The following is a 56607-nucleotide window of genomic DNA, read 5'->3' as shown; positions in this document are numbered from 1 at the left end:
CGCGCCGTCGGCGCGGCACCGGGTGCGGCGGGGGTTCACCGGCCCGGCCGTGCGGATGCTCGCCGCGCTCGGCGTCCTCGCCGCCTGCGGGGCGCTCGTCGAGGACGCCGGCGCGTCCTGGGGCGCCGTCTACCTCAGCGACGACCTGCACGCCGGCGCCGCCACCGCCGGTCTCGCCGTGGTGGCCCTCCAGGCCGCCATGACCGTCGGCCGCCTGACCGGCGACCGCGTCGTGGACCGGTTCGGGCGGCGCGCCGTCGCCCGCGCCGGCGGAGCCCTGGCGGCCGTCGGCATGGGCGCCGCCCTCGCCGTCCCGTCGGTCCCGGCGGCGCTCGCCGGGTTCGCGCTCGCCGGGCTCGGCGTGGCCACGCTCGTCCCCGCCGCCATGCACGCGGCCGACGAGCTGCCCGGCCTGCCCGCGGGCACCGGGCTGACCGTCGTGAGCTGGCTGCTGCGCGGGGGGTTCCTGCTCTCCCCGCCGCTCGTCGGGCTCGTCGCCGACCTCGCGGGTCTGCGCGTCGGGCTCCTCTCCGTCGTCCTGGCCGGCGTCACCACGACCGTCCTGGCCCGCGCTCTCACGAACCGCGGGCCCGCCTAGCGGGACGTCTTGCGCGCCCGTTCCGCGGCGGCGAGACCGGCCCGGCGGCCGAAGAACGAGCCCTCGCCGAGCTGGGTGCCCGAGCAGTAGCCGGCGCCGTCCTGGGCGATGTTGGACGCGCAGGCCCCGGCCGCGTAGAGCCCGCCGATGACCGAACCGTCCGCGCGCCGCACCTCGCCGTCGACGGTCGTGGCCATGCCGCCGAGCGTGAACCCCGCGTAGAGGGCGGTGCCGAGGGTGAGGTCGTAGACGCCCCACGGGCCCTTGACCTGCGGAGCCAGCCAGTCGGGATGCTTGTGGAAGTCGGGGTCCTCGCCCCGTGCGGCGTGCTCGTTGTAGCGCGCCATCGTCGCCGCGAGCGAGCCCGGGGGCAGGTCCAGGCCCGCCTCCATCTCCTCGACGGTCTCGTAGCCGTCCTTCAGCGGCACCAGCGGCATCCGCTGCTCCTCCATGTGCTCGCTGTCGGCGATGAGGTACGCCGCCGCGCCCGGCTGCTTCAGCACGAAGTAGGACGTCCGCGCGTGGTAGCTGTCCTCGGCCACGAACCGCTCCCCGCGGTTGTTGACGATCAGCCCCTTCACCAGGGACGACGGCGGGTAGAACGGCGCGGTGATGAAGGGCTCGTCCATGTGCTCGAGCGCGGCGCCCGCCGATTGGCCCAGCCGGATCCCGAGCCCGTCGTCGTAGCTGCCGCCCAGGGTGAACAGCTTCCCGCCGAGGGCCGGAGTGTAGGCCGCCACCATGTCCGGGTTCATCACGAACCCGCCGGCCGCGATCACCACCCCTGCGGCGGCGACCACGCCGGTCCGGTCGAAGTTCCGCCACGCGACCCCGGTGACCGCGCCGTCCTCGGCGACCACCAGATTGGTCGCGCCGGTCTCGTACCGGACCTCGACGCCGGCCTCCTCGACGCGGTCCCGCAGCAGGTCCATCACCAGCTTGGTGCCCTCGGTGTCGCCCGGCACCGGCACCTTGTGGCCCCGCGGCACCGGGCCGACCTCGTCGCGGAACGGCCACACCTTCTCGTTGCCGGTGAACATCAGCCCCTCGGTGCCGGGCTGGATCACCGCCTTCCCGGGGAAGTAGGACCGCTCGAACTCGAACCCCAGCGACTCCAGCCAGTCGAAGTGCGCGACCGACCCCTCGCAGTACGCCCGGATCTTCACCTCGTCGGGATCCTTGGTGCTCGCCGTCAGGTAGCGCACCATCGCCTCGACCGTGTCCTCGTGGCCGGTGGCCTTCTGGACGGCGGTGCCCCCGCCGAGGTAGAAGTGGCCGCCCGACATGCTGGACGTCCCGCCGTGGACGGCGGCGCGCTCCAGCAGCAGCACCCGGGCTCCCGAGCGCGCGGCCTCCAGCGCGGCGCAGCCGCCGGCGATGCCGAAGCCCACCACCACGACGTCGAACCGCTCGGCGTCGTCGGGGAGGTCCGCGGCCGGAAGCGCCCGGGGTACGTCCAGTCCGGGGGAGGAGTGTGCGTTCATCGATCCTTGCCTCGCGTAGGTGGTGGCGGTCAGCTCTTGTGCGGGATCTGGTTGACGGTCCCCCCGTCGACGACGAACTCGGTTCCGGTGGCGTAGGACGACTCGTCGCTCGCGAGGAAGACGACGAAGGACGCGACGTCCTCGGGCCGACCGGGGCGGCCGAGGGGGATCGGGATCTGGTCGTCCGGGAACCCCTCGGTGATCGGCGTTCGGATCAGGCCCGGGTGCAGGGAGTTGACACGGATGCCGTGCGGGGCCAGCTCGACGGCGACCGACTTGGTCAGGCCGCGCAGCCCCCACTTCGAGGCGACGTAGCCGTGCGCCCAGGAGGTGCCGCGCAGCCCCTCGATGGAGGAGTTGTTGATGATCGAGCCGCCGCCGGCCGCGATCATCGGGTCGGTGGCCGCGCGGATGCCGAGGAACGGGCCGGTGAGGTTGACGTCGATGATCTGCCGCCACTTCTCCAGCTTGAACCGGTTGACGGCCGCGCCGTTGACGATGCCCGCGTTGTTGAACAGCACGTTGAGCCCGCCGAACTCGGCGACGGTCGTCTCGACGGCGGACGTCCAGTCCGCGGGGCTCGTCACGTCGAGGTGCACGTAGCGGGCGGCGTCGCCCAGGTCCTTCGCGACGGCCTCGCCGGCCTCGTCGAGGACGTCGCCGATCACGACCTTCGCGCCCTCGGCGGCCAGCGCCGCCGCGGCGGCCGCGCCGATGCCGCGCGCGCCCCCGGTGACCAGGGCGATCTTCCCGTCCAGGCGTCCCATCGCCGATGTCCTTTCCGTCGTGCGGGTGTCAGTGGGCCAGTGCCGTCGCGAAGACGCCACGGGCGGTGCTGAAGGGCAGGTCGAGCGGGGTCCGGATGCCCGGCGGCGCCGCGACGACGTCGGGGATCGCGTTGACGACGCGTCCGGCGCCCACCGCGATCGCGGCGTGGTTGTGGTCGCCGTGCGCGCTGGACGGGCAGACGTCGACGCGGTAGGACGGTTCGCCGACGATCTCGACCCGGTAGGAGCCGCCGTCCTGCGCCGGCTGCGGCCAGTCGGGGCGCAGGTCGCCGCGGAGCCGGGTCGTGTGGTCGATGACGAGCACCTCCCGGCCGCCGACGACGCCGCTGATCTGGAACCGCACCGCCGCCATCCCGCCCGCCGGGATGTGCCCGGCGGCCACGTCGAACGCCTCCGGCGCCGGTTCCCGCTCGTATCGCTCGGTGATCTCGTCCAGCTCGAAACCGAACCCGCGGGCGAGCATCCGCAGGCTGACGCCCCAGGACGCCGCCAGCATCCCCGGCCTGAACAGCATCGGCACGTCGTCCAGCGGACGTCCGAAGCCCATGACGTCGAACATGACGGGGCCCCCGTCATAGGTGGCGTAGTCGGCGATCTCCGAGCAGCGCACCTGCTCGACCCGCCGGCAGGTGGCCGCGATCGTGAAGGGCAGCAGGTCGTTGGCCCAGCCGGGGTCCACCCCGGTGACGAAGAGGCTCGCCCCGCCCGTCCGGCAGGCGTCCTCGACGGGGGCGATCATCCGCTCGGGCAGCACGCCCCACGGGTAGACAAGCGGGACCGGCGAGGAGGCGGCGACGTTGCTGCCGGTCGCGAGGATCTTCGCGACGTCGCCGAGCGCGCCGCCGAGACGGTTGTCGCCGAGCGCGCAGTAGACGGTGCACTCCGGCCGCGCGGCGGCCAGTGCGGCGTCCAGATCGTCGGTGGCCGCGACGCCCGTGACCACGTCGAGGCCGGCGAGCTCGCCGGCGTCCCGGCCGACCTTCGCGGGGTTCGACACCACCAGCCCGGCCAGCTCGAAGCGGGGGTCCTCGATCAGGTGCGCGAGGGCGATGCGGCCGACGTTGCCGGTCGCCACGTGAAGGACGCGGATGGCCATGATGCTCCCGGGTCAGTCCTGGTCCTGGGCGGCCTCGGCCGCCTTGGCCGCCTTCGCGGCCGCCCGGGCCGCCTTGCCGATCGTCTCCTCGACGATCGAGTTGAGCCGTGCGCCGTTCGGCCAGCCCGCGTAGTGGCTGAGGAACACGACGATCTCGCGCAGCGCGGCGTCGTCGAGTTCGCCGGCCGCGTGGGCGGCGGGGACCTGGACGCCCAGCACGTCGGCGGCGCCCTGGCCGGCGAGCATGCCGATGAGGAGCAGGCGCCGGTCCCGGTCGGACAGGGCGGGCCGCTGCCAGATGTCGCCGAACAGGTGGTCGGCGGTGTAGCGGAAGAAGTCGCCGGGCCCGTCGTTCATGTCGAAGCCGTAGACCTGCTCCATCTTGCGGAGGCCCCGGGCCCGCACTTCGGGGAGGTCGTCGAACTTCCCGGTCTGCTCGTCGGTCATGAGTGCTCCTCGGGGAAACCCAGCCCGGGCGCGAGCCGGTCCCGGGCGATCCTGGCCATCGGCACGTCGACGCCGAGTTCCTCGGCCATCGCGATCGCGAAGTCGAGGTCCTTCTCCGCGAGCCGCCTGACGTGGTCGAAGGTGGTGAACCAGAACGAGCCCGGCGCCAGTTCGGCGGTGGTGTCGCGGTGCATGATCGCGCCCGGCCCGCCGGTGAGCGCGTCGGTGTGCCGGACCACGTCGCCCAGCGCGACGATGTCGAGTCCGGCCGCCTCGGCCAGCCGCTGCGCCTCCGTCGCGGCGGTGAACGCGGCGTAGTGCATCAGATTGCGGGCGAGCTTGAACCTGGTGCCCGCGCCGATCCCTCCGGCGTGCACGACCTTCGCCGCCAGGACGTCCAGGACCGGACGGACCGCGGCGAAGGCCTCCGCGGACCCGCCGACCATGACGGCCAGCTCGCCGGTGCCCGCGCCCATCGCGCCGCCGGAGACGGGCGCGTCGACCAGCCGGACGCCCCGCCGTGCGGCGAGCGCCTCGAGTTCGGCGGGCGTCTCGGGCGCCACGGTCGAGTGGACGGCCACGGTGAGCCCCGGGCCCGCCCCGGCGGCGGCCGGGGCGGCGGCCAGCACCTCGTCGAGCACCGAGCGCACCTGCTCGTCGTTGTTGACCATCACGCACAGCACGTCGCTGCCGGCGGCGAGGGCGCCGACGCCGTCGGCGGCCTTCGCGCCCGCCTCGACCAGTTCCCCGACCGGTGCCTCGGCGATGTCGAACACGCTCAGCGCGATCCCCGCCTCGGCCTGCCGGCGAGCCAGGTGCGCGGCCATCGGTTTCCCGATGTCGCCGAGCCCCACGAACCCGACGCGGACGGCGTCACTCATGTCGGTTCCTCATTTCGTCCCCGCCTACAGTCGGAAGGTCTGGCCGCCGTCGACGGCGATGATCTGCCCCGTCACCCACGAGGCGTCGTCGGAGAGCAGGAACTTCACCGCGCCGAGCATGTCCTCGGGACGGCCGAGTCGCTTGAGCGCCATGCCGCCGACGAGCTCCTTGGCCGCGTCGCCCGCCTGCACCCGCGTGGCCTCGGTGTCGGTGGGGCCGGGCGCGATCGCGTTGACCCGGATGTTCATCCCGCCGAGCTCGTGCGCGAGCTGTTGGGTCAGCCCGTTCACCCCGACCTTCGCCAGCCCGTAGAAGCCGGAGTAGAGGTAGGCCGCGGTGCTGGACTGGTTGACGATCGAGCCGCCGCCGCGCTTGCGCATCTCCCGGTACACCGCGCGGGTCATGACGAGCGCGCCGTTGAGGTTCACGTCGAGAAACTTCTTGTAGTAGTCCCAGTCGACGCTGATGAGCAGGTCGAACTTCATGTCGCCGTAGATGGCGGCGTTGTTGACCAGGGCGTCGATGCCGCCGAACTCGGCGACGGCCGCGTCCGCGACTGCTTGTGCGGACTCCGGCGACGACACGTCGGCGCGGGCGAAGATCGCGGCGCCGCCGTCCGCCCGGATCTCCTTGGCGACCCGGGCGCCGGCGTCCTCGTTGATGTCGGCGACCACCACCGACGCGCCCTCGGCGGCCAGACCCCGGGCGTAGACCTCGCCGATGCCCTGCGCCGCACCGGTGACGATGACGACCTTGTCCTGGAATCTGCTCACCGCTGGTCTCCCTGGGGTCGGGCCGGTTCGGCCACGGTCTTGATCTCGAGGTACTCCTCGAACCCGGCCACGCCCATCTCGCGGCCGATCCCGGACTGCTTGTAGCCGCCGAACGGCGCGTCCGCGCCGAACCACATCCCGCCGTTGACCCCGATCGTCCCGGTGCGGACGCGGCCGGCGACCGCCTTGGCCCGCGCCAGGTCACCGGAGTCGACCGAGCCGGAGAGGCCGTACGGGGACTCGTTGGCGATCCGCACGGCGTCGTCGTCGCCGTCGTGCGCGATGACGGTCAGCACCGGGCCGAAGATCTCCTCCTGGGCGACCCGGGCGGTGTTGTCGAGGCCGGCGATCACGGTCGGCTCGATCCAGAACCCGCCGGCCAGCTCGCCCTCCTGCGCGGCGATCCCGCCGCCGGTGGCGAACCGCCCGCCCTCCTCGACCGCTAGGTCGAGGTAGCTTTTCACCCAGTCCCGCTGCACCGCCGAGATCACCGGGCCGCAGATCGTGCCGGGATCGAGCGGGTCCTTCGCGCCGAGCGAGCCCATCGTGGCGGCGGCGATCTCCACCGCCTCGTCGTAGCGGTCCCGCGGCACCAGCAGCCGGGTGGTGATGGCGCAGCCCTGACCGGCGTGCACGGACGCCGCGAAGGCGGTGGTGCCGACGGCGGACGCCAGGTCGGCGTCGTCGAGCACGATCGCCGCGGACTTCCCGCCGAGTTCGAGGAAGACCTTCTTCAGGGTGGGCGCCGCGGCCGCCGCGATCGCCCGTCCCGTGGCGGTGGAGCCGGTGAACGAGACGAGGTCCACCCGCGGGTCGGTGGTCAGCAGTGCCGCCACCGCGTTGTCGCGGGGCGTCACGACGTTGAACACGCCGGGCGGGACGTCGGTGTGCTCGGCGAACAGCCGGCCCAGCTCGCTCGCCAGCCACGGAGTGTCGGGGGCCGGTTTGAGCACCACGGTGTTCCCGGCGGCGAGCGCGGGCCCGATCTTGGCGAGGTTGATCTGGTTGGGGAAGTTCCAGGGGGTGATCGCGGCGACCACGCCCACCGGTTCGCGCCGCATGGTGCGGTGGGAGCGGATGCCCATCGTGGTGCCGACGCCGAGGTCGGTCTCCCACGCGTAGCCCTCGGCGAGGTCGATCGTCCACTTCAGGCTCTCGACCGGGGTGTCGAACTGGGGCCCGGTGACGAGGAACGCCGGGGCCCCGGCCTCGGCGGTCGTAAGCGCGCGCAGCTCGTCGGCGTTGTCGAGCAGCGCCCGGTGGAACTGGCGCAGCACCCGGATCCGCAGCGCGTGGTCGGACGCCCAGGCCGTCTCGTCGAACGCCCGGCGGGCGGCGGCGATCGCCGCGTCGACGTCCGCGGCGGTGCCGTCGGGCGCGCGGCCGATCTCCTGCCCGGTGGCCGGGTTGAGGACGGGGTAGGACGCCCCGTCGCCCGCGCCGCAGAGCTTGCCGTCGATGTACTGCCGGGCGGGCGGGTTGCCCGGGACGCGGCCGGTCACCGCGCTCCCTTCGCGGCGTCGCCCGGCGCCTGTCCGGGTGCCTGTCCGGGGGCCTGCGTGATGTAGTCGCCGCGTTCGACCGGCGGGGGCCAGAGGGTCGAGGTCAGGTCCTTGTAGCGGTAGTGGCCCGGGACGTCGTGGCCGGCGACCTTCATCCGCTTCAGCAGCGACTCGGGCGCCTTGCCGGCCTTGACGATCTCCATGAACGTGTGGGCGGTCGACGGCAGGTCGAACCAGTCCCGCTGCCAGGCGATCTTGATCTTGCCCTCGTCGGGTCCCGAGGTCTGCCGCTCGACGCCGAACCAGGAGCCGCCGATGCCGAGGATCTCGTACTCCCGGCCGGTCTCGTCGTTGACGATGCCGGACTTCTGCTTCCAGAAGCCGACGATCATCGACTTCCGCTCGTCGATGACGGTGACCTGGTAGTCGTAGTGCCAGCCGTCGAAACCGTCCATCTCGATGCCGATCGCCCAGTCCCGGATCTGGTCGCGGCCGACCGCCATGAAGTGCTCGTCGTGGCTGTACATCCAGCCGTAGGACGCGTCCTCGGCGTACCACTCGGCCATGATCCGCCAGTCGCCGGTCCGTTCGGCCTCGCGGTTGATCTCGAGCCAGGAGTCCCAGAACTCCTCGATCTCGGCCCGGGTCAGCCCGCCGTGCCCGCTCGACTGCTTGCTGGATTGCTCGCTCACTGCGTCTCCTCAGTCCTCTTCGATCGAGAGTGCGAAGGCCGGGCAGTACTTCACGGCCGTGGCCACGTCCTTGCGGCGCGACTCGTCCGGGCGCTCGTCGAGGACCACGACCACGTCGTTCTCCTCGTCGAACCCGAACACGTCGGGCGCGTCCCCCTGGCAGAGCCGGTGCGCCTGGCAGACGCCCGTGTCGGCGACGACCCGCATCCGGCTCACCGCCCCGCCCGGCGGCGGTACTTCACGCGGCAGGGCTGCTTGAGCTGGATCACCATCTTGGTGAAGTCGTCCTGGTAGGAGTCCAGGGGCTGGGCCGGTTCGAAGGTGAAGTCGCGCAGGATGACGGAGAAGATGGCCTTCATCTGCATCATCGCGAACGCGTTGCCGACGCAGCGGTGCTTGCCAGCGCCGAACGGGATCCAGGTCCAGCGGTTCTGCAGGTCTTCCTGGCGGGGGTCGATGTAGCGGCCCGGCTCGAACCGCCCGGCCTCGGGGAAGTCCCCCTCGATCCTGTTGGAGACCCGGGGCGACGCGGCGAGCAGCGTCCCGGCGGGGATGGTGGTGCCGAGCAGTTCGAAGTCCTCCCGGACCAGGCGCATCAGGATGATCAGCGGCGGATGCAGGCGCAGGGTCTCCTTCAGCGCCGACTCCAGCACGGGGATCGAGCGCAGCGCCTGGAACGAGACCTCGGACCCGTCGGCGTAGAGCGCGTCCAGTTCGGCGACCACCTCGGACAGGACGTCCGGGTGGCGCAGCAGCTCGATCATGGCCCAGGACGCGGTGCCGCTGGAGGTGTGGTGGCCGGCGAACATCATCGAGATGAAGATGCCGGTGATGTGGTCGGCGCTCATGTCCAGGGAGATCAGGACGTCGAGCAGGTCGCGCCGGTCGCGGGGGACCTTGCCGCGTTCCTTGCGCCGGTCGATGATGCCCTGCACCAGCGCGACCAGCTTCTCCCGGGCCGCGTCCCGCAGCCGGAAGCTGTCGATGTCGGCGTGCGGGTCGACGTAGGCGATGGCGTCGGTGCCGCGCTCCAGCTCGTGGTAATGCCGGGCGAAGGACGCGTCGAGCTCCTCACGGAACGGCTTGCCGATGAGGCACGCCGACGTGGTGTAGATGGTCAGCTCGGCGAAGAAGTCGAGGAGGTCGATCTCGCCTTCGTCGCCCCAGCCGGCGACCATCCGGCGGATCTCCGCCTCGATCGTCTGCGCGTGCCCCCGCATCATGTCCCCGCGCAGCGCCTGGTTCTTCAGCATCTGCTGCCGCTCCTCCGGGGAGGCGTCGAAGACGACGCCCTTGCCGAAGATCGGCGTCATGAACGGGTACGCGGCCGCCTGGTCGAGCAGCTCGTCGGGCGCCCGGAAGAACACCTCGTTGGCCTCGGCGCCGCTGACCAGCACGACGTCCTTGTCGGCGAGCCGGAAGCGCCCGACGTCGCCGCACTCCGCGCGGACGCGGTGGAACAGGCCGATCGGATCGACCCGCATCTCCGGGAGATGCCCGGTGCCGCGGATGATCTCGGGGACATCGGGACTCTGATCGTCCAGGACCGTGCTCACTTCGGGGATCCCGGCGAGCCGGGCGAGCCCGGGGGCAGTCATGACTTCTCCTCCACGGGTGCTTCGGGATTGACGTCGAGCAGGCTCAGGTGCACGCCGCGCGGCGCGCCGACGATCGTGGCGATCGCGTCGGCGTGCGCCTTCGCCTTGAGGAAGTGGGGATGCCGGGCCAGCCCGAACCGGACCCACTGGTCGAGCACGAACGCGGCCTCGCCGTCGTCCCAGTCGGTGCCCATGCCGCTCCAGGTCGGACCCGGCCGGACGATCGAGGCCCGCACGCCGGTGCCCTCGAGCTCCATCTGCAGCGCGTTGACCATCCCCTCCAGACCCCACTTGCCGGCCGAGTAGGCCGCCATGAACGGGCGGGGGCGCACCGCGACGTCGGAGGAGACGAAGACGATGTCGCCCCGCCGGCGCTCGACCATGGCGGGCACGAACGTCCGCACGATGCGGTGGGCGCCGACGAGGTTGAGGTCGATCTCCCGGGCGAAGCGCGCGGAGGTGACCTCGATGGTCGCGCCGGGCGCCACCAGGCCGGCGTTGCTGACCACGACCTCGATGTCGCCGAGGTCGGCGGTCGCCTTCGCGGCGAACTCGGCCACCGCGTCGTCGTCGGTGACGTCGAGCGCGTGCGCGACCGCCTCGCCGCCGTCGGCGCGGATGGCCGCGGCGAGCTCCTCGAGGGCGTCGACGCGGCGCGCGCCGAGCGCCACCGGGTGCCCCGCCGCGGCGAGGACCTTGGCGGTCTCGGCGCCGATGCCGGAGGACGCGCCGGTGATCACCGCCGGGCGGCGGTCGGGGTGCCGGTATTTCTTGGACACGTTGAACCCTTCCGCCTCAGCCTTTTCGCAGGGTGAAGCTCGTCGGCAGGGCGGCGAAGCCCCGGACGCTGGTGGAGTGCACGCGGACGGCGCGGTCGGCGTGCACGTGGAAGTCGTCCACCTGCCGGACCAGCTCGTTGAGGACGACGCGGGCCTCCAGCCGGGCCAGGTTGGCGCCCAGGCAGAAGTGCTTGCCGGAGCCGAAGCTGAGGATCCGGCCGAGCTCGTCCTTCGAGCGGTGGACGTCGTAGACGGTCGGGTCGGTGAAGACCCGCTCGTCCCGGTTGGCCGAACCGAGCAGGACGAGCGCCTTGGCGCCCGCGGGGATCGTCACGCCGTGCATCTCGACGTCGTCGACGACGTAGCGCGCGAGCATCTGGCTGGAGGTGTCGTGGCGCAGCGTCTCCTCGATCCACGCCGTCACCAATGGCTCGGGATCGTCCGGCGCGGCGAGCACCTCCGCCTTCTGCGCCGGGTGCGCGGAGAGATGGTAGAGAGCGTTGCCGAGCAGCTTGGTGGTGGTCTCGTTGCCGGCGACCACCATGAGGAACAGGAACGCGATGATCTCGCCGTCGGCGAGCCGGTCGCCGTCGATCTCGGCGACGGTCAGCGCGGCGGTGAGGTCCTGCGCGGGTTCGCCCGCGTTCCTGCGCGCGGTGACCATCTCGCCGTAGTAGGCGGCCAGTTCGAAGGCCGCCTCCATGCCCGCCGGGGGGACGTCGCGGACGCCGTCCTCGCGGTGCACGACGAGGTCGGCGAGGCGCCGGATCTCGTCCCGGTCGGACTCCGGCACCCCCATCATCTCCGAGATGACGTCCATGGGGAGCTTGCCGGCGAAGTCGGTGATCCAGTCCGCCTCGCCGTGCTCGGCGACGGCGGCGAAGGTGCGCCGCAGGTAGTGGTCGGTGAGCCGCTGGATCCGCGGCTGGAGCTCCCGGACCCGCCGCGGCGTGAACGCGGCCGAGACGAGCCGGCGCAGGCGGGTCTGCCGCTGCCCGTCGAGGGCCAGGAAGCTCATCACCCGGTGCGCCTCGGGGTTCCACGCGCTCGCGTCGAGGGAGACGCCCATCCGGTTGGAGAACGTCACGTCGTCGCGGAGCACGTCGAAGACGTCGGCGTGCCGCGAGATCACCCACAGGTCGTCCCGCTCGGCGTGGAAGACGGGCGCCTCGTCGCGCAGCCTGCGGTAGGTCGGATAAGGGTCCTCGTGGAAGTCGTAGTCGTAGGGATCGAAGGCCAGCGGTGCGGCTGCCGCGTCGCTCGTGGCGGTCATTCGTTGCCTCTCATGATCACTTCGACGGAGGTGACGAGCCGGTCGGTGATCTGGTCGTAGGTCAGCAGGCCCATGCCGGCCTGCAGCAGCGCGCCGGTGAAGGTGAGCACCAGGACCTCCAGCACGGCGGGGTCGGCCGGCTCGCCGGAGGGGCCGGGGCCCGCGAGCGCGGCCTCGAACCGCGCGTAGATCTCGCCGCCGATCCGCAGCCGCAGCCGCGCGACGTCCGGGTCGCCGCCGAGCAGTGCGGGCGTCACCGCGGCCGTCAGTTCCGGTTCGGCGACGATCCGGGCGGTCAGCGCCCGGACGGCCGCCTGCAGGCGCTCGGTCGTCCCGGCCCCGGTCGTCGCGTCGGCGCCGCCTTCGGTGAGATGCCGCCAGAACAGTTCCGCGAACAGGTGGTTCTTGGACGAGAGGTAGGTGTAGGCGGTCGCGGGGGAGACGCCCGCGCGCTGGGCCACGGTCCGCACCGTCAGCGCCTCGTGCCCGACGGCGCGCAACTCCTCGAGTCCGGCGGCCATCAGTTTCCTCACCGTCTCGGCCTGCCGAGCGTTGAGACCCTGCCGCGGCGCGGGGCTGGTCACCTGACTGGACATGTGTCCACCTTAGGTCGGCCGGGGTGCCGCCGCAATAGCCGGGCGGGAACGGACTGGGCCGACCGGCGTCCGCGGTCACGTCCGGACTCCGTACCTTCGGCCCCGCTCCTCGCGGATCCAGCACGGATCGGTGAAGTCGGTGCCCTCGCGCACCAGTTCGCGCTTGAGCACCTTGTTCGTCGCGGTCGTCGGCAGCTCCTCGGCGATGCGCACGTAACGCGGCCACGCCTTCGGCGACAGGTCCGCCTGCGCCGCCAGGAACTCCTCGAACGAGGCCGGGGTCAGGAAGCGGCCGTCGTGCAGGACGAGCGCCACGACCAGGTCGTCGCCGACGTCCGGGGCGGGCACGCCGTACGCCGCCGCCTGGCTGACGGCGGGGTGCCGGATCAGGATGTTCTCGATCACGCCGGCGGCGAGGTTCTCGCCGTCCACGCGGAGCCAGTCGCTCGTCCGTCCGGCGAGATAGACGTAGCCGTCCCGGTCGCGGTAGGCGAGGTCGCCCGACCAGTACATGCCGCCGTCGAGGCGTTCACGGGTGGCGGCGGGGTCGTTGTAGTAGCCGTTGAAGTGCCCGGCGCCCCGCGTGTTGACCAGCTCGCCGACCGCCTCGTCGAGGTTCGTGACGCGCCCGTGCTCGTCGAACACGGCGCGCGGGCACTCCGTGCGCGTCGCGCGGTCGTAGACCGCGACCCCGTCCCACGGCACCCCGATGGACCCGCGCGGAGTGCCGCTCTCGCGGGTGATGATGACGGCGGCCTCGGTGGAGCCGAACCCGTCCCAGACCGTCGCGCCGAAACGGCGCGCGAACTCGTCGATGTCGCGGTCGGACGCCTCGTTGCCGAAGGCGATCCGCAACGGGTTGTCGGCGTCGTCCGGCCGCTCCGGCGTCCGGAGGATGTAGGCGAGCGGCTTCCCGACGTAGTTCATGTAGGTCGCGCCGTACCGGCGGACGTCGGTGAGGAAGCCGCCGGCCGAGAACCGGGGCGCGAGCGCCATCGCCGCGCCGGAGCAGAGCGCCACGGAGTAGCCGCCGAGGATCGCGTTGCTGTGGAACATCGGCATCGACAGGTAGCAGGTGTCCGCCGCCGTGATGGCGAACCGGTCGCACAGGGCGGCGCCGGAGAAGACGACCATGAGGTTGCTGACCTGGACGGCCTTGGGCGTCCCGCTCGTGCCGGACGTGAAGATCAGCATGAACGTGTCCGTCGCCGCGACCTCGCGCGGGCTCTCGAGGCGCGCCGGCCGCTCGGCGACCGCGCGCCGCCACTCGGCGCCGTCCGTGTCGATCACCCGGACGCCCGGGAGCGCGAGCCCGTCCAGGAGCGGCAGGTGCTCGGCGTCCGTCAGCAGCACCTGGCAGTCGGCGCGCAGGATGTCGTCCGCGAGGGCCCGGCCGCGCCGGGTGACGTTGATCCCGACGGTGACGTACCCGGCCAGGGCGGACGCCGCGAGGGCGAACACGTTCTCGGGGGTGTTGGCGAGGAGCACGCCGACGTGCGGGGGCCGAACCGGCGCGAGCATCGGCCCGATGGCGCCGGCGCGCGCACCGGCGCCGGCGACGTACTCGCGCCATGTCCAGGTGAGGTCGCCGAACTTGATCGCCGTCGCGTCGCTCTCGGCGAGCGACCGGAGGTACTGCTGGACGGTTTCCATGGAGCCGTTCTCCGCCCTTCGGCAAGACAGGTGTCCAGTCACCATTCCAAAACATGTAGAACACGTTCTAGCATGGCGCCATGCGCAACGGAATAGTGCTGTTCACCTCGGACCGCGGCATCGCGCCGTCCGCGCTCGCGAAGGCCGCGGAGGAGCGCGGCTTCGACACCTTCTACGTCCCCGAGCACACCCACATCCCGGTGCGCCGCGACGCGCTGCACCCCACCGGCGGCCAGGACCTGCCGGACGACCGGTACACCCGCACCCTCGACCCGTGGGTGTCGCTGGCCACCGCCGCCGCGGTCACCGAAAGGATCGGCCTGGCGACCGCGGTGGCGCTGCCGGTGGAGTCCGACCCGATCACCCTCGCCAAGACGCTCGCGACCCTCGACCACCTGTCCGGCGGCCGGGTCACGATCGGCGCCGGCTTCGGCTGGAACACCGACGAGCTGGCCGACCACCGCGTCCCCGCGGAGAAGCGGCGCACCGTGCTCAGGGAGTACCTCGAGGCGATGCGCGCGCTGTGGACGCAGGACGAGGCGTCCTACGACGGCGAGTTCGTCTCGTTCGGGCCGAGCTGGGCCTACCCCAAGCCGCCGCAGGGCCGGATCCCGGTGATCATCGGCGCGGGCGGCGGCCCCAAGACCATGAAGTGGATCGCCCGCAACGCCGACGGCTGGATGACCACCCCGATCGAGACCGGCATCGCGGCGAAGGCCGAGCTGCTGCGCGCGGAGTGGGCCGAGGCGGGCCGCGAGGGCGAGCCCGACGTGCGGATCCTGGTCGCGAAGAAGCCCACCCCCGAGGACCTCGCCGAGTGGTCCGCCGCGGGCGCGTCCGAGCTGATCTGGGGCGTGCCGGACGCCGACGAGGCCACGGTGATCGAGTACCTGGACAAGACGGCCGCACGCCTGGGCCTGGCCCAGAGCTGACGATCGAGGAGACCGGAAGATGGACCGAGCGACACCCCCGAGCCGTTACGCCGACCTCTCCCGGGAGGAGCTCGCGGTCGTCGTCCCCGAACTGCTCCTGATCGGGCAGCTCATCGACCGTTCCGGGATGGCGTGGTGCATCTCCGCCTTCGGGCGGGAGGCGATGGCGCAGATCGCGATCCAGGAATGGGCCGCGTCCAGCCCGATCTACACCAGGCGGATGCAGCGGGCGCTCGGCTACGCGCCCGAGATCCCCGGGAAGGGCGACGTCCCGACGATTTTCAAGGGCCTGCAGCTCGACATCGGCGCGCCGCCGCAGTTCATGGACTTCCGCTACACCGTCCACGACCGGTGGCACGGCGAGTTCCACCTCGACCACTGCGGCGCCCTCATGGACGTCGAGCCGATGGGGGACGCCTACGTCCGCTCGATGTGCCACGACATCGAGGACCCCACGTTCGACGCGACCGCGGTCGCGACCAACCCGAAGGCGCAGGTGCGGCCGGTGCACCGCCCGCCGCGCAGCCCCGCCGACCGGCACCCGCACTGCGCCTGGACCGTGACCATCGACGAGTCCCACCCGGACGTCCAGGGCATCCCGCTGCTCGCCGTCAACGAGCGCTCCCGCGCCGCGAACCTCGAGCTCGCCTCGATCGACCCGGCCGACGAGGGCCGCGCCGACTACTCGGGCCCGCTGCTGTCCGACCTCGACTTCGCCGCCTTCTCCCGTTCGGCGCTGGCCCGCATCGCCGACGAGGTGTGCCTGCAGATGCACCTGCTCGACCGGGCCTTCGCGCTCGCCGTGGCCGAGCGCGCCGACGGCGCCGACGGCCTCCTCCGGATCCGCCGCAGGCAGCTGGTGGGCATCGCCGGCATCGCCGCGGAACGCCTGGCCCGCGCCCTGGACCTGCCGGACGGCGCGAGGGGCGCGGCCCGGCTCCTGGCGGTGCATCCCCTCTTCAACCCCGCCGCCTACGTCACCGCCGACATCGACGACGACGGCGCGAGCGTCGAGCTCCGCCCGTCCCCGGCCCACGAGGACGGCGCCTGGATCTCCCTGTGCGGCCCCGGCTGGACGACCGCGCTGCAGGCCGTCGTCCGCGCCGTGGACCCGCATCTGGACGTCGAGGTCACCGGCACCGACCGGGAGTGGCGGCTCGACGTCGTGCGCCGGGACCGGCCGGCCCCCGAGCCCGACGAGGTCGCCGTCGTCCGCTTCAGCACCGGCGCCGACTTCGCCTTCGAGCCGCGCCGGTCCCTGCCGATCACCCCCGTCTGAGGCCCGGCCGGCATGCCCGACTGCGGCGGACGCGCGCCGCCGCCACGCGGTCCGCAGCCGCCGGTGGCGGCGCGAGCACGGCACTAGCATCGGTCCGATGGAGGACTCTCCCGACACGGAACCCAAGCGGCTCTCGCCGGGACGGCACGGCCTGAGCCGGGAGCAGGTCACCGCCTCGCAGCGCGGACGCCTGCTCGCCGCGATGGCCGAGGCGGCCGCCGAGAAGGGGTACGCGGCGGTCACCGTCGCCGACGTCCTCAAGCGCGCCAAGGTGTCGCGCCTGACCTTCTACCAGCACTTCTCCGGCAAGGAGGACTGCTTCGCGGCCGCCTACGCGACCGCCACCGACGCGTTGCTGGACGTGCTGACGGGCGCCCTGGCGGAGGAGGGCGGGCGCTGGGAGTCGGTCGAACGGGCCGTCGGCGCCTACCTGGACGCGCTCGCCGCCGAGCCCGTCCTGGCCCGGCTCTTCCTCGTCGAGGCCTACGCCGCCGGGCCGGAGTTCCTGCGGCGCCGGATCGCCCTGCAGGGCTCGGTCGTCGACGTCCTGGCCGACTTCGTGGGCGCCCGCTCGCCCCAGGGGCGGCTGGCCTGCGAGGCCCTGCTCGGAGCCGTCGTCTCGATGGCCACCGCCAGGATCATCCGGGACGACTTCGCCGCCCTGCCCGGACTCCGCGCCCCGCTCGGCGTCCTCGTGCGGGGGTTGGCGCGGTCGTTGGACGAGGACACCGATATATAGCCATCGCTGTTTATAAATGTTACCGTCCCGGCCATGACGAATCTGGAGGGCCGGACGTGCCTGATCACGGGCGCCGCCGGGGGCCTCGGCCGGAGCATGGCGCTGGCCGCCGCGGCCCGCGGCGCCGAGCTGGTGCTGACCGACGTGGACGACGCCGGACTGCGGCGCACGGCGGACGAGGTGCGGGACGCGGGCGGCACCGTCCGGTTCAGCGAGGCCGCCGACGTGGCCGACCGGGACGCCGTGGGACGGCTGGCCGAGCGGGCGCTCGCCGCCACCGGGGGCGTCGACGTGGTGATGAACGTCGCGGGCGTCTCGGTCTGGGGCCCGGTGGAGCGGCTCGACCACCGGCACTGGCGCCGCACCGTCGACATCAACCTGATGGGGCCGATCCACGTGATCGAGGCGTTCGTCCCGCCGATGATCGCGGCGGGGCGCGGCGGGCACCTCGTCAACGTGTCCTCGGCCGCGGGACTGTTCGGCCTGCCCTGGCACGCCGCCTACAGCGCGAGCAAGTTCGGGCTGCGCGGCGTCAGCGAGGTGCTCCGCTTCGACCTGCGCCGCCACCGCATCGCCGTGAGCCTCGTCTGTCCCGGCGCGGTCGCCACCCCGCTCGTCCAGAGCGTCGAGCTGGTCGGCATCGACCGCGAGACGCCGTCGGCGCGCCGGATGGTCCGCCTGTTCACCCGGCACGCGGTGTCGCCCGACCGTGCGGCGCGGGCCGTCCTCCGCGGCGTCGAACGCGACCGGTACATGGTCTACACCTCGGCCGACGTGCGGCTCGGCCATCTGGCCCAGCGCCTCTGCCCGCCCCTGTACGCGGCCGCCATGCACGCGATGAACCGGGCGTTCGTCCTGGCCGTGCGGCGGTCGGCGCGCCGTGGCTGAGCCGCCGCCCGCCGGGCCGCGCATCGCGCCCGGCGGCCTGCGCCAGGTCGGGCCGCTGGCCTGGCTCGTGAGCCGCGGCGCCGCGCTGGCCGCGGGCACGACGCCCCCGAACCTCTTCCTCACGCTGGGCCGCCGCCGGAAACTGTTCCGGGCCTGGCTGCACTTCGCCGCCCGGCTGATGCCGGCCGGCGGCCTGCCGCGGCGGGAGGGCGAGATGGTGATCCTCCGCGTCGCCCACCTCCGCGACTGCGACTACGAGTTCCGGCACCACTCCCGGCTCGCCCGCCGCGCGGGCCTCACGGCCGGCGACCTCGAACGGATCGTCGCCGGCCCCGACGACGGCGGCTGGACCGGCCGTGACCTGGCGATCCTGACCGCCGTGGACCGCCTGCACCGGGACCGCGACATCGACGACGCCGCCTGGGCCCGCCTGCGCGAGCACCTGACCGAGCCGGAGTGCGTCGAACTGTGCATGCTCGCCGGCCACTACGACATGCTCGCCACCGTGATCACCGCCCTCCGCATCCAGCCCGACCGGCCCAGGTGACCGACCCGCCGGCCGTCGCCGCGCTGGACCGGCCGTCGTGGCGGCGGCTCTCGGCGGGCGTGGTCGGCATGAGGGGCCGGTGGGCATTGCCGGTGGCTCCCGAGTCGGTTAGCTTCCGGCTAGAACCGCCTGTGGCGGCCCCGCCAGCTTCGCCGTGAGGACCCATGCTCCCTGACCGTCCTGCCGCGTCCCGCACCGCACGCCCGATCGGCGGGCGTCCGCGATGACGCGCCTTCCCCTTCGTGCCCGGACGTGGAAGCAGGGGCGAGGACACGCCGCGGCTGGCGGCACGGAGGGGCGGGACGGCGGCGCGCCGGGCGGACGTCTCGCGCTCGCGATCCTGGCCACCTGCCAGCTCACGCTCGTGGTGGACGCCTCGATCGTGAACGTCGCGCTGCCGAGCATCCAGAGCGGCCTGGGGTTCGGCGACGCGGGGCTGTCCTGGGTGGTCAACGCCTACACCCTCGCGTTCGGCGGGCTGCTGCTGCTCGGCGGGCGGGCGGGGGACCTGCTCGGGCACCGGCGGGTGTTCATGACGGGCGTCGGCCTGTTCACGGTGGCGTCCCTGGTCGGCGGGCTGGCCGCCACGCCGGGGTGGCTGCTGGCCGCGCGGGCGGCGCAGGGCGTCGGCGCCGCCCTCGCCGGGCCCGGGGCGCTCGCGCTCATCGCCACGACGTTCGAGGACGGGCCGCGCCGGAGCCGGGCGCTGGCCGTGTCCGCGATCGTCGGGAGCGCGGGCATGGTGGTCGGGCTGGTCCTCGGCGGGGTGCTGACGGCCTGGGCGTCGTGGCGCGCCGTGCTGTTCGTCAACGTCCCGGTCGGGGCGGCGATCGTCCTGCTCACACCCCGGGCCGTCCGGGAGTCCCCGCGCCGGGAGGGCCGCTTCGACCTGGCCGGGGCGTTCGCCTGCACCGCCGGTTCGGCGCTCCTGGTGTACGGGTTCATCCGCGCCGCCGAGGGCGGCTGGTCCGCGGGCTGGACGCCGGGCGCCTTCGGCGTCGCCGCGCTGCTGCTCGCGCTGTTCCCGGTGATCGAGGCCCGCGCCCGGCAGCCGATCATGCCGCTGCGGCTGCTCCGCGACCGGGACCGGGTGGGCGCGCTCATCATGCGGCTGCTGCTGACCGCCGCCATGGGCGGCATGCTGTTCTTCCTCACCCTCTACGTCCAGGGGGTGCTCGGGTACGGGCCGCTGGAGACCGGATTCGGGTTCCTGCCGACGACGATCGCGCTCATCGCCGCCAGCCGGGCGGTGCCCCGGCTGCTGCCCCGGTACGGCCCGCGGCCGATCATGGCGGCGGGCGCCGTGCTGTGCCTGGCGGGGATGGTGTGGCTGACGCAGGCCGCGCCGACGAGTTCCTACGTCACGATGATCCTCGGCCCGGTGCTGCTGTTCGGCGCCGGCACCGGGCTGGTGTCGGTGGCGGCGACGTTCGTGGCGCTGGCGTCGGTGCCGCCGGGCGAGACCGGCGCCACGTCGGCGCTGCTGCAGAGCATGCAGCAGATCGGCGGATCGCTCGGCCTCGCCGTGCTGGTCGGCGCGCACGACGCCGCCGCGCGCGGGACGTCCGAACTGGCCGGGATGCGCGGCGCGTTCACCGCGGGGGCGGTCTTCACCGCGGGGATGCTCGTGACGGCGCTGCTCGCCTTCCGCCGCCGCCCGGCCGGTCGCGAACACGCCTGAGGGCGGCGGTCGTCCGGTCAGTGCCCGGCGCCGCCGGTCCGGTTCACAGCGACTCGATGAGGCGCAGGGACGCCTTGATCTCCTCGTCGGTGGGAGCGACGTCGACCGTCTCCCCGGACAGGTGGCTCTCGTAGGCGCCGAGGTCCAGCAGCCCGTGGCCGCTCAGCCCCACCAGGATGACCCGTTCGGTTCGTTCCTCGCGGGCGCGCACGGCCTCGTCGATCGCGGCGGCCACGGCGTGGGCCGATTCGGGGGCGGGAACGAGCCCCTCGGCCTTCGCGAACGCGGCGCCGCTCTCGAAGACGCGGGTCTGCGGGTAGGACGTCGCCTCCACCATGCCGTCGTGGTACATCGCGCTGACGATCGGTGCGGCGCCGTGGTATCGCAGGCCCCCGGCGTGGATGTGGTAGGCCGTGAACGTGTGCCCCAAGGTGTACATCTTCACGGCGGGGGTGATGCCGGAGTAGTCGGTGTAGTCCATCATGTAGCTGCCCCGGGTCATCTTGGGGCAGGCGTCGGGCTCGACGGCCAGGAACCGCGTGCGGGGGTTCTCGGTCCGCGACGCCCGGTAGAACGGGAAGGTCAGCCCGGCGAAGTTGCTGCCCGCCCCCATCGCTCCGATGACGACGTCGGGGAACTCGCCGGCCAGCCCCATCTGGAGCAGCGCCTCCTCGCCGATGACCGTCTGGTGCAGGAGGACGTGGTTCTCCCCGCTGCCGATCGAGAACCGCGCCTCCTTCCGGGCGTTCGCGTACTCGATCGCCTCGGCGTTCGCGATCCCGAGGGTGCCCGGTGAGTCGGGGTCGGCGCGCAGGGCGGCCCTGCCGACCTCCGTCCTCGTGCTGGGACTCGGGACGACCTCGGCGCCGTTCAGCCGCATGAGCGTGCCCCGGTACGGCTTCTGCTCGTAGCTGGACCGCACCATGAAGACGGTGCACGCCATGCCGTACGGGTGGCAGGCCATCGCGAGCGCGGTGCCCCACTGGCCGGCGCCCGTCCCCGTCACCATCTCGCGGACGCCCGATCTGCCGTAGTAATACGCCTGCGCCAGTGCGGTGTTTATCTTGTGGCTGCCGGAAGGGCTGGTGCCCTCGTACTTGAAATAGATGTGCGCCGGAGTGTCGAGGGCCTTTTCCAGTCTGGACGCGCGGAAGAGCGGCGTCGGCCGCCAGCGCTGGTACTCCGTCCGGACGGGCGCGGGGATTTCGATGAAGCGCTCACGGCTGATGCTCTGCCGGTACATCGAGAGCGGAAGCTGTGGTCGCAGCGGCGCTTCATGGCCGTTTCTCGGCGGCGTCGGCCGCGCCCCGGGAACTTCGACCGGCAGATCCGCGAGGATGTTGTACCAATGCGTGGGAACCCGGTCGCGGTCGAGTTCGAAATTCTCGCGCATGTCAGGCTCCGCCGCCCTCCGCGTCGACGATCCCGCTGATCATGTCCACCAGGCTGCCCACGTTCCTCAGTTCCGCGAGCATGACGTCCTCGTCGTCGATCTCGATGTCGAACTCTTTCTCGATCTCCACGAGGGTGTGCAGCAGGCTGAGCGAGTCCATGCCCACGGTCGGCGAGTAGAGCGAGACCTTCTCGTCGAGCTGTTCGGGGGCGATGTTCAGATCGAGAACGCGGATCATGATGCTTTTGATCTGCGCCGCCAGGTCCATTTTGTTGGCACGATCCATGGCATGCACCTCGTCTGCGGCGTCGGCCGGAAGGAAAAGCGAACGGGAGTCGGCGTGGCGGGGATCGGCACTTGCGGAATGCGTGCGCCTGCTGTCGGGGAACGGCGCATCGCGTGCCGGCGGCGTGGTCGCCGGTATCGCGGGCCCGAACCGCCGGGTTCTGTTCGGAGAACCGGCGGCGGCCCATGACCGGGACGTTTACCGCTTCGATTGGTTGACGGTCCGTACCGTACGACAGGCGCCCGAGGGGCGCAAGAGGACGCACGGAGTCGCTCGCCGATCCCATTTGGCAAGAGTTGTCCTTCTCAAGATCGCCGCGCGCATGCACAATGGGCAACGTTCGGTGCGGCCGGCGTGACGTCCCGCTTGGGGGATTGGAGGGCCATGCGGTTCGAAAGGGACGATGGCCGGGAGGAGCTGTACCGCGATTTCCGCAGGTTCGCTGAAGAAGCGCTGAGCAGGGATGTGGCCGAACGCGACAGGGCCGGAATGTTCGGCCGCGAAGATTGGGCGCGATGCGCCGAACACGGCGTGCTCGGCCTGGTCCTGCCCCCCGAATACGGGGGAGCGGGACGCGATCTCGGCGACTACGCGAGCGCGATGGAAGGGCTCGGTCACGGCTGCCTCGACAACGGGCTGCTGATGGCGATGGGCGCCCACGTCCTGGCCGTCGAGCTGCCGGTCTGGAAGTTCGGCGACGAAGACCAGCGCCGCAGGTACCTGCCGGGACTTGCCGCCGGCCGGCTCATCGGCGCCAACGCGATGACCGAGCCGGAGAGCGGATCGGACGCGCTGTCGCTCGCGACCACGGCGGAGCGCGACGGCGACTTCTACCGGCTGACCGGGCGCAAACGCTACGTCACGAACGCTCCCCTGGCCGATGTGTTCGTCGTGTACGCGACCGTCGACACGGAACTCGGATTCACCGGAGTCACCGCCTTCCTGGTGGAGCGGGGCGACGACGGCGTGTCGGTGAAGGAACAGGCGGAGAAGATGGGCCTCCGCACCGCCCGCTGGGGGGAGGTCGAACTGGACGCCTGCCGGATTCCCGCCTCCCGGCGGCTCGGCGCCGAGCGGCAGGGCGCCGCGATATTCGCGCGGTCGATGGCCTGGGAGCGGGCCCTTCTCCTGGCGCCGTGGCTCGGCGTGATGCGGCGCGAGATCGACGCGTGCACGCGCTTCTGCCGGCGGCGCCGTCAATTCGGCAAGCACATCGGGCATTTCCAGTCGATCTCCAACCGGATCGTCGACATGCGGATCCGCTGGGAGGTCTCCCGCATGCTTCTCCACCGTGCCGCCGCGGAACTCGACGGGCCGGACGCGACCATCTTTCCCGAGGTCGGCAAGTTGTACGCGAGCGAGGCCGCAGTGGAGATCTTCACCAGCGCGATGCAGGTGTACGGGGCGCTCGGCTACACCTCCGACGGACGCGCCGAACGGAATCTCCGGGACGCCCTCGGCATGACGATCTCATCGGGCACCTCGGACATGCAGCGAGTGATCATTTCGGGGAAGCTCGGCATCACCTGGCCGGACACCGAGGGAAGCGGGGAGTGAAGGTGTTGAACGGTCTCGGCGACCCCCTGCGCCGGTGGGCCGGAAAGCGGCCGGACGCGCCCGCGGTCGAGTTCCAGGACGAGACGCTGACCTACGGCGAGCTGGACCGGCGCAGTTCCGCCCTGGCCCGCACACTGCGCGACAACGGAGTCGTCGCCGGTGACCGGGTCGGCCTGTGGCTCCACAAGTCGATCGAGTCGGTCATCGCCGTGCACGGCGTGCTGAAGGCCGGGGCGGCGTACGTGCCGGTCGACCCGAGCGCGCCGTTCAAAAGAGCGGCCCATATCCTCGCGCACTGCGAAGTCGCGTGCGTGATCGCCCAGGACGACCGGGTCGAATGGTTGCAGAATAATGCGTCCTGCCCGATCGTCTGCGCGGGGCCCGCGGCGGACGCGTCCGTCATCGGCTGGGAGCAGGCGATCGCCGCCGTTCCGCAGGAGGACGAGCACGAACCGGTCACCGCACCCGACAGCCCGGCATTCATTCTGCACACGTCGGGATCGAAAGGCGTCCCCAAGGGCGTCGTGCTCTCCCACGGCAACGCCGGGGCGTTCGTGGAATGGGCGGTCGGCGAATTCGGCCTGGGACCGGACGACCGGGTCGCCGGCCATGCGCCCTTCCATTTCGACCTGTCCGTCCTCGACCTGTTCGCGACGTGCATGGCGGGCGGCTGCGTGGTCCTGGTGCCGGAGAGCCACGCCGGGCTCGGCGGCGCCCTCAACAGGTTCGTCGCCGAGCGGCGCATCACCGTGTGGTACTCCGTCCCGGGCGCGCTCACCCGGATGCTGGCCGCGAAGAACGGCGGGCTGCTGGCCGAGTCGTCCCTGCGGGTCGTCCTGTTCGCGGGGGAGACGTTCCCGATCGCCCGGCTCCGGGAGCTGCACGCGCTCGTCCCCGGCGCGGACCTCTACAACCTCTACGGCCCGACCGAGACCAACGTCTGCGTCTACCACCGCGTCCGCGAGCCGGATGTCGCGGAACAGCGCCGGCAGCCGGTGCCCATCGGGCGGGCCTGCCCGTACGCGACGACGTTCGTGGTCGGCGCGGACGGGCGCCCGGTCGAGCACGAGCCGGGCGCGTACGGCGAACTCTGCGTCGCCGGAGATTCGGTGATGCTCGGCTACTGGCGGGACGACGGCCTCACGGCGGCGAGAACGGTGCGGCTGCCGCGGGACGGTGCGGAGCCGCTGGACGCGTACCGGACGGGCGACCTGGTGCGGGTCGACGACGAGCTGAACTACGTGTTCTGCGGACGCGAGGACGACATGGTGAAGATCCGCGGGCACCGTGTCGAGATCGGCGAGGTCGAGGCGGTCCTGGCGGCCGCGGGCAACGTCCGGGAGGCCGCGTGCGTCGCGGTCGACGACGGCTCCGGCGAACGGATCCTCGAAGCGTACGTGGTGCCGGCCGAGGAGCCGCTCGACGTCCCCGCGATACGCCGCCACTGCCTGGCCGAGATCCCGCGCTACATGGTCCCGGACCGGTTCCACGTCAGGACCGCGCTCCCCGTCACCGGCACCGGGAAGATCGACCGGAAGCGGCTGGCCGGGTCGCGGGCGGACGCGCGATGAAGGTCCTGACGGAGACCTGGTGGAGCGCGGCGATCGGCCGGGAGAAGTCGGTGAACGTCGTCCTGCCGTCGAGGTATTCGCCGGTGGGACGCGCGTTCCCGGTGCTGTATCTCCTGCACGGATTCGGCGGCAACCGCGACACCTGGCTCCAGTGCGAGGACCTCGCGACGGTCGTGGAGGCGGCCGGGCTGATCGTGGTGCTTCCCGAGTCGGGACGCTCCTGGTTCATCAACGACGCGCGGGGCAGGCGCTACGAGGACCATCTCGTGCGCGAGGTCATCGGCCGTGTCGACGGCGGATACAACACCGTGGCGACCCGGGACGGGCGGGGCGTCGGCGGGTTCTCCATGGGCGGGGCCGCGGCCCTGTACCAGGCGTTGCGGCACGGGGACCTGTTCTCGGTCGTGTGCAGCAACGCCGGGGCGTTCGAGGCCCCCTTGCGGGACGGCGACCCGTACCACCGGCTGCGGGAGGGGCGGCGGCTGGCGATCCCCACCACGAGGGACCACGAGCGCGTCTGGGGCCCGGCCGGCAGCGAGGTCCGGCGCGAGTACGACCCGTACCGCGCGCTCCGGAACCGGAACGAGAAGTACCCGATCGAGGTGCATTTCGATGTCGGCCTGGACGACTACCCCCGGATGATCGGCATGAACCGGAGGATGCGGGACGCGCTGTCGGAGCATTCCGTGCCCCATCGGTACCGGGAGCGGCCCGGCGGCCACGACTGGACGTTCGTGAACGCGGGCCTTCCCGACCTCTTCGCGTTCGCGCGCAGCCGCCTCCTTTCCGCCTGATCCGCCCGCCCGACCTGCGTGCACCACAGAGAAGACAACGGAGGAGCGCTCGTGTGCGGCATCACCGGATGGGTCGACTGGACGCTGGACCTACGGGGGCAGGGCCCCGTCATCACCGCCATGACGCGGACGCAGGCGCCCCGGGGACCGGACGCCGAGGGAACGTGGCTGTCGCACCACGCCGCGCTGGGGCACCGGCGGCTCGCCGTGATCGACATCGAGGGCGGGCGGCAGCCGATGCCGCGGAACGGGCCCGGCGGCCGGCCGGTCGTCATCACGTTCAGCGGCGAGATCTACAACTTCCGCGAGCTCCGCGCGGAGCTGCGCTCGGCGGGCTGGTCGTTCAATACGCGCTCGGACACGGAGGTGCTGCTGACCGCCTACCTGCAGTGGGGCGCGGACCTCGTCACCCGGCTCAACGGGATGTACGCGTTCGCCATCTGGGACGAGCAGGACCAGCGGCTGCTCCTGGTGCGGGACCGGCTCGGCATCAAGCCGCTTTACTACGCCCGCCTGGGCGACGGGATCATCTTCGGTTCGGAACCCAAGGCGCTGCTCGCCCATCCGGAGATGAAGGCCGAGGTAGACCTGGAGGGGCTCGCCGAGCTGCTCGCCGTCCCGCGCGCGAGGACGCCCGGACACGCCGTCTACCGCGGGATGCGGGAGCTGAAGCCGGGGTGCCTCGTCGTCGCCGACGCGTCCGGGTGCCGCGAGAGCCGGTACTGGCAGGTGGAGGCCCGCCCCCACACGAAGGACTTCCGCACGACGACGGCGGACGTCCGCGCCCTGCTCACCGACATCGTCGAGCGCCAGATCGTCGCCGACGTGCCGGTCGGGACGCTGCTGTCCGGAGGGATCGACTCCAGCGCCATCACGGCCATGGCCGCCAAGGAGTTCGCGGGGGAGCTGACCAGCTACTCGGTGAGCGTCCCGGCGCCCGCCCGGCCGGGGAGCGACCTGTGGCGGCCGAGCCCGGACGAGCCGTACGCGCATCTGGTCGCCGAGCGGCTCGGCATCAAGCACTCCGTGGTGCAGGTCGGCACCGACGGCCTCGTCGAGGACCTCGAACGCGGCCTGCGCGCGCGTGACCTGCCCGGCTGGGGCGACCTCGACATCTCGATGTACCACCTGTTCCGCGGGGTCCGGGCGAACTGCACGGTGGCGCTGTCGGGCGAGTCGGCCGACGAGATGTTCGGGGGCTACACCTGGCAGGTGGACGAGCGGTACGTCCGGCATACGTCGTTCCCCTGGATGTACGCGCGCCGCCAGCCGGAGGTCCTCCTGCGCGAGGAGGTGCGGCGCGCGATCCGGCCGGAGGTCTACGAGGCCGACCGCTACCGGGACGCGCTGGCGGAGGTGCCGCGCCTCGCGGGCGAGGACCGCGACGCGCGCAGGCGGCGGGAGGTCTTCCACCTCGGCCTCACCCGCTGGCTGGGCGCGCTGCTCGACCGCAAGGACCGGATGAGCATGGCCGTCGGGCTGGAGGTGCGGGTGCCCTTCGCCGACCACCGGCTCGCCGAGTACCTGTTCAACGTTCCCGCGGACCTGAAGACCGGCCGGGGGACCGAGGGCGGCGGGATGGAGAAGGCGCTGCTGCGCCGGGCGTGCGCGGACCTCCTGCCGGACGAGATCGTCAACAGGCCCAAGAGCGCCTATCCGGCCAGCCGGGACCCCGGATACGTCGAGACGCTGAAGGGGCTCGTCATCGACACGATCGACGACCCGAACGCGCCCCTGTTCGACCTGATGGACCGGGCCAAGGTGCGCGAGGCGGTCACCTCGGGGCTGGACGCGCTGCCCGGCCCGATCACCGCCCGGACGTCCGCCATCGGGCTGTCGTACCTGCTCGAGCTGGACCGGTGGCTCTCCCGGGTCCGGGTCGTGGCGTGACGGCGCCCGGCCGCCGCCCGCGCGACCGGGGTCCCCGGCGCCCGTCACCCCCGGGGATGCTCCGCTCGCGCGTAGCGCAGGCGCAGCTCCTCCTTGCGGATCTTGCCGGTCGCGGTCGTCGGCAGGGTCTCGAGGAGCTCCAGCCGGCGGGGCCAGTACGCCTTGGCCATGCCCTCCTCGTCCAGCATGCGCCGCACCTCGTCGAGCGTGACGGGCGAGGCCGCGGAGACCGGCGCCACCACCGCGCAGATCGTCTCGTCCTCGTGCTCGTCCCGGAGGCCGATGACCGCGACGTCGCGCACCCCGGGATGCCGGCCGATGATCGACTCCAGGTCGGTGACCGGCGCGATGTTCGCGTTGCGCAGGATCATGTCCTTGGCTCGGCCGGTGATCCGGATGCCGCCGCGGCCGTCGGGGCGGGCCAGGTCGCCGGTGTTGAACCAGCCGTCCTCGTCGAGGTCGGCCGCGTACAGCTCGTCCCGCCGGTAGTAGCCGAGGCACTGCGTCGGCCCCTTCACCCACAGCACGCCCTCGCCCCCGCTGCGGTCCGACACGGGGTCGATGCGCAGCCGCATGTCCGCGATGGGGCTGCCGTCGCTGTGCGCGGCCCAGTCCTCCGGGTCGTCCGGACGGGTGATCGTCACGGGCCCGTTCTCGGTCATCCCCCACAGCGAGTACAGCCGGAGCCCGAAGACGCTCCTGGTCTCGTCGATGAAGTACGGCGGGATCGGCGCCGACCCGCTGACCAGCCACGACAGCGCGGGCAGCGCGCGGGGCGCGGACCGCTGCTCCTTGATCAGGCTGAGCAGGTAGAAGGGCGCGCAGTAGAAGAACGTGACTCCGTGCGCGGCCATGAAGTCGAGGGCGGCGCCGGGTTCCTTGGCGTCCTGGAACGCCATGGTGGCGCCCAGCGCCAGCGGCATCAGCATGCCCTGCACGACGCCGGTGTAGTGCGTGTACAGCGCGGTGGTGTACATGACGAGCGTCTCGTCGAGCCCGAACGTCTCGGCCTCGCCGCGGACGGCGGCGTACAGCGTGTTCTGGCTGTGCAGGACCCCCTTGGGGTCGCTCGTCGTGCCCGAGGTGAACAGGACGAGGTACGGGTCGTCGGGGCCGAGTTCCCGCGCGTCGAGCAGGTGGCCGTGCCGCTCCTCCCAGGCGGTCCCGAAGAAGAACGACTCGAACTCGCCGGTGCCCTCCGGGCCGGGGCCGTCGGCGACGAACACGCGCTCCAGGGACGGCAGTTCCGCGGCGAACTCGGCGCCCAGCTCGCCCAGCCGGTCGCCGCCGTCCTCGGCCATGGTGACGAGGACGCGCGCCTCGGTGACGCGCAGCATGACGTCGAGCTCGCGCCGCCGGTAGGTCTTCATCAGCGGGCAGTACACGACCCCGGCCCGGATGCAGCCGAGCGTGAGCGCGGCGAGCTCCCACCTGTCGGTGAGCTGGGCCGCGAACACGTCCCCGGGGCGCAGCCCGAGCTCGACCAACGCGCCCGCGCACCGGTCGGCCGCCGCGGCGAGCCGCTCGTAGTCGAGCCGGTGCGTCCGTCCGTCGGACTGCCGCCGGGTGATCACCGCGGTCTTCCGCGGGGTGTCGCGCACGTGCCGCCGCAGGTCGTCGAGGAACGTCTCGTCCCGCCACCAGCCCCGGTCGCGGTGGCTCGCAGAGGTCGTGGTCATGTCTGCACTCCCGTTCTGCTCCGGCGAGCGGACGCGGCCGGCGGCGAAATCGGCCGTTGCCCGTTCGTCCTTCCGGAAACGTGTCGCGATCAGTTTCGTGCGCTTCGATAACTGCGGGCCGGACCGCACGGAATTCGATCGGCCGGAGGGGCGCGTCTCCCGGAGCGGCCGTTGTGGATCGGGTCACGATAACTCGGAAGCGTCCTGTCGCCCACCGCGACCTCCTGCAGATGCGGGAAACGGTTTCGACTGCGACGGAGATCAACATAACGTGTAACTCTTCCACCGTCACCACCCCCGGAGGTTCGAATGCGTTGCGGTGATCTATTTCTTTCCGGGCTCGCGTACCGGCTTCCGGCGGCCGTGGACGTGGACGGCGCGGTCGGCGAGGGCAGGTACGACCCGGAGGACCGGCGGGCGGACGCGTACGCCTCCGTCACCGTCGCCGAGCGGGAGGCGCCGCCCGAGATGGCCGCCGCCGCGGGACGCCTGGCGCTCCGCCGGTCCGGGACGCCGCCGTCCGGCGTGTCCCTGCTCCTGCACGCCTCGGCGTGGTTCCAGGGGATCGACTACTGGCCGGCCGCCGCGTACGTCCACCGCGAGGTCCTGGGCGACGCCGGCCGCCGGGCGCCCGCGCTGGACGTTCAGCAGATGTGCGCGGGCGCGCTGGGCGCGGTGGAACTGGCCGCCTCCTACCTCGCCGCCGACGCCTCCCGCGGCTCCGCCCTGGTCACGACCGCCGACCGCTACGCCGACCCCGGGTTCGACCGGTGGCGCGGCGACGTGCGCGGCATCGTGTACGGCGACGGCGCCGCCGCGGCGGTCATCGGCCGGACGGGGTTCGCGCGGCTGCTGGCCGTCTCCACGGTCGTGGACACCGGCCTCGAGGGCATGTACCGCGGCGGGGAGCCGTTCGCCGCGGCGCCGGGCCGCCCGGTGGACGTGCGCGCCCGCCGCGCGGCGTTCGCCGCGGGCGGCGCGGACCGCCCCGAGGGCTCCGTGGCGGACCGGACGGCGTCCGGCCTCGCCGACGCCGTCGGCGGGACGCTGGACGAGGCGGGCCTGAAGCTCGAAGACGTCGACAGGTTCGTCTTCCCCAACGTCGGCCTGCACGTGCTGCGGACGCGGTACGCCGAGCCGCTCGGAGTGGACGTGGAGCGCACCGCGTGGGACTGGGGCCGCCGCACCGGGCACATCGGGGCGGCCGACCAGCTCACCGGCCTGACGCACCTGGTGGAGACCGGACGCGCGGCGCCGGGGGACCGGGTCCTGCTGGTCGGCATCGGCGCCGGATTCGCCTGGTCGTGCGCCGCGGTCGAGATCGTCGGCCGCCCCTCCTGGACGCCCTGACGCCGCGGCCGTCCGCCGGCCCGTTTATGGCACAACGTCACAACAAGAGGAACCAATCATGCTCCTAACTTGATAATTCCACTTCGCGCAAGATCATGTTTCCATGTTCGAGATCGACGCGCACCCGTCCCCCCGAAGGGTTGTGACCGCGAGTGAAAGTGCTTTACATCACCGGTTGGTGCCGTAGTGGCAGCACGATGCTGGGCAATGTCCTGGCAGAGGTTCCAGGCATCGTTCATGTGGGCGAGTTACGATTCCTCTGGCGCAATGGGGTGCTCGGCACGGGAAGTAACCGGCAGTGCGGCTGCGGAGTGAATCACCGCGAGTGCCCCTTCTGGTCCGAAGTGCTGGAAGAGGTCCGGCCGGACGGGCGCACCCTCGAAAGGCACGCGGCCGAGGTGGTGGCCTGGCAGGACGAGTGCCGCACCCGGCACACGTGGCGGGTGCTGCGGGCCCCGCCGCGCAACGGCTGGCCGGGAACCCTCGCCGCGACCTACCGCGCCATCGCGCGGGTCTCCGGCGCGGAGGTCATCGTCGACAGCTCCAAGTACGCCTCCGACGCCGCGCTGCTGTCGAGGCTGCCGGGCGTCGAGGGCCGCTACGTCCACCTCATCCGCGATCCGCGCGCGGTCGCCTGGTCGTGGGCACGGCCCAAGGCGTACACCGGGCACCGCTCCCTGCTGAACAGCACGCTGCACTGGACCGGCTTCAACCTGGCCGCCGAGGCCGTCGGCCGCGCGCACCGGGAGGACTCGCTGCACATGCTGTACGAGGCCCTGGCCCGACGCCCGCGCCCCGCGGTGGACGCCGTCCTGGCGCTGCTCGGGCACGACGGGCCCAACCCGGTCGGCGCCGACGGGACCGTCGAACTCGGCGGCAACCACACGGTCACGGGCAACCCGAACCGCTTCGCCCGGGGCCGGACCGTCATCGAGGAGGACCGCCGGTGGCGGGCCGGGCTGCCCCGCCCGCAGCGTTCCGCGGCCACGCTCCTCTCGCTTCCGCTGCTCCACCGGTACGGCTACCCGAAGGGGACGACGTGGACCTGGGACTGAACGGAAAGGTGGCCCTGGTCGCCGGCGGCTCCGCGGGCATCGGCCTCGCGATCGCCCGCGACCTGGTCCGCGAGGGCGCCGCGGTGTCGATCGCGGGCCGCGACCCCGGCCGCCTGGCCAAGGCCCGCGACGAGATCCGCGCCGAACTGGGCGCCGAGGTCGGCACCCGCGCGCTGGACGTGCGCGACACTGCGGCGACGCGCGCCTGGGTCGACGACGTCGCCGCCGAGCACGGCGCCGTGCACATCGTGGTCGCCAACGCCGGCGGGCCGCCCGCCGGGCCGACCGGCGCGTTCGGCCCGGACGGCTACCGCGCCGCGCTCGAACTGGGCATGATCGCCCACATCGCGTTCGTCCAGGCGGCCCTGCCGCACGTGCGCCGGGCCGGCTGGGGGCGGATCCTCCTGGTCACCAGCGAGACGGTCCGCGAGATCATCCCGAAGTTCGCGCTGTCGGGCATCGTCCGGCCGGGACTGATCGGCTACGCCAAGACGCTGGTGCACGAGCTGGGCCCCGGGGACGTCACCGTGAACGTCCTCGCCCCCGGCTACACCGCGACGGACGCCCTGCTCGCCGACCTGACCGGCGACCCCGAGGCGGAGACCGCCCGCGTCGCCGCGGAGGCGGGCATCCCGCTCGGCCGGGTGGCCCGCCCCGACGAGGTCGCCGCCGTGGGAACGTTCCTGCTGAGCGCCCGCGCGAGCTTCGTCACCGGAACCGTCCAGGTCGTCGACGGCGGCCGCTCCCTGGGGATGTGATCCATGTCGGACGTGCACATGCTGCTGGACGATCCCGAACTGACGCGGCGCAGCCCGGGGGAGGAGTTCGCCCTCGCCCACGCCCGGCACGGACCGGACGCGCGGGTCGAGCTGCGCGCGTCCATCAGCGACCTGTTCCCGCCGGCGAAGCGCCGCCCCCGCCTCACCGTCCGGCACCTGCTCCGAAAGGCCGTCGTGGACGCCGACGAGGCCGTCGTCTTCACCGAGCGGGCCGAGAACACCAAACCGGACGACGCCGCCCCCGAGTGGGAGTTCGAGGTGGGCGCCGCGACGGTGCGGACGCAGGCGATCCGCGCGTCCGTCCCGGTGCCGGGGGAGATCCTCGCCGACCCGGCGGCGCTGGCCGCGTTCGTCGACTACCGGCTGCTCGTGCGGCTCGGCACGGCGGAGAACGACGTGCTGCTCAACGGGACCGGCCCGATCCGCGGCCTGCTGCGGACCCCGGGGCTGCGGCACCGCCCGTCCGAACCGGGGGACGGCGGGTCGGCCGCCCGCGCGCTGCTGGCGACGGCGGCGCTGTGCGAGTGGTACGGCGGGTCCGCCGACGGGATCGTCCTGCACCCGGACGACTGGTGGCCGCTGGTCGAGGACGGCGCGTTCCTCGAACGGCTCGCCGTGCAGGGCGTCAAGGTGAGCCGGACCCGCATGGTGCCGCCGGGGACGGCCCTCGTCGGCGACTTCACCGCCGCCGCGACGCTGCTGGACCGCCGCTCGTCGGTGATCCGGCTGGACGGGGGCGCGCTGGTCGCCGAGATCCGCGAGGGACTCGCCGTGCACCTGCCGGGCCACTTCGTGCTCGCCGCGCTGCCGGGCCGGGCCTGATGGGCGCGGCGGCGCCGGTGGACCTGGCGGCGACGGCCCACCGGGTCCGCGAGCACATCGTGGAGATGTGCGGCGGGCCGGAGGGCGGCCACCTCGGCGGATCTATGTCGCTGGTGGAGATCCTCACCGTCCTCTACTTCGAGGTCATGCGGATCGATCCGCGCCGTCCCGCCGCGGCGGACCGCGACATCCTCGTCCTCGGCAAGGGGCACGGCGCCATCTGCCTGTACGGCGTGCTGGCCGAGCGGGGCTTCTTCCCGGTCGCGGAGCTGGCGGAGTACGCCCGGCCGGGCAGCAGGCTCATGGGCCACCCGGTCCGCGCCGTCCCGGGGGTGGAGATGCCCACCGGGTCCCTCGGCCACGGGCTCGCGCTCGCCAACGGTTTCGCGCTCGCCGACCGGGGCCGCCGCTGCTTCGCCGTCCTCGGCGACGGCGAGCTGCAGGAGGGCTCGGTGTGGGAGGCGGCCATGGCCTCCGCCGCGCTCGGGCTCGGCAACCTGACGGCCGTCGTCGACCGGAACCGCCTGCAGATCACCGGCCCCACCGAGGACGCGATCGGCCTGGAGCCGCTCGCGGACCGCTGGCGGAGCTTCGGCTGGTCGGTGCGGGAGGTGGACGGCCACGACTTCGCCGCCCTGCGCGGGGCGCTCGCCCGCGACGCGTCCGGGGCGAACGGGAGCGCCGCGGGCCAGGACGGGGCTCCGGTGGCGGTCATCGCCCACACGGTGAAGGGCCGCGGGCTCCCGTCGGTCGAGGCGAAGACCCGCGGCCACTACGCGAAGCTGAGCGGCCGCCAGGCCGAGCGTTCCCTGGCCGTGCTGCGCGCCCGGCGCAGGAGGGAGGCCCCGTGACCGGCGACGGGACGGGCGCACGGCCGCGGTCCGCGCGGGAGGTGTACCGCGACCTGCTGCCCGGGCTGATGCTCGCCGACGAGCGGCTCTACTGCCTCGACAGCGACACCGGGCTGTTCGACCGGGACGCCTTCGCCGCCGTGCCCGGCCGCTACCTCAACCTCGGCATCGCCGAGCACAACCTGATGGGCACGGCCGCGGGGCTCGCCGCGAGCGGGCGGATGCCGTTCGTCACCACGATGGCGACGTTCGCCGCCACCCGCGCGCTCGAGTTCATCAAGATCGACATCGCGTACAACGCGCTGCCCGTCCGCATCGTGGCCACCCACGGCGGGCTGGCCGCGGGGCACCTGGGACCGACCCACCACGCGCTCGAAGACCTCGGCATCATGCGGATGCTGCCGGGCTTCACCGTGGTCGTCCCGGGCGACGCGCGGCAGGCGGAGGAGGCGGTCCGGCAGAGCCTGGCGCTGCCCGGTCCCGTCTACATCCGGCTCGGCCGCGCCGCCACCCCCGACCTGGACGGCGGCGGGCCCGCGGCCGTCCCGTTCGAGATCGGCCGGGCGCAGTGGCTGCGGCCGCCCGGGGACGTGGCGATCATGGCGTGCGGGCCGCACCCGGTGCTGGCCGCGCTGCGCGCCGCGGACCTGCTGGAGGCGCGCGGCGTCCGGGCGGCCGTGCTCAACCTGCACACGCCGCACCCGCTCGACGCGGACGCCGTCCTGGAGGCGGCCGCGGGCACGCGGGGCGTCGTCACGGTCGAGGAGCACTGGCGTTCCGGCGGGCTCGGCGGCGCCGTCGCCGAGACGCTGGCCGAGCACGCGCCCGTCCGGGTGGCGCGGATCGGCATGCCCGCCACGTTCGCCGAGCGGGCGGGCGACCAGGAGCACCTGCTCGACCGGTACGGCATCACGGCCGACGCGGCCGCCGCCGCGGCACTCAAGCTGTTCAGCGGAACCCATGGAGGTGGTACGGATGACCCTTGCCTGTCCCGAGTGTGAGGGCCCGGTACGGCTCGCCGAGCCCGTCCGGATGAGCGAGATCGCCCAGTGCGCGGACTGCTCCAGCGAACTCGAGGTGGTCGCCCTGGACCCGGTGACCCTCGAGCTCGCCCCCGAGATCGAGGAGGACTGGGGAGAGTGAGGCCGGTGGCCGTGCTCGCCTCCCGCGTCCGGTACGAGGAGAAACGCATCTTCGCCGCCCTGGAGCGGCGCGGGGTCGCGTACGCGCACGTCGACACCCGCCGGCTCGGCGACGAACTGGGCGCCGGGCCGTCGGCGGGCGCCGGGTACGCGGCGGCGCTGAACCGGGAGATCTCCCACAGCCGCGGCCTGTACGCGTCGCTGCTGCTGGAGGCCCGCGGCGTCCCGACCGTCAACACCTCCGACACCATCACCGTCTGCGGCGACAAGCTGCGGACCTCGCTGCTGCTGCGGCGCGCCGGGGTGCCCGTACCGCGCACCGCGGTCGCGCTCGCCCCGGAGGCGGGCGCGGACGCCGCCGAACGGCTGGGCTTCCCGGTCGTGATCAAGCCGCTGGCGGGCTCCTGGGGGCGGCTGGTCGCCGCCGTCCACGACCGGGACCAGGCGGAGACCGTCCTGGAGCACCGGGCCGCCCTCCCGACACCGCAGCAGCACATCGTCTACCTGCAGGAACTCGTCGACAAGCCGGGCCGCGACATCCGAGTGATCGTGGCCGGGGACGAGGTGGTCGGCGCGACGTACCGCTACTCGGACGGCTGGCGGACCAACGCCGCCCGGGGCGCGCGGTCGGAGCCCTGCCCGCTCACCCCGGAGCTGACCGGGCCGGCGCGCGCGGCCGCCCGCGCCGTCGGCGGCGGGGTGCTCGGCGTCGACCTGGTCGAGGGCCCCGGCGGGCCGCTCGTCCTGGAGGTGAACCACACCGTCGAGTTCCAGGGGTTCCAGGACGCGCACGGCGACGCCGTCGACGTGGCCGACGCGATCGTCGCGCACCTGCTGGACGCGGCGTCCCGCGACGGCGCGGACCCCGGGCCGGCGACCCCGGCCGGGACGGCCCCGGGCGCGCGACGCGGGGAGGCGACGTGATCCGGGTCGGCGTCATGGGCGCCGCCGGATACCTGGGCGGCGAGCTGCTGCGGCTGCTGCTGGGGCATCCCGGCGCGACGATCGCGCAGGCCGTCTCCACCCGCTTCCCGGGCCGCCGCGTCGACTCCGTCCACCCCAACCTGCGCGGCCAGACCGACCTGGTGTTCACGCCGCCGGACGAGCTGGAGACCTGCGACGTGCTGCTGACGGCCACGCCGCACCGGGCCACCATGACGCTGCTGCCCGAGGCGAGGAAGCGGGCGGGAACGGTCATCGACCTCTCGGGGGACTTCCGGAACCCCGACCCCGCGGTCTACGAGCGGTACTACGGCGTCCCGCACGCCGCTCCCGACCTGCTCGGCGCGTTCGTCCCCGGCATCCCCGAGATGTACCGCGCCGAGCTGGCGGGGGCCGACCTCATCAGCGTGCCGGGGTGCGCGGCCACCGCCGCGACCCTCGCCCTGCTCCCGCTGGCCGGGCTGGTCCGGCCGGACGTGCAGATCGACGCGCGCACGGGATCGAGCGGCTCGGGCGCGCTCGCCGGGGCCGCCAACCTGCACGCCGAGCGCAGCGGGGCGATGCGGGTGTTCGCCCCGGTGCGGCACCGGCACGAGGCCGAGGTGACCCGGCTGACCGGCCTGGACGCCCGGATGACCGCCACCGGCGTCGAGGCCGTGCGCGGGGTGCAGGTCGTCTGCCACGCCACCGGGACGGCCGACGAGAAGACCCTGCGCCGCGCCTACCGCGAGCGCTACGCGGACGAGCCGTTCGTCCGGGTCGTCGCGCACCGGACGGGCGCGCACCGGTTCCCCGACCCGAAGCTGCTGTCCGGGTCGAACTACTGCGACGTCGGCTTCGCGGTGGAGGGCGAGCGGATCACCGCGATCGCGGCACTGGACAACCTCGTGAAGGGCGGAGCGGGCGCCGCGGTGCAGTGCCTCAACATCCGCGCCGGCGAGCCCGAGACCCTGGGCCTGGGGTTCCCCGGCCTGCACCCGGTCTGATGGGCGTCACCGTGGTGAAGTGCGGCGGCGCGGTGCCGCCCGGGCCGGTGTGCGCGGACCTCGCCGGTCTCGCGGGCCGGGTCGTCCTCGTGCACGGCGGCGGCCCGGAGGTCGACGGGCTGGCGGGGGAGCTGGGCGTGCCCGCCCGCACCCTCGTGTCGCCCAGCGGCGTGACCAGCCGGCACACCGACCCCGCCATGCTGGAGGTCGTCACCCTCGCCCTCGCGGGACGGGTCAAGCCGCGGCTGCTGCGCGCCCTCGCGGCGGCCGGCGTCCCGGCGGTGGGGCTGACCGGCCTCGACGGCGGGCTGCTGCGGGCGCGGCGCAAGCCCGCGCAGCGCACCGTCCGGGACGGCCGCACCGTGCTCGTCCGCGACGACCACAGCGGGCGCCTCACCGGCGTGCGGCCCCGGGTGCTGCGGGTGCTGCTCGACGGCGGGTTCGTTCCGGTCGTGTCGCCGCCCGCACTGGGCGAGGACGGCGCGCCGGTGAACGTGGACGCCGACCGGGCCGCGGCGGCGGTGGCGGGCGCGCTCGGCGCCGAGCGGCTGATCCTGCTGACCACGGCCCCCGGTCTGCTGCGCGACGCGGCCGACGAGGACACCGTGCTGGACCGCTGCGCGCTGGCCCCCGACGGCCCGGTGCCGTACGCGGCGAGCGGCGGCATGCACCGCAAGCTCATCGCCTCTCGCGAGGCCCTGCTCGCCGGCGTCCCCCGGGTCTCGGTCTGCGACGGGCGCGTGCCCCGTCCGGTCACCGCGGCCCTGCGCGGCGCCGGCACGACCCTGGAGATCACATGATCGGGCCCGTCGACCTGCTGCACGCCATGCTGGACATCCCCTCGCCGTCCGGCCGCGAGGACGAGCTGGCGCGCTTCCTGGAGAAGACGATGAACGACCTCGGCATGGCCGCGTACCGCGACGAGGTCGGCAACGTGATCGGCGACATCGGCACCGGGCGGGGACCGGTGGTGATGCTGCTGAGCCACCTCGACACCGTCGACCGGCCGCTGCCGGCGCGCCGCGACGGCGACCGGCTGGTGGGCCGCGGCGCCGCGGACGCGAAGGGGCCCCTCGCGGCGATGATCAGCGCGGCGGCCGCCCGGCCGACCTTCCCCGGCACCATCCGGGTCGCCGGGGCGGTCGAGGAGGAACGGCTCTCGCGGGGCGGCGAGCACCTGGCGCGCACCGTCCCGGCGCCCGACGCGCTGCTGGTGGGGGAGCCGAGCGGCTGGTCGCGGGTCGTGCTGGGCTACAAGGGCAAGATCGACATCGAGTACCGGGTGACGCGTCCCGCCACGCACTCCACCAACCCCGCGGCCAAGGCCAGCGAGGTCGCGGCCGGATTCTGGCGCGACCTGCTGGAGGAGCTCGGGCCCGGACCCGACCACGGCGCGTTCGCCACGCCCGCCGCGACCCTGCGCGGCATCCGCGGCGACCTCACCGAGGCCCTGCTCGACATCGACTGCCGGGTCCCGCCCGGCTTCGACGTCGAGGACCTGGTCGCGCGGCTGCGCACGCGCGCGAACGGCGGCGAGATCACCGTCGTCCGGTACATCCCCGCCGTGCGCCGAGACCGGTCCGACCCGGTCGTCCGGGCGGTCACGACGGCGATCCGGCGGCACGGCGGCAGGCCGCGCCCGACCCTCAAGACCGGCACGTCCGACATGAACACCGTCGCCCCCCACTGGAACGTGCCGATGGCGACGTACGGCCCCGGCGACAGCTCGCTGGACCACGCCGACGACGAGCACATCGAGATCGGCGAGTACCTGCGGGGCGTCGACGTGCTCACCGCGGCCCTCGACGAACTCGCCACCGCGCTGTGATCCCGGACGGGCGGCCCGAACCCGGCCGGCCGGCCCCGCCCGGCCCGTTCGCTCCTCGGAGGACATCATGCACCTGACCCACATCGTCCATCGGGCACTGCAGCTCGCCCCGGACGAGCCGGTCACGGCCTACGGCGACCGGTTCCGCACGGCCCGCGAACAGGCCGACCGGGTGGCCCGACTCGCCGGCGCCCTGCGCGAGCGCGGGGTCGGAGACGGCGAACACGTCGGGATGCTCGCCCTCGGCTCGGACCGCTACATCGAGTTCTTCCTGGCCGTGGCGTGGGCGAACGGGGTGTTCCACCCGGTCAACCCCGCGTGGAGCACGCGAGAGATGATCTACGCGCTGGCCGAGTCCCGGACCGAGATCCTCTTCGTCGACGACGCGTTCCTGGACCGCCTCGCGGAGATCAGGGCGGCCTGCCCCGACCTGCGCGAGGTCGTCCACGTCGGCGACGGGCCGCCGCCGGCCGGCATGGCCGGGTTCGAGGGGCTGATCGCGGGCACGGCGCCGGTCGAGGACGCCCGCCGGGGCGGCGAGGCCCCCGCCGGCGTCGTCTACACCAGCGGGACGACCGGACGCGCGAAGGGCGTCGTGGTCAGCCACGCCGGGCTCGTCCACCAGGCGCTGATCCTCCCGGCGCGGGTCCCGTGCCACGGCGTCCCCGGCGGGCGCATCCTGATCACGTCGAACTTCTCCTCCATCTCCATGCTGGTGACCTGGCTGATCCAGGGGATGTGGGGCGGGATCACCGTCGTCCCGCGGACGACCGACGTCGGCGGGCTCCTCGACGCGATCGAGCGCCACGGGGTCACGCACGCGCCGTTCGCGCCCGGCACCATGCAGCAGATCGTCGACCGCCCGGACATCGCGGCGCGAGACCTGTCCAGCATGCGGAGCATCGCCTATGGCGCGGCGCCAATCACCGAGGCGCTGCTGACGCGGGTGATGAAGGTGTTCCCCAACGCCGCTTTCCACCAGTGGTACGGGATGAACGAGTTCGGTCTCGCCACGCTGCTGCCGCCGGAGGACCACGTCGCGGGCCGCAAGCTGCGGTCCGCCGGGCGGCCCGCGCTCGGCGCCGAGGTGCGGATCGTCGACGACGCGGGCGCGGAGGTGCCGCGCGGCGAGGTCGGGGAGATCATCGTCCGCACCGGCGCCATGATGCTCGGCTACCTGAACAAGCCCGAGGAGACGGCGCGGACCGTCCGGGACGGGTGGGTCCGCACCGGCGACGGCGGCTACATGGACGAGGACGGCTACGTCTACATCGTCGACCGGATCAAGGACGTGATCAACGTCGACGGCTGGAACGTCTACTCCACCGAGGTGGAGCAGGCGATCGCGGCCCATCCCGCCGTGGCCGCGGTCGCGGTGATCGGCGTCCCCGACGACAAGCCGGGCGAGAAGGTGCACGCGGTCATCGTGCTCAGGCACGGCCGAACGGCGAGCGAGGAGGACATCCGGCGGCACTGCGAGCCGCTGATCGCCTGGAAGACGCCCAGCAGCTACGAGTTCGTCGACGCCCTCCCGCTGTCGAACACCGGGAAGGTCCTCAAGCGCGAACTCCGCAGGCCGCACTGGGCGGGAAGGGACCGCCAGGTCAACTGACCGCCCCCGGAGGTGCGCGGGCGCGCGTCCGCGCCCCGTCCTGTCAAGTCAACGTGGTTCGGAACGGCATGGGAGCGCCCCGCTCCGGAGGTTTGACGTGTGGACCAAGAAATGCGTCCGCGAATTCGATCACATCGAAGCGGCGGCCCGGAACGGCGGGCGGGTCGTGACGCTGTTCAGCGGCGGGCTGGACAGCTTCTACCTGCTGTGGCGGCTCAGCCGCCACCCCGACCTGGAGGTGTACGCGCTGTCGGTGGGCCTCGGCGGCGACGCCGAGTACGACGACGGCGCCGGCGGCGCGGCGCGGCTCGGGGCACGGCACGTCCTGGCCGACCGCGCGGCGGTCTTCGCCGACGAGTTCGTGGCGCCCGCCATCGCCGCGCAGGCGTCCTATCTCGGCATGCACCCGGTCAGCTCGTCGCTGAGCCGCCCGCTGCTCGCGCGCGCGGCGGTGGAACTCGCCGGAGAGGTCGGCGCCCAGGTGGTGCTGCACACCGCGAACAGGTCGCAGAACAGCTTGCGGAGGTTGAACACCTCGATCGCCGCGCTCGGGTTCGACGGGTATTTCGGCAGCCCGTACGAACTCGACGCGATCAGCCGCGACGACAAGCGGGCCGCGCTGAAGAAGGCGGGCTTCCCCGATTTCGCCGACCGCTCGCACAGCGGGGATTCCAACCTGTGGTGCAGGGAGTTCGAGTCCGGCCTGCTGGACGACCCCGAATGGTTCCCGGTCCCCGAGGACCTCTACACCTGGACGTCCGCCGCACCGCCGGAGCGGCCGGAGAAGGTGGTGATCGACTTCGCGGGCGGCCGGCCGGTGGCGCTGGACGGGGAGCCCGCGGGGCTGCGCGAGCTGATCGGGGCCCTCAACCACCGGGCGGGCCGCTACGGCCTCGGCCGCTACTCGGGCCTGGAGCACATCGACAGCGGCGAGAAGGTCCTGGAGGTCAGGGAGATGCCCGCCGCGTGCCTGCTGCTCCACGCGTACCGGCAGCTGGAGAGCGCCACCGTGCCCGCCGAGACCATGCGGGAGAAGCTGTCGCTGGAGCAGGCGTGGACCAGGGAGGCGCTCGAGGGCCGCTGGTTCGGCTCCCTCCGGGCGGCCGCCCAGGCGTTCGTCATGAGCGTCGCCGAACGGGTGACCGGCCGGATCACCTACCGGCTCGACCGGACCGGCATGACGGTGCTGTCGGTGGAGGCCCGCGACGCCCTCTACATCCGCGACCGCGACGCGTGGGAGCGCGACACGGCGCGGTCGGCCTTCCACTTTTCCACGGCCTGATCCCCGCGGGAGCGCGGGAGAAAACCCATCGAATCCGACGTTCGAGGCGAACCAGACGGAGGTACGGGATGTCCGAGGAGTACCGGCGGCTCGGCTGGTGGCGGGACGAGACCTTCCTCGACGACCTGCGGCGGCACGCGCGGGACCACCCGGGCAAGGCCGCGGTCGTCGCCCGCCGCATCGGCACGGGCGACACCCGCACGCTCGACTACGCCGAGCTCGCCCTGCTGACCGACCGGTGCGCCGGGGCGCTGATCGAGCTGGGCGTGCGCCCCGGCGACACCGTCGCCGTCCACCTCGCCAACGGCTGGGAACTGGCCGCGCTCGCGCTGGGCTGCCTGCGCGCCGGGGCGCGGATCTGCCCGCTCCTCCCCGTCTACCGGGAGCGGGAGCTCGCGGCCTACCTCGGGCTGACGGAGTCCCGGGTCTTCATCACGCACGCCGAGTTCGGCGGCGAGGCGCCGGGCGAGCTCGGCCTGCGGCTCGCCGCCGAACTGCCGTCGCTCGAGCACGTCGTGGTGTCGGGCGAGCCGCGGCCCCCGGGCGTCCGGGACCTGCACGAGTTCTTCTTCGACACCCCGTGGGAGAAGACGCGCGAGGCGGATCTCGACGGCCGGGAACTCGGCCCGGACGAGCCGTACCTGACCCTCTTTACCTCGGGCACCACCGGCGAGCCCAAGGGCGTCCTGCACAGCCAGAACACCCTGTACGCGCCGATACGCGGCGAGGCCGAGGTCTTCGACCTGGGCGGCGCGGACGTCCTCACCATGGTCGCCTCGTACACCCACTACACCGGGTTCGTGCGCGGGATGCTCATGCCGCTCGCGCTCGGCGGCACCGCGGTCTTCCAGGACACCACGGACGGCGCCGCCATGGCGGACCTCCTGGCGGAGCACAAGGTCACCTACCTGTACGCCCCGCCGCACTTCCTGCGGCCGCTGGTGGACGCGCAGCGCGCCGAGCCGCGCGACCTCGGCGCCCTGCGCTGGGTGGTCGGCGGGTCCGCGCCGATCCCGACGCCGCTCGTCCGGGAGGTCGGCGAGGTGTTCGGGCGGCGCCTGTTCTCGCTGTGGGGCATGTCGGAGAACGGCGCGGTCACGATCGGCCGCCCGGACGACCCGGTGGACTGGGCGGCGCACAGCGACGGCAGCCCGATCGCCGGCATGGAGGTCCGCATCGACCCGCTCCCCGGCCGGGAGGACACCGGCGTGCTGCGGGTGCGCGGCCCCGCCCAATGCCTGGGCTACCTGCGGCGGGCGGAGCTGTACGCGTCGTTCTGCGACGAGGACGGCTGGTTCGACACCGGCGACCTGGCCCGCCCCGACGGGCGCGGCGGCATCCGCATCACCGGCCGCACGAACGACACCGTCTTCCGGAACGGGTTCTTCGTGCCGACCACCGAGATGGAGGAGATCCTCGCCCGGCATCCCGCCGTCGCGGAGGCGGCGGTGATCGGGCTCCCGGTGCTCGGCGGCGCCGACCAGACGATCTGCGCGGTCGTCCGTCCCGCCGCCGCGGACCGCCGGATCGGGTTGGAGGAGGTACGGGCGATGCTGCGCGACGCCGGGATGACGGCGTTCTTCTGGCCGGAGCGCCTGGAGTTCGTCGACGCCCTCCCCAGGGCCGCCGCCACCGGGAAGGTGCGCAAGGTGGAACTACGGGACCGCTTCGCCTGACCGGCGCCCGGCCCCGGGGGACGCTCACTGCGACCAGTCGATCTCGTCGGCGGCCAGGTCGAGCTGCGCGAACCCGCCGCCCCCCAGGTTCGGGTCGCCGAACGCCTCGCCGAAGCCGAGGAAGAACGGGCCGAAGTCGCCGCCGTTCACCACGGTGGCGGTGCCGCCGAAGTGGCACCGTTCGAAGAACCTGTCCCTCAGCCCGAGCCGCTCGCCCTCCTCGGAGTGCATCTCGATGTACCCGGAGCCCTTCTTTCCCCATTCGTCGTAGCGCTTGCCGACGTTCGGGTCGTCGGTGCGGGCCCGGAGGCGCAGCGGCCGCGGCGGCCGGTCGTGCCGCCAGGCGTCGATGCAGTCGTCGTCGGTCTGGTCCGGCTCCTTCGTCGCCGGGTCGGGCAGCGGGCAGGCCGGTGCCGCCAGTTCGGCCTCGGTGAGCCAGATCCAGGCCCAGCCCCCGCCGATCTCGTCCTCCCGGTAGCGCTCACGGGGATGGCGGCCCTTCGCGTAGGCGGCGAGCGCGGACCAGAACGCCGCGGCCTCCGGCTCGTGGTCCGGCGGGGCGCCCCCGGCGATCGTGTCGGCCGCCCCCTCCACCTCGTCGGCCACGTGGTCGTCGGCCTGGAACACGCTGAGCCCGGCCAGGTCCTCGCCGGCGCAGCGGTACTGCTCCGGGACCCGCACGGTGAACAGGTGCGCCATCGGCAGCCCGTTGACGCGGCCGCGGGGCCACTGCTCGGGCCGCAGCCCGGGCGGGCGGCCGAAGGCGTGACCGTCACGGCCGTCGTCGTCGAAGTCGATGTCGTACGCGGTGCGCGGCAGGGGCAGGTCCATCGAGGCTCCTTGATCGAACTCGGTGGGGAGAGCGTAGTGGCGCGCTGCGACGTTATGAGGACGACGGTTCCGCGTGCGCGACCCGCTGCGTCACTCGCCGGTGCGCCGTGACCGCCGGAGCCGGCGCGCCGCCAGGACGACGCCCAGCCCCAGCGCCAGGGCGCCGCCGGTGAAGACGATCAGCCACCCGGCCGGCATGCCGAGGAACCGGACGACCTCCTCCCGGTAGACGACCTGCCGGTAGGGGTCGTCGTCCGTCGCGGCGAAGCGGTAGTCGTCGTCGATCTGCTCGGGGTCGATCCCTTCGTCGGTGAGCTCGGTCATGAACAGGCCCTTACCGAGGAACCCTCGGAGTTCCGGGGAGCGCACCTGCTCGGGCGTCACCCGCCCGGCGAACGCGAGCCGCATCGGGGTGCCCGTCGTCTGCTCCACGCGATGCTCGCCGAGCACGTAGAGGTGCAGCCGCTGCGTGTTCTCGGCGAGGCGCGAGAGCCGCATCGGGTAGACGAGCTCGTCCGACGCGAACGACACGTGCAGCGGGGCGAGCTCGCCGCTGAGGCGCGCGCCGGAACTCGGCCGCAGCTTCACCGCGACGTACTTCCATCCCTGCTCGACGTACGGGCCGAGCGCCTTCGCGAGGTCGGGGCGGAGGCGGTAGCCGTTCCGCGTGAGCCAGCCGCTCAGCGCGTCCGGGTCGTCGGCGTCGAGCGTCGCCACCCGGAACGGCCCGAGGTCGCGCTCGCCGAGCACCTCGACGGACCCGCCGGGACCGGACGGCGCGCCCCCGGCGCCCGCGCCGTCGCCGGAGCCCAGGTCGGGGAACCAGATCCGGCGGGTGACCACGCGGGGTTCGGTGAGCGCGTCGAGCTGCTCGAACCAGCCGCGTTCGCCGAGCCGGACCGTCGCCTCGGACGGCGTGGGGAACAGCCAGGCCGCGTCCTTCTCCGCCGACTCCGCCGACAGCCGCATCACGATGTCCTCGGCGCGCGCCGCCGCGTCGTAGCGGACGATCGACGTCTCGTCGGAGATCCGGACCGAGCTGTCGGCGATCATCGCGCCGCAGCCGCACGCCGACGCCGGCCGCGCCGCGGCGGTCGCCGACGAGGCGAGCACCAGTCCCAGTACGGTCACCACACGCGCGAAGGTACGCACCCGACACTCCTCATCATCGTCCCGAAGGTCTATGACCGCCGGCGACGCGTCCCGGTTCCCGGTTCGTGCCGACGGCGTCCGGGCGGTGTCCAGGGGGGATCAGCCGTTCACCGCTTCGACGGACTGGATGCGGGAGTAGTCGAAGTGCCGCTCCTCCGGACGTCCCGCCTCCGCGCTGCGCATCTCGCAGACGGCCTTGAGGAGCTTCCTCCTGTTCAGCCGCACCATTTCGTAGGGAGGCGCGATGACCCGGGAGGTCTCCTCGCCGTTCAGGTCGACGTAGGTGATCCTGACGCGCCCGTCCTCGGCGACGGCCCGGGCGAGCAGCCGCACCTCGTCGGACCCGAGTTCGCGGGCCTCGCGGGTGATGACGCGCTCCGCCCGTTCCAGGGTCGACCGCCGGCGGGACGGCCGAGGAGCGGCCGCCCGCGGGCGGGCGGGGGAGCGGGGCGGGACGCGCGGCTCCTTCCGCAGCCGTTCCGCGAGCGCGCCGACGTCGGGCGGCGGCTCGTCCGCGGCCGGCGGGGGAAGCGGCCCGGGCGCGGGGTCCTCGGCCACCGCGAACCCGGCGGCGCGCAGCGCCGCGAGCACGCTCTCGCGCGGGGCCGGGGCGATGAGGACGCCGGGGGAGAGCAGCCGCACGCCGAGGGCCCGCAGGGCCGGGTGCCGGACGGCGCGCGCGACCAGGTCGGCGTCGGCGCTCTGGAAGACGCAGGTCGCCGGCACCTCCCGGAGCCGGGGCGGGACGCGGCCGTCCGCCGCCGCGGCGATCTTGCGCCGCAGCGCCGGCGGGAGCGGCGCGCGGCTGACGGCGGTGAGGCGCGCCTCGATGTCGGCGGGGCTCAGGCCCGATTCCAGGGCCCGCCGTAGGCTGCCGTCGCTGATCCTCCAAGACGGCCCGACGAGACTCTCGGCGGCCGCGTCGAGTTCTCTCGCGAGCGGTCGCGACGGCGTTCCCCGGACGGTCACCGTGAGGTCGGGGGCGATCGTCGCGCGTCCGGAGAACGGGGGCAGCCGCTCGGACGCGCGCCGTGCCAGGCCCGCGCGGTCCCCGGCGGCGAGGAGCGCGCCGAACGAGGAGAGCGCCCCGTGCGCGACCAGCCCCAGCAGCACGGCCTCGTGCAGCAGCGCGCCGTGGGGCGGGTGGCGGGGGCCGTGGTCGCAGGCGAGCGGCCGATGCCAGTCGAGCGTCCTCCCGAGGTCCTCGGGCGCCTGCAGGCCCCGTCCCCCGGGCACCTCCCGCAGGACGGTCACGAGTTCACGCCGGACCTGGACGCACCCGTCGCAGTCCGCCTTCGTGCTCAACGGATAGAGTTGCCCGCCGTCGTCGGACCGGGTGCGCGTCGGCGAGGACGGCAGCGTCCACCAGGCGAGCAGCGCCCGAGCGGCCTGCTCGCCCGGCGGCAGGTACGTGAACGCGTCGCCCTCCGGCGACAGCCGGAGGTGCGCACCGTCGCCGGCCAGCAGCCCGGCGCCCCGAGCGCACGCCAGCGCGAGCCGTGCGGACGCCTCGTCGCACCGGGCGGCCGCCATCACCCGCTGGAGCGCCCTCGGCTGCGCCCCGGCCCTCTTGAAGGTCTGCAGCGGCCGCCTCGCGCACTCGGCGAGCGTTCCCGCCAGGTGCCCGGCGAACTCCCCGAGCCGTGCGGCGGCCGTCCGCTCCACGCGTTCGGGGTCGACCGGGACGGTCGGCGGTCCCGGCGGCACCGGGTCGAACGGCATCCGGCCCGCCGCCGCGTCGTGCTCGGGCCACCGTTCCCGCAGCGCCTCAACCACGTGCAGCGTCCCGTCGCGACCGGGCCAGGCGAGCGCGTGCCGCTCCAGCGTCGCGAGCGCGTCGTCCACCGCGGCGGCGGGCCCGCCCAGCAGCGCCGTGATCGACGCCCGGGTCGCGTCCCGGCCGAGCACCGCGGCCGCTTCCGCGACCTGGACGCAGGGCCGCGTCAACCGCCGGAGCGCCCGCTCCACCGACCGCTCGTCCTGCAGCCGGCCGGCGAGGTCGTCCCACCCGCCGGGCTCGGGCGGCCCGCAGGCGTCGGCCCGAGCCGCCAGCACCTCCGCCAGCGCGTCGCGGCCGAGCGCGGCCAGCCACTCCGGCAACGGCGCCCCTGTCATGCCCGTTCTCCCTCCACGGACCACCGGACCTGGGAAGCGAACGAGCACCACCCAAGCGCAAACGCCCCGGTATCTGTGGGAAATCGGAGAAATAGGTCACGTCATGAGACCCGTCCGCCGGCGGGTGCGGTCAGGCGTGCAGGGAGGGCCGGTAGACGAGCTCCTGGACGCGGCCGTCGAGCGTCCGCTGCTCGATCAGCTCGAGGTCGAAGTCGGCGGCGCCCCGGAAGACCGGGTCCAGCCCCGTCTTGCCGGTGATCACGGGGAAGAGCGTCACCTGGACGCGGTCGACGAGCCCGGCGGCCATCAGCGCCCGGTTCATCGACAGGCTGCCGTGCGAGCGCAGCGGCACCGCGGACTCCTCCTTCAGCCGGGCGACGACGTCGACCGCGTCGCCCCTCGCGACGGTCGCGTCCGGCCAGTCCAGGGGCTCTTCCAGCGTGGTCGACACGACGGTCGCCGGCAGGTTCCTCATCCGCGTGACCCACGGGTCGCGCACGTCGGAGTCCTCGGTGCTCGAGGCGAGCATCTGGGCGAACATGCGATACGTGGTCGCCCCGAAGACCATCCGCTGCTCCTCCCCGTACAGGGCGAGGCGGCGGTCGAGCAGCTCGGGGCCCTGCTTGCCCCAGTAGCCGGTCCAGTCGCCGCCGGCGGCGCCGAAGCCGTCGAGGCTGGAGAAGACGTCGAACGTGTAGGTGGCGGTCATGCTCTCTCCTCGGGTGCGGCCGATCGGGTGTCGGGGATACAGACCGGCGGCCAGGGCGGGACTCATCGCGGACGGCTCGGGAAGGACGCCCGCGCGAACGGCGGAGCCGCGGCGGGCGCGCTCCGGTTACCGTTGCTCCACATGACGCATTCCGAGATCGAGATCACCGCGGGGCTGGTGCGGGACCTGCTGCGCGACCAGCACCCCGACCTGGCCGATCGCCCGGTGCGGCTCGGTGCGCGCGGCTGGGACAACCAGCTGTGGCGGCTCGGGGACGACCTGGCCGTCCGGCTGCCCTGGGCGACGGGATCCGCGGACGCGCTGCTGCGCAAGGAGCACACGTGGCTGCCGGTCCTCGCCCCGGGCCTGCCGCTGCCGGTCCCCGTCCCGCAGCGCCTCGGCGAGCCCTCCGCGCGGTTCCCGCGACCGTGGATCGTCACCACCTGGCTGCCGGGCACGCCCGCCGACCGCGCGCCCGTCACGCGCGCCGCGGAGTCGGCGAGCGCCCTGGCCGCCTTCCTGACGGCGCTCCACCGGCCCGCCCCCGAGGGGGCGCCCGCGGGCCGGAACCGCGGCGGGCCGCCGGCCGAGCACGCCGACGGTTTCGCCGAGCAGCTCGCCGCGGTCGCCGACCTCGGGCTCGTCGCCGACCCGGACGCCGTCCGCGAGGTGTGGGAGGACGCCGCCGCCGCGCCCGGCTGGGCGGGCCCGGCGACGTGGCTCCACGGCGACCTGCATCCGGCCAACGTCCTCACCGCGGACGGCGCCCTCTGCGGCGTGATCGACTTCGGCGACCTCTGCGCGGGCGACCCGGCCTGCGACCTCGCCGCCGCCTGGACCCTGCTGCCGGACGGCGCCATCGACCGCTTCCACGCCGCCTACCGGCCGGTCCCGGACGCCGCGACCCTGCGCCGCGCCCGCGGATGGGCGGTGCTGCGCGCCCTCGCGTGCGTCCTCATCGGGGACGCCGGCGTCCACGGCCGTCCCGGCGGCAAGGCCACCTGGGGCCCGCCCGCGCAGGCCGCACTGCGACGCCTCACCGCGACCCGGCGTCCGTCCTGAGGGCCGACGGGACGCCGGACTCCGGGGAGGGCGGGGCGGGTGGTGACGGACGGCCGGACGGTGCGCCGGAGCGGGCGTCGGCGCGGGCCCCGGTGCGTTCGGCGCCGCCGCCGGCGATGACCACGAGCGCGACGCCCGCGGCGGCGGGCCATCCGGGCGTCTGGCCGAGGAGGACCAGGCCGATGACGGTGGCGATGGCGGGTTCGAGGCTCATCAGCGTGCCGAACGCGGCGGTGCTGAGCCGGCGCAGCGCGATCAGCTCGAGGATGAACGGCACGACCGGCACGAGGATCGCCAGGCCGAGCCCGGCCAGCAGCAGTTGCCAGGTGAGGCGGTCCACCACCTGGGGACCGGCGACCACGGTGGCCACCAGCGCGGCGACGGGCATGGAGACGGCCAGGCCGCCGATGCCGGAGACCCGGTCGCCGACGCGCCGGGTCAGCAGGATGTAGACGGCCCAGCAGGCCGCGGCGGCCAGGGCGCAGCCGACGCCGACCGGATCGGTCGCGCCGTGCCAGGGTTCGGTGAGCAGCAGGACCCCCGCGCCCGCCGGCAGCGGCCACAGCCGCGCGCGGCCGCGGCCCCGGGCCACCGCGACGCAGAGCGGGCCGAGGAACTCCAGCGCGCTGGCGGTGCCCAGGGGCAGCCGGTCGGCCGCCGCCATGAAGAACAGCGTCATGCCCGCGGTGACCACGCCGAGGGCCGTGCAGGCCACCAGGTCGGCACGGCCGAACCGGGACGGCCGGGGCCGCACGATCACCAGCAGCAGCACCCCGGCCCACGCCAGCCGCAGCCAGGCCGCGCCCGCGGCGCCGACCTGGTCGATCAGCCCGATCGACGCGGCCAGGCCCAGCTGCACGCACGTCATCGACGCCAGCGTCAGGCCGGCTCCCGTGCGGGCGCCGCTCCGCCGCGCGGCCCCCGCGGACGTGGGCGCGGCCGTCCCCGCGGGCGAGACGGGGTGAGGGGAGGTGGAGGTCATGGCCCCCAGTAGAAGGGACGCGCACCGTTCACGTCCACGCGAGAATGCTGGACATACCGTTCAGGAGTCGTGAACGATGGCGGGATGGACGTCCGCCGCCTGAGGATGCTGCTGGAGCTGTCCCGGCTGGGATCGATGCGCGAGGTCGCCGAGGAACTGGGGACCACCACCTCGGCCGTGTCGCAGCAGATCGCCGCGCTGGCGCGGGAGACCGGCACGGCGCTGATCGAGCCGCAGGGCCGCCGGGTGCGGCTCACCCCGGCGGGACGGCGGCTGGCCCGGCACGCGGTGACGATCCTGGCGGCGGTCGAGGCGGCCCGGCGGGACCTCGATCCCGCCGCCGAGCCGGTCGGCACCGTCCGGGTCGCCGGGTTCGCCACCGCCGTCCGCCGGTCCCTGCTGCCGGTGGTCGCGGACCTGGCCGACCGCCCGGCGGTGCGGCTGCGCATCCACGAGCACGAACCCGCCGAGGCGCTGGCGCTGCTGGCCGCCGACGACGTCGACCTCGCGCTGACCTACGACTACAACCTCGCGCCCGCGGCCGCGGACGAGAGGTGGGAGTCCGGGCCGCTGTGGTCGACGGACTGGAGCCTGGCGGTCCCGCGCACTGTGGCGGTGCCCGGCAGCGGCGACGCTGCCGCGCTCTTCGCCGCCGTCCGCGACCGGGACTGGATCGTCAACTCCCGCAACACCGCCGACGAGCAGGTCGTCCGGATCCTGGCGTCGACCGCCGGATACGAGCCGCGGATCGCCCACCACGCCGACGGCCTGGACCTCGTCCAGGACCTCATCGTCGCCGGCCTGGGCGTCGCGCTCCTCCCGGCCGACCGGCCCGTGCTCCCCGGGATCGCCCTGCTGCCGCTGACCCGCCCGCCGGTGGTGCTGCGCTCGCATGCCGTGGTCCGCCGCGGCCACGCGAACTGGCCCCCGCTGCGCCTCGTCCTCGACCTGCTCACCGCCCGCGCGACGGCCTGAGCGCCCGGCCGGGCGCGCGCTCCCGCGGGCGGGGGCTCAGCCGGTGACGCGGAGGGCGATCACGGCGATGTCGTCGGTCCCGGTGGTGGGAAGCCCGTCCAGGAGGGTGTCGCAGAAGGCGTGCAGGGGGCGGTGCGCGAGCGCGGACGCCTGCACGCGAAGCCGGTCGAGGCCGGCGTCCAGGTGCTCGCCCGGCCGCTCGACCAGGCCGTCGGTGTACAGCAGCAGGGTGGCGCCGCGAGGCAGGGGCTCGGTCGCGCTGCCGTAGGGCTCGTCGAACAGGAAGCCCAGCAGGGGGTTGGCGGCGTCCTCCAGCAGCCGGGCGTCGCCGTCGGCGGTGATCAGCAGCGGCGGCGGGTGGCCCGCGACGGCGTAGTCGAGCCGCCGCCCGTCCGGGCCGGTGCCGGTGACGCGCGCCAGGACGGCCGTGGCCGTGGCGTCCGGGGCCAGCGTCTGCATCGCGCGGTTGAGCCGGTGCAGGGTCTCGCCGGGCGGGCCGGCGCGGTCGACGGTCAGGGCCCGCAGCATGTTCCTGAGCTGGCTCATCCCGACCGCGGCGGCGAGGTCGTGCCCCGCAACGTCGCCGATGGCGAGGACGGTCGCGCCGTCGGGCAGGACGAAGCAGTCGTACCAGTCGCCGCCGACCTCGGCGGCCGCGGGGCTCGGACGGTACCGGGCGACGGCCTCCAGGCCGGTGAGGCGCGGCGGTTCGGCGAGCAGTTCGTCCTGGAGCGCGAGGGCCACCTGCTGGGTCCGGTGGGCCTGGACGGCGATGCTCAAGGCGTCGTGGGTGTGGTCGAACAGCTGCCGCATGAGGTCGACGTCCTCGGGGGTCATGGGGGCGCGGTCGCCGCGCCGGGCGGCGGTGACCGCGGCGGCCACGACGCCGTCCACGATGACCGGCATCAGCACGACGCTGTTGGCGTCGGACCGCCGCAGCCAGGCGGTGGTGCTCTCCGGCAGCACCCCGGCCGGGGGCTCGCCCGGCGGGAACGTGCGGTGCAGCGGCCGCCGCCGTTCCACCGCGCGGGTGAACCCGCTGTCGGCGGCGAACCGCTCGAAGCCGAGCGGCGGCTGGCGGGGCATGCCGTCCTGCGCGGCGGTGGCGACCCGCTGGGCGACGACGGGGGCGCCCTCGGGACGGTCGCTGAAGTTCGGCAGCAGGTGCACGCCGCAGCCGTCGGCGAGCGCCGGGACGAGCACGTCGGCGAGCGCGCCGAACATCTCCGGCAGCCCGGAGTTCTCGGCGATCGCGGCGGCGGCGCGGTCGGTCAGCTCCCGGCGGCGCTCCTCCTGCCACTGCTGCTCGATGTCGGTGCAGGACCCGATCCATTCGATCAGGGCGCCGTCCTGGTAGACCGGCGCGGTGCGGACCTCGAAATGCCGGTACTCGCCGTCGACGGTCCGCAGCCGGTACACGTACCGCCAGGGACGGCCCTCCCGGCGCGCGAGGTCACGTGACCGTTTCGCCGCGTCGCGGTCGTCGGGGTGCAGCGCCCGCAGCCAGCCGTTGCCGCGGAACTCCTCCCAGGTCTGCCCGGTCACCCGCTCCCAGCCCGGGCTCGGCTCGATGACCCCGCCCGCCGGTCCCGTCACCCACATGATCGGCGCGCTCGCCCCGGCGACCCGGACCAGGCTCTCGTACCTGCGCCGGAAGCGCTGCTGCTCCTCGGCCGTGCGGACCGCCCGCCGGGTCGCGGCGACCTGCTCGGTGACGTCCACCGCGATCACCATCACGCCGGGCGGCTCCTCGCGGAACCGGGAGAGGCTGAAGGTGAAGAACCGCTCCGCGCGGCCGGCGTCGCCGGTGCCGATCTTCAGCCGCGACTCGGCGAGGGTGACCGCCTCCCCGGTGGCCAGGACCCGGTCGAACAGGACGGGGCAGTCCAGCTGGGCCAGGTCGGCGAACGCCTCCTGGACCGGCTCCCCGAGCGGACGATCGCCGAAGTACGCCCGGTAGGCGGCGTTGGCGTACATCAGGCGGTGGCGCGGCCCGCTGGTCAGGGCGATCGCGACCGGCGCGGGGTCGAACGCCTCCAGCGCGATCCCGCCCGTTCCCTCCCCGCAGGCGTCGTCCATGCCCCTTACCCCCGGTCGGCCGCGGTGTCCCGTGATGTCCAGCCTTCCCCCGCGCCCGCGGGGAGGAACGTCCGGCCGGGCGTGCCGCCCCGTGGGGAGGCGGCCGGCGCTCGGGTCAGAGGCAGCACCAGCAGTAAAGGCGGTCGCTCGCCCGCCGGGCGCGGCGGGCGAGCGCGACGAACCCGTCGATGACGTCCCGTGCTCCGGCGGCGTCCATGTGCCCGCCGAACTCCTCGATCCGCGCCCATCGCTCGGCGATCGACGGCAGGGCGCCGTCGTCGGCGTCGGCGAGCGCGTCCCGGATCCGGTCGGAGAACTCTTCCAGCCAGGGGCCGGTGTGCCAGGGCGAGTCCGCGGGAAGCCGCTCGAAGTCCTCGGTGGAGGCGGGCTTCGTCTCTTCCGGCGGCCACACGGACACGGTGTCGATCAGGTCGACGCTCCACGGCACGTCGAGAAGGAACGCGATCAGCTGACCGAGGACGACATAGGGGTCGATGCCCTTGGCGTCCAGAGCGTCCATGTCCGCATGAACGGTCGTGGGTCCGGCCGGTACGCCGTCGCCCACGTCGAGCAGCATGAGCGCGGTCTTCTGGTCCGGCGCCCGGAAGTAGTCGTAGAGCACGCCCATGTTCCGTCGTCTCCTGTCGGCGTCGCGGTGGCGCGAGACAGCGTAGATCACGACGGAGGCGGCGATCTCCGCTGCGACCGGCGGGCCCGCCGGGACGGCCGGTGCGTCATCCCCCCTCGGCGGCCCGGACCGGTCCCCGCCTCGTAGGCTGCAGAGGTGGACAGCGATGAGTTCGTCGCCGGGTTCGACTACCCGATGTTCGTGGTGACCGCCGTCGACGCCGGCACGGGGGCGCGGGCGGGCTGCCTGGTCGGGTTCGCCACGCAGACCAGCATCGATCCGTTCCGGTTCCTGGTGTGCCTGTCCCGCCGCAACCGCACCTTCCGGGTGGCCGAGGCGGCGACGGTCCTGGCCGTCCACGTCCTCGGACGGGACGGCGACCAGCAGCGGCTCGCGGCCCTGTTCGGGGCGCGGACGGGCGACGAGATCGACAAGTTCGCGCGCTGCTCCTGGCGGCCGGGGCCCGGAGGCGTGCCCCTGCTCACCGGCGCCCATCGCCACCTGGTCGGCCGTGTCCTGGAACGCGTCGACCTCGGCGACCACGTCGGGTTCCTGCTCGAGCCGACCGAGGTGTCGGTCGCCGCCGACGCCGCCCCGCTCACCTTCCGTTCGCTGCCCGCCCTGGAGCCGGGGCACCGGGCCTGACCTCCGCCTCCGGCCGCTCCCGCCACCGATCCCGCGACGACCCCTTGACCCGCCGACGTCTCGATCATACATTCACTCACATTCTGTATGAATGAGGGGTGAGCGGGATGCGGGGACGGACGGCCGTGGTGCTCGGCGGCAGCGTGGCGGGCCTGTGCGCCGCGGGGGTGCTCGCGCGGCACTTCGACGAGGTGATCGTCCTGGAGCGGGACCGGCTGCCGCCGGGCGCGGAGCACCGCCGGGGCGTGCCGCAGAGCAAGCACCCGCACTTCCTTCTCAACTCCGGGCGCCGCGCGATCGGCGAGATCTTCCCCGGCTTCGAGGAGGCGCTGATCGCCGCCGGCGGCATGCGCCTGATGCCGTCGATGGACGCCGCGTACTGCGAGAACGACGGCTGGGCGCCGCGCAAGTCCGGATCGATGACGATGGTCTACAGCTCGCGCGTGCTCATCGAGCGGGTCCTGCGCGACAAGGTCCGCGAGCTGTCGGCGATCCAGGTCCGCGAGGGCGTGACCGTCACCGGGCTCCGCACGTCCGGGGGCGGCACCGCCGGCGGGCGCGTCGAGGGCGTCGAGTACCGCACCGCCGACGGCGAGGGCCGTCTCGCCGCGGAGATGGTCGTCGACGCGCTGGGGCGCGGTTCCTCGGTGGCCGACTGGCTCGCGGCGGCGGGCTGGCCCGCGCCGCCGGAGAAGACCCTGGACGCCAAGGTCACCTACGTCTCGCGGTGGTACGACCTGCCGCCCGCCGACCGCCGCCCGGAGACGTGGTGGTGGAAGCACCTCGTGGTCACGCCGGCGCAGGACCGCGGCGACCGTCCCGAGGAGCACGAGTTCCTCAGCAACTTCTTCCCCATCGAGGGCGACCGCGCCATCGTGTGCATGGGGTCGTGGGGGATCCGGATGCCGCGCGAGACGGACGCGTTCGAGGCCGCGGTCGATCGCGTGCGCGCCACCGCCTTCGGACGGGCGGCGCGTGCGTGCGCGCCGACGTCCGAGGTGCACCTGACGCGCTCGACGGGCAACAGGTGGCGCCGGTTCGATCTTCTCGAGGACCCCCCGATGGGGCTGGTCTGCGTCGGGGACTCGATCTGCGCCTTCAACCCGTTCTACGCGCAGGGGATGAGCTCGGCCGCCCGCTCCGCGCTCATCCTGGGCGAGCTGCTGCGCGGCCGCGGCGCCCTCGACCGCGACTTCTTCCGCGCGTTCCTCGATCGGCAGAAGACGTCCCTCGACGTGCCGTGGATGCTCGCGATGGCCCGTGACCAGGCGTACGACTTCGCCACCGGAACCGAGGTCGCCGCCCCCTGGCGGCGCAGGCTGGCCGCGCGGTTCAGCTGGCCGATCTTCAACGCGATCAACGCCGCCGGCCGCGAGGACGACTACGTCGAGCGGACGTTCGCCGAGGTGTTCAACCTCGACAAGTCGCTGCGGGAGATGGCCCTCGATCCGCGCTTCTGGTTCGGCATCGCGCGCTACAAGGCGCGTCAGCGGCTGGGGCGCACGGTCGTGCCCGGCGGGTTCGACGAGAAGAAGGACCCGCCCGGCACGGACTTCACCGGCTACGCGCGCTCCAGCGGAGCATCGTCCGCCGACACCGGCCTCGTCGACGCCTGACAGTGATGATGTAGGTGAGCGCCTCCCGCTGGGGTCTGGCCCAACGCCTGACTGGCCTGGTGCCTTCAACGGGATCTGCCGACCCTGCGCG

At 73.6% G+C, this 56607-nt stretch carries 53 protein-coding genes (1 of these 53 only partly in view); 29 read left to right on the top strand and 24 right to left on the bottom strand.

Going from position 1 to position 56607, the window contains the following annotated elements; translation table 11 throughout:
• Window positions 1–598, top strand: partial view of an MFS transporter gene (locus tag AB0L25_RS15395; RefSeq protein ID WP_500172358.1) — the 3' portion only. The gene continues 656 nt to the left of window position 1, outside the view; 598 of the gene's 1254 nt are visible here — the last part of the coding sequence; its start codon lies off the left edge, out of view; it ends in the stop codon at window positions 596–598.
• Here the strand turns inward: AB0L25_RS15395 and AB0L25_RS15390 are convergent.
• The 14 genes from AB0L25_RS15390 to fadD1 all read right to left on the bottom strand — a co-directional run bounded on the left by AB0L25_RS15390 (window position 595) and on the right by fadD1 (window position 14161).
• Window positions 595–2082 (bottom strand): FAD-binding protein, encoded by a 1488-nt coding sequence (locus tag AB0L25_RS15390; protein ID WP_500172356.1) that lies wholly within the window; start codon window positions 2080–2082, stop codon window positions 595–597. The genes AB0L25_RS15395 and AB0L25_RS15390 overlap by 4 nt on opposite strands.
• A 29-nt stretch (window positions 2083–2111) precedes the next feature.
• Window positions 2112–2849, bottom strand: coding sequence for a glucose 1-dehydrogenase (locus AB0L25_RS15385; protein ID WP_500172354.1), 738 nt, complete (start codon window positions 2847–2849; stop codon window positions 2112–2114).
• A gap of 28 nt (window positions 2850–2877) precedes the next feature.
• Window positions 2878–3966: an NAD(P)H-dependent amine dehydrogenase family protein gene (locus AB0L25_RS15380; RefSeq protein WP_500172352.1), complete on the bottom strand. Its 1089-nt coding sequence runs from the start codon at window positions 3964–3966 to the stop codon at window positions 2878–2880.
• Between the two features lie 12 nt (window positions 3967–3978).
• On the bottom strand, window positions 3979–4413 hold the full coding sequence (locus AB0L25_RS15375; RefSeq protein WP_500172350.1) for a carboxymuconolactone decarboxylase family protein: 435 nt from the start codon (window positions 4411–4413) through the stop codon (window positions 3979–3981).
• Window positions 4410–5294, bottom strand: a complete 885-nt coding sequence (locus tag AB0L25_RS15370) for an NAD(P)-dependent oxidoreductase (protein ID WP_500172348.1) — start codon at window positions 5292–5294, stop codon at window positions 4410–4412. The genes AB0L25_RS15375 and AB0L25_RS15370 overlap by 4 nt, the downstream gene beginning before the upstream one ends.
• Window positions 5295–5318: 24 nt before the next feature.
• Entirely contained in the window at window positions 5319–6068 is a 750-nt protein-coding gene (locus AB0L25_RS15365; protein WP_500172346.1) for an SDR family oxidoreductase, read from the bottom strand.
• Entirely contained in the window at window positions 6065–7570 is a 1506-nt protein-coding gene (locus AB0L25_RS15360) for an aldehyde dehydrogenase (RefSeq protein ID WP_500172344.1), read from the bottom strand. Before AB0L25_RS15360 ends, AB0L25_RS15365 begins: the two co-directional genes overlap by 4 nt.
• Window positions 7567–8262: a nuclear transport factor 2-like protein gene (locus AB0L25_RS15355; protein ID WP_500172342.1), complete on the bottom strand. Its 696-nt coding sequence runs from the start codon at window positions 8260–8262 to the stop codon at window positions 7567–7569. Before AB0L25_RS15355 ends, AB0L25_RS15360 begins: the two co-directional genes overlap by 4 nt.
• A 9-nt stretch (window positions 8263–8271) precedes the next feature.
• Window positions 8272–8469, bottom strand: coding sequence for a ferredoxin (locus AB0L25_RS15350; RefSeq protein ID WP_500172340.1), 198 nt, complete (start codon window positions 8467–8469; stop codon window positions 8272–8274).
• Window positions 8470–8474: 5 nt separating this feature from the next.
• A complete protein-coding gene (locus tag AB0L25_RS15345) occupies window positions 8475–9860 on the bottom strand; it encodes a cytochrome P450 (protein WP_500172338.1) in 1386 nt (461 codons plus the stop codon).
• Entirely contained in the window at window positions 9857–10639 is a 783-nt protein-coding gene (locus AB0L25_RS15340; RefSeq protein ID WP_500172336.1) for an SDR family oxidoreductase, read from the bottom strand. The genes AB0L25_RS15345 and AB0L25_RS15340 overlap by 4 nt, the downstream gene beginning before the upstream one ends.
• A 16-nt stretch (window positions 10640–10655) precedes the next feature.
• Window positions 10656–11912, bottom strand: coding sequence for a cytochrome P450 (locus AB0L25_RS15335; RefSeq protein ID WP_500172334.1), 1257 nt, complete (start codon window positions 11910–11912; stop codon window positions 10656–10658).
• On the bottom strand, window positions 11909–12508 hold the full coding sequence (locus AB0L25_RS15330; RefSeq protein ID WP_500172332.1) for a TetR/AcrR family transcriptional regulator: 600 nt from the start codon (window positions 12506–12508) through the stop codon (window positions 11909–11911). Before AB0L25_RS15330 ends, AB0L25_RS15335 begins: the two co-directional genes overlap by 4 nt.
• 75 nt (window positions 12509–12583) lie before the next feature.
• Complete coding sequence (fadD1, locus tag AB0L25_RS15325) at window positions 12584–14161, bottom strand: fatty-acid--CoA ligase FadD1 (RefSeq protein ID WP_500172330.1); 1578 nt, start codon at window positions 14159–14161, stop codon at window positions 12584–12586.
• 80 nt (window positions 14162–14241) lie between these two features.
• On the opposite strand from fadD1, the gene AB0L25_RS15320 reads away from it, so the two are divergent.
• The 6 genes from AB0L25_RS15320 (at window position 14242) to AB0L25_RS15295 (ending at window position 20227) form a co-directional block, all read left to right on the top strand.
• Window positions 14242–15093, top strand: a complete 852-nt coding sequence (locus tag AB0L25_RS15320; protein WP_500172328.1) for an LLM class F420-dependent oxidoreductase — start codon at window positions 14242–14244, stop codon at window positions 15091–15093.
• 19 nt (window positions 15094–15112) lie between these two features.
• Entirely contained in the window at window positions 15113–16372 is a 1260-nt protein-coding gene (locus tag AB0L25_RS15315) for a hypothetical protein (protein WP_500172326.1), read from the top strand.
• A gap of 97 nt (window positions 16373–16469) precedes the next feature.
• Window positions 16470–17111, top strand: coding sequence for a TetR/AcrR family transcriptional regulator (locus AB0L25_RS15310; protein WP_500172325.1), 642 nt, complete (start codon window positions 16470–16472; stop codon window positions 17109–17111).
• A gap of 33 nt (window positions 17112–17144) precedes the next feature.
• Window positions 17145–17999, top strand: coding sequence for an SDR family oxidoreductase (locus tag AB0L25_RS15305; RefSeq protein ID WP_500172323.1), 855 nt, complete (start codon window positions 17145–17147; stop codon window positions 17997–17999).
• Window positions 17992–18546 carry a carboxymuconolactone decarboxylase family protein gene (locus AB0L25_RS15300; protein ID WP_500172321.1) on the top strand — a complete coding sequence of 185 codons (555 nt, stop codon included), beginning with the start codon at window positions 17992–17994 and terminating at the stop codon, window positions 18544–18546. Before AB0L25_RS15305 ends, AB0L25_RS15300 begins: the two co-directional genes overlap by 8 nt.
• Window positions 18547–18769: 223 nt before the next feature.
• Window positions 18770–20227, top strand: a complete 1458-nt coding sequence (locus tag AB0L25_RS15295; RefSeq protein ID WP_500172319.1) for an MFS transporter — start codon at window positions 18770–18772, stop codon at window positions 20225–20227.
• A gap of 43 nt (window positions 20228–20270) precedes the next feature.
• Here AB0L25_RS15295 and AB0L25_RS15290 read toward each other — a convergent pair whose 3' ends face one another.
• Together AB0L25_RS15290 and AB0L25_RS15285 are read right to left on the bottom strand one after the other, a co-directional pair.
• Window positions 20271–21620: a TrpB-like pyridoxal phosphate-dependent enzyme gene (locus AB0L25_RS15290; protein WP_500172317.1), complete on the bottom strand. Its 1350-nt coding sequence runs from the start codon at window positions 21618–21620 to the stop codon at window positions 20271–20273.
• A 1-nt stretch (window position 21621) separates the two neighbouring features.
• On the bottom strand, window positions 21622–21906 hold the full coding sequence (locus tag AB0L25_RS15285) for an acyl carrier protein (RefSeq protein WP_500172315.1): 285 nt from the start codon (window positions 21904–21906) through the stop codon (window positions 21622–21624).
• Window positions 21907–22290: 384 nt separating this feature from the next.
• On the opposite strand from AB0L25_RS15285, the gene AB0L25_RS15280 reads away from it, so the two are divergent.
• From AB0L25_RS15280 to asnB, 4 genes are read left to right on the top strand one after another with little or no spacing between them, the layout of a single operon-like run.
• A complete protein-coding gene (locus tag AB0L25_RS15280; RefSeq protein WP_500172313.1) occupies window positions 22291–23463 on the top strand; it encodes an acyl-CoA dehydrogenase family protein in 1173 nt (390 codons plus the stop codon).
• Entirely contained in the window at window positions 23460–25034 is a 1575-nt protein-coding gene (locus AB0L25_RS15275) for an amino acid adenylation domain-containing protein (protein WP_500172311.1), read from the top strand. The genes AB0L25_RS15280 and AB0L25_RS15275 overlap by 4 nt, the downstream gene beginning before the upstream one ends.
• Window positions 25031–25828 (top strand): alpha/beta hydrolase, encoded by a 798-nt coding sequence (locus AB0L25_RS15270; protein ID WP_500172310.1) that lies wholly within the window; start codon window positions 25031–25033, stop codon window positions 25826–25828. Before AB0L25_RS15275 ends, AB0L25_RS15270 begins: the two co-directional genes overlap by 4 nt.
• A gap of 51 nt (window positions 25829–25879) precedes the next feature.
• Window positions 25880–27718, top strand: a complete 1839-nt coding sequence (asnB, locus tag AB0L25_RS15265; protein WP_500172308.1) for an asparagine synthase (glutamine-hydrolyzing) — start codon at window positions 25880–25882, stop codon at window positions 27716–27718.
• A 44-nt stretch (window positions 27719–27762) separates the two neighbouring features.
• Here the strand turns inward: asnB and AB0L25_RS15260 are convergent, their stop codons facing one another.
• Complete coding sequence (locus AB0L25_RS15260) at window positions 27763–29397, bottom strand: AMP-binding protein (protein ID WP_500172306.1); 1635 nt, start codon at window positions 29395–29397, stop codon at window positions 27763–27765.
• 309 nt (window positions 29398–29706) lie between these two features.
• Between AB0L25_RS15260 and AB0L25_RS15255 the strand changes: the two genes are divergently transcribed.
• The 14 genes from AB0L25_RS15255 (at window position 29707) to AB0L25_RS15190 (ending at window position 43722) form a co-directional block, all read left to right on the top strand.
• Window positions 29707–30747, top strand: coding sequence for a ketoacyl-ACP synthase III family protein (locus AB0L25_RS15255; protein ID WP_500172304.1), 1041 nt, complete (start codon window positions 29707–29709; stop codon window positions 30745–30747).
• 152 nt (window positions 30748–30899) lie between these two features.
• A complete protein-coding gene (locus AB0L25_RS15250; RefSeq protein WP_500172302.1) occupies window positions 30900–31802 on the top strand; it encodes a sulfotransferase in 903 nt (300 codons plus the stop codon).
• On the top strand, window positions 31787–32560 hold the full coding sequence (locus tag AB0L25_RS15245; protein ID WP_500172300.1) for an SDR family NAD(P)-dependent oxidoreductase: 774 nt from the start codon (window positions 31787–31789) through the stop codon (window positions 32558–32560). Before AB0L25_RS15250 ends, AB0L25_RS15245 begins: the two co-directional genes overlap by 16 nt.
• Before the next feature lie 3 nt (window positions 32561–32563).
• A complete protein-coding gene (locus tag AB0L25_RS15240; RefSeq protein ID WP_500172298.1) occupies window positions 32564–33403 on the top strand; it encodes a family 3 encapsulin nanocompartment shell protein in 840 nt (279 codons plus the stop codon).
• Window positions 33403–34254: a transketolase gene (locus AB0L25_RS15235; protein ID WP_500172296.1), complete on the top strand. Its 852-nt coding sequence runs from the start codon at window positions 33403–33405 to the stop codon at window positions 34252–34254. The genes AB0L25_RS15240 and AB0L25_RS15235 overlap by 1 nt, the downstream gene beginning before the upstream one ends.
• Window positions 34251–35255 carry a transketolase family protein gene (locus tag AB0L25_RS15230; protein WP_500172294.1) on the top strand — a complete coding sequence of 335 codons (1005 nt, stop codon included), beginning with the start codon at window positions 34251–34253 and terminating at the stop codon, window positions 35253–35255. Before AB0L25_RS15235 ends, AB0L25_RS15230 begins: the two co-directional genes overlap by 4 nt.
• Window positions 35230–35397, top strand: coding sequence for a lysine biosynthesis protein LysW (gene lysW / locus AB0L25_RS15225; protein ID WP_026401516.1), 168 nt, complete (start codon window positions 35230–35232; stop codon window positions 35395–35397). Before AB0L25_RS15230 ends, lysW begins: the two co-directional genes overlap by 26 nt.
• 5 nt (window positions 35398–35402) lie before the next feature.
• Window positions 35403–36320 carry a lysine biosynthesis protein LysX gene (gene lysX / locus AB0L25_RS15220; protein WP_500172292.1) on the top strand — a complete coding sequence of 306 codons (918 nt, stop codon included), beginning with the start codon at window positions 35403–35405 and terminating at the stop codon, window positions 36318–36320.
• Window positions 36317–37324 carry an N-acetyl-gamma-glutamyl-phosphate reductase gene (gene argC / locus AB0L25_RS15215; protein WP_500172290.1) on the top strand — a complete coding sequence of 336 codons (1008 nt, stop codon included), beginning with the start codon at window positions 36317–36319 and terminating at the stop codon, window positions 37322–37324. Before lysX ends, argC begins: the two co-directional genes overlap by 4 nt.
• Complete coding sequence (locus AB0L25_RS15210; protein ID WP_500172288.1) at window positions 37324–38124, top strand: [LysW]-aminoadipate kinase; 801 nt, start codon at window positions 37324–37326, stop codon at window positions 38122–38124. Before argC ends, AB0L25_RS15210 begins: the two co-directional genes overlap by 1 nt.
• Window positions 38121–39152, top strand: a complete 1032-nt coding sequence (locus tag AB0L25_RS15205) for a M20/M25/M40 family metallo-hydrolase (RefSeq protein WP_500172286.1) — start codon at window positions 38121–38123, stop codon at window positions 39150–39152. The genes AB0L25_RS15210 and AB0L25_RS15205 overlap by 4 nt, the downstream gene beginning before the upstream one ends.
• A 67-nt stretch (window positions 39153–39219) precedes the next feature.
• Window positions 39220–40764, top strand: a complete 1545-nt coding sequence (locus AB0L25_RS15200) for a class I adenylate-forming enzyme family protein (protein WP_500172284.1) — start codon at window positions 39220–39222, stop codon at window positions 40762–40764.
• 97 nt (window positions 40765–40861) lie between these two features.
• Window positions 40862–42046 (top strand): argininosuccinate synthase-related protein, encoded by a 1185-nt coding sequence (locus tag AB0L25_RS15195; protein WP_500172282.1) that lies wholly within the window; start codon window positions 40862–40864, stop codon window positions 42044–42046.
• Between the two features lie 68 nt (window positions 42047–42114).
• Window positions 42115–43722 carry an AMP-binding protein gene (locus AB0L25_RS15190; protein WP_500172280.1) on the top strand — a complete coding sequence of 536 codons (1608 nt, stop codon included), beginning with the start codon at window positions 42115–42117 and terminating at the stop codon, window positions 43720–43722.
• A gap of 24 nt (window positions 43723–43746) precedes the next feature.
• Here the strand turns inward: AB0L25_RS15190 and AB0L25_RS15185 are convergent, their stop codons facing one another.
• The 4 genes from AB0L25_RS15185 to AB0L25_RS15170 form a co-directional block, all read right to left on the bottom strand.
• Complete coding sequence (locus AB0L25_RS15185) at window positions 43747–44553, bottom strand: hypothetical protein (protein WP_500172278.1); 807 nt, start codon at window positions 44551–44553, stop codon at window positions 43747–43749.
• A gap of 90 nt (window positions 44554–44643) precedes the next feature.
• A complete protein-coding gene (locus AB0L25_RS15180) occupies window positions 44644–45684 on the bottom strand; it encodes a DUF2330 domain-containing protein (RefSeq protein WP_500172276.1) in 1041 nt (346 codons plus the stop codon).
• A gap of 120 nt (window positions 45685–45804) precedes the next feature.
• Window positions 45805–47820, bottom strand: a complete 2016-nt coding sequence (locus AB0L25_RS15175; protein WP_500172274.1) for a helicase-associated domain-containing protein — start codon at window positions 47818–47820, stop codon at window positions 45805–45807.
• Window positions 47821–47950: 130 nt separating this feature from the next.
• A complete protein-coding gene (locus AB0L25_RS15170) occupies window positions 47951–48529 on the bottom strand; it encodes a dihydrofolate reductase family protein (protein WP_500172272.1) in 579 nt (192 codons plus the stop codon).
• 141 nt (window positions 48530–48670) lie between these two features.
• Between AB0L25_RS15170 and AB0L25_RS15165 the strand changes: the two genes are divergently transcribed.
• Window positions 48671–49591: an aminoglycoside phosphotransferase family protein gene (locus tag AB0L25_RS15165; protein WP_500172270.1), complete on the top strand. Its 921-nt coding sequence runs from the start codon at window positions 48671–48673 to the stop codon at window positions 49589–49591.
• Here the strand turns inward: AB0L25_RS15165 and AB0L25_RS15160 are convergent.
• Window positions 49566–50573, bottom strand: coding sequence for an EamA family transporter (locus tag AB0L25_RS15160; RefSeq protein ID WP_500172268.1), 1008 nt, complete (start codon window positions 50571–50573; stop codon window positions 49566–49568). The genes AB0L25_RS15165 and AB0L25_RS15160 overlap by 26 nt on opposite strands.
• Window positions 50574–50642: 69 nt before the next feature.
• On the opposite strand from AB0L25_RS15160, the gene AB0L25_RS15155 reads away from it, so the two are divergent.
• Complete coding sequence (locus AB0L25_RS15155) at window positions 50643–51548, top strand: LysR family transcriptional regulator (protein ID WP_500172266.1); 906 nt, start codon at window positions 50643–50645, stop codon at window positions 51546–51548.
• Between the two features lie 36 nt (window positions 51549–51584).
• Here AB0L25_RS15155 and AB0L25_RS15150 read toward each other — a convergent pair whose 3' ends face one another.
• Both AB0L25_RS15150 and AB0L25_RS15145 read right to left on the bottom strand, forming a co-directional pair.
• Window positions 51585–53627, bottom strand: coding sequence for a SpoIIE family protein phosphatase (locus AB0L25_RS15150; protein WP_500172264.1), 2043 nt, complete (start codon window positions 53625–53627; stop codon window positions 51585–51587).
• A 115-nt stretch (window positions 53628–53742) separates the two neighbouring features.
• Entirely contained in the window at window positions 53743–54255 is a 513-nt protein-coding gene (locus tag AB0L25_RS15145) for a hypothetical protein (RefSeq protein ID WP_500172262.1), read from the bottom strand.
• Window positions 54256–54411: 156 nt separating this feature from the next.
• Between AB0L25_RS15145 and AB0L25_RS15140 the strand changes: the two genes are divergently transcribed.
• On the top strand, window positions 54412–54900 hold the full coding sequence (locus AB0L25_RS15140; protein ID WP_500172260.1) for a flavin reductase family protein: 489 nt from the start codon (window positions 54412–54414) through the stop codon (window positions 54898–54900).
• Window positions 54901–55007: 107 nt separating this feature from the next.
• Window positions 55008–56516, top strand: coding sequence for an FAD-dependent oxidoreductase (locus tag AB0L25_RS15135; RefSeq protein ID WP_500172536.1), 1509 nt, complete (start codon window positions 55008–55010; stop codon window positions 56514–56516).
• Window positions 56517–56607 lie beyond the last annotated feature (91 nt).

The sequence above is a fragment of the Spirillospora sp. NPDC052242 genome, assembly GCF_040679555.1.
Taxonomy (GTDB): Bacteria; Actinomycetota; Actinomycetes; order Streptosporangiales; family Streptosporangiaceae; genus Spirillospora.
Note: the sequence above shows the minus strand (reverse complement) of the source record. Positions and strands in the feature narration are given on the sequence as shown.

Coding starts and splice junctions, on each gene's coding strand:
- AB0L25_RS15390 (WP_500172356.1), bottom strand. CDS start 2,082: ATGAACGCACACTCCTCCCCCGGACTGGACGTACCCCGGGCGCTTCCG.
- AB0L25_RS15385 (WP_500172354.1), bottom strand. CDS start 2,849: ATGGGACGCCTGGACGGGAAGATCGCCCTGGTCACCGGGGGCGCGCGC.
- AB0L25_RS15380 (WP_500172352.1), bottom strand. CDS start 3,966: ATGGCCATCCGCGTCCTTCACGTGGCGACCGGCAACGTCGGCCGCATC.
- AB0L25_RS15375 (WP_500172350.1), bottom strand. CDS start 4,413: ATGACCGACGAGCAGACCGGGAAGTTCGACGACCTCCCCGAAGTGCGG.
- AB0L25_RS15370 (WP_500172348.1), bottom strand. CDS start 5,294: ATGAGTGACGCCGTCCGCGTCGGGTTCGTGGGGCTCGGCGACATCGGG.
- AB0L25_RS15350 (WP_500172340.1), bottom strand. CDS start 8,469: ATGCGGGTCGTCGCCGACACGGGCGTCTGCCAGGCGCACCGGCTCTGC.
- AB0L25_RS15345 (WP_500172338.1), bottom strand. CDS start 9,860: ATGACTGCCCCCGGGCTCGCCCGGCTCGCCGGGATCCCCGAAGTGAGC.
- AB0L25_RS15335 (WP_500172334.1), bottom strand. CDS start 11,912: ATGACCGCCACGAGCGACGCGGCAGCCGCACCGCTGGCCTTCGATCCC.
- AB0L25_RS15330 (WP_500172332.1), bottom strand. CDS start 12,508: ATGTCCAGTCAGGTGACCAGCCCCGCGCCGCGGCAGGGTCTCAACGCT.
- fadD1 (WP_500172330.1), bottom strand. CDS start 14,161: ATGGAAACCGTCCAGCAGTACCTCCGGTCGCTCGCCGAGAGCGACGCG.
- AB0L25_RS15320 (WP_500172328.1), top strand. CDS start 14,242: ATGCGCAACGGAATAGTGCTGTTCACCTCGGACCGCGGCATCGCGCCG.
- AB0L25_RS15315 (WP_500172326.1), top strand. CDS start 15,113: ATGGACCGAGCGACACCCCCGAGCCGTTACGCCGACCTCTCCCGGGAG.
- AB0L25_RS15310 (WP_500172325.1), top strand. CDS start 16,470: ATGGAGGACTCTCCCGACACGGAACCCAAGCGGCTCTCGCCGGGACGG.
- AB0L25_RS15305 (WP_500172323.1), top strand. CDS start 17,145: ATGACGAATCTGGAGGGCCGGACGTGCCTGATCACGGGCGCCGCCGGG.
- AB0L25_RS15295 (WP_500172319.1), top strand. CDS start 18,770: ATGACGCGCCTTCCCCTTCGTGCCCGGACGTGGAAGCAGGGGCGAGGA.
- AB0L25_RS15290 (WP_500172317.1), bottom strand. CDS start 21,620: ATGCGCGAGAATTTCGAACTCGACCGCGACCGGGTTCCCACGCATTGG.
- AB0L25_RS15285 (WP_500172315.1), bottom strand. CDS start 21,906: ATGGATCGTGCCAACAAAATGGACCTGGCGGCGCAGATCAAAAGCATC.
- AB0L25_RS15280 (WP_500172313.1), top strand. CDS start 22,291: ATGCGGTTCGAAAGGGACGATGGCCGGGAGGAGCTGTACCGCGATTTC.
- AB0L25_RS15270 (WP_500172310.1), top strand. CDS start 25,031: ATGAAGGTCCTGACGGAGACCTGGTGGAGCGCGGCGATCGGCCGGGAG.
- AB0L25_RS15260 (WP_500172306.1), bottom strand. CDS start 29,397: ATGACCACGACCTCTGCGAGCCACCGCGACCGGGGCTGGTGGCGGGAC.
- AB0L25_RS15255 (WP_500172304.1), top strand. CDS start 29,707: ATGCGTTGCGGTGATCTATTTCTTTCCGGGCTCGCGTACCGGCTTCCG.
- AB0L25_RS15240 (WP_500172298.1), top strand. CDS start 32,564: ATGTCGGACGTGCACATGCTGCTGGACGATCCCGAACTGACGCGGCGC.
- AB0L25_RS15235 (WP_500172296.1), top strand. CDS start 33,403: ATGGGCGCGGCGGCGCCGGTGGACCTGGCGGCGACGGCCCACCGGGTC.
- lysW (WP_026401516.1), top strand. CDS start 35,230: ATGACCCTTGCCTGTCCCGAGTGTGAGGGCCCGGTACGGCTCGCCGAG.
- AB0L25_RS15210 (WP_500172288.1), top strand. CDS start 37,324: ATGGGCGTCACCGTGGTGAAGTGCGGCGGCGCGGTGCCGCCCGGGCCG.
- AB0L25_RS15205 (WP_500172286.1), top strand. CDS start 38,121: ATGATCGGGCCCGTCGACCTGCTGCACGCCATGCTGGACATCCCCTCG.
- AB0L25_RS15200 (WP_500172284.1), top strand. CDS start 39,220: ATGCACCTGACCCACATCGTCCATCGGGCACTGCAGCTCGCCCCGGAC.
- AB0L25_RS15190 (WP_500172280.1), top strand. CDS start 42,115: ATGTCCGAGGAGTACCGGCGGCTCGGCTGGTGGCGGGACGAGACCTTC.
- AB0L25_RS15185 (WP_500172278.1), bottom strand. CDS start 44,553: ATGGACCTGCCCCTGCCGCGCACCGCGTACGACATCGACTTCGACGAC.
- AB0L25_RS15175 (WP_500172274.1), bottom strand. CDS start 47,820: ATGACAGGGGCGCCGTTGCCGGAGTGGCTGGCCGCGCTCGGCCGCGAC.
- AB0L25_RS15170 (WP_500172272.1), bottom strand. CDS start 48,529: ATGACCGCCACCTACACGTTCGACGTCTTCTCCAGCCTCGACGGCTTC.
- AB0L25_RS15165 (WP_500172270.1), top strand. CDS start 48,671: ATGACGCATTCCGAGATCGAGATCACCGCGGGGCTGGTGCGGGACCTG.
- AB0L25_RS15160 (WP_500172268.1), bottom strand. CDS start 50,573: ATGACCTCCACCTCCCCTCACCCCGTCTCGCCCGCGGGGACGGCCGCG.
- AB0L25_RS15150 (WP_500172264.1), bottom strand. CDS start 53,627: ATGGACGACGCCTGCGGGGAGGGAACGGGCGGGATCGCGCTGGAGGCG.
- AB0L25_RS15145 (WP_500172262.1), bottom strand. CDS start 54,255: ATGGGCGTGCTCTACGACTACTTCCGGGCGCCGGACCAGAAGACCGCG.
- AB0L25_RS15135 (WP_500172536.1), top strand. CDS start 55,008: ATGCGGGGACGGACGGCCGTGGTGCTCGGCGGCAGCGTGGCGGGCCTG.